Raw genomic sequence first — 54,662 nt, forward strand, 5'->3', positions numbered from 1 at the left:
CGGTGATGCCTCAACGTTGGGTGGTGGAGCGCTCATTTGCTTGGCTTGAGAAATGCCGACGGTTATGGAAGAACTGCGAGCGGAAACTCAATACCAGCTTGCAGTTCATCCATTTAGCCTTCCTCGTTCTGCTGCTCAAAAGATCGTGAACAGGCTCTTAGACGATGTCTAGGTGATCTATGCCTTCCAGTGGGTCCCGCGACTTGGAACCCTCGCTGTAAAGCTTGATCTTCAGCCGCAGATCGTTAATGGAGTCGGCGTTGCGCAGAGCGTCCTCGTAGCTGATCAGGTCCGCTTCGTACAACTCGAACAAGGACTGGTCGAAGGTCTGCATGCCGGTCTCGCGCGAGCGGCCCATCACTTCCTTCAGACTGGCGATTTCGCCTTTAAAGATCATGTCGGACACCAGCGGGCTGTTGAGCAGAATTTCCACCGCCGCCACCCGGCCGCGGCCGCTTTTGATCGGCACCAGCCGCTGAGAGATAATGGAGCGCATATTCAGCGACAGATCCATCAACACCTGCTGATGGCGTTCCTCAGGGAAGAAGTTGAGAATGCGGTCCAGCGCCTGGTTGGCGTTGTTGGCATGCAGCGTGGCCAGGCACAAATGGCCGGTTTCGGCGAACTGCAAGCCGTAACCCATGGTTTCGCGATCGCGAATCTCGCCCATCAGAATCACGTCCGGCGCCTGGCGCAAGGTGTTCTTCAAGGCAATGTCCCAATCATCGGTGTCCACGCCCACCTCGCGCTGGGAGATGATGGACTTCTTGTGCTGGTGCACGTATTCGATCGGGTCTTCAATCGTGATGATGTGATCGTGGTTATGACTGTTGCGCCAGTCCACCAGCGCGGCCAGCGAGGTGGATTTGCCTGAGCCGGTGCCGCCGACGAAGATCACTAGGCCGCGCTTGATCAGCGCGATATCGCGCAGCACCAGCGGCAGGTTGAGCTGGTCGAAGGTGGGGATTTCGGTGTTTATCTTGCGCAACACCATGCCGGCATGGCCCTGCTGCACATAGGCGCTGACGCGAAAACGTCCCAGACCCGGCGGGTTGATCGCAAAGTTCGCCTCCTTCTTGGTTTCGAACTCCTCGGTCTGCCGGTCGTTCATCACCGCGCGCACCAGTTCCTTGGTGTGCTGGGCGGATAAGGGCTGCGGCGCCACCGGAGTGATCTTGCCGTCTATCTTCATCGCCGGGGGGAAATCGGCGGCGATGAAAACGTCGGAGGCGTTCTTGCCGGTGGCGTGCTTCAGCAGATCCAGTATGAACTTGGAAGCCTGGTCTTTTTCCATGATGAGGTCCCGCGGGTCGCCATTTAAGTGTAGAGCAGCGCCCGCTCAGAATTGATCCTTGTTGGCGGCCTTTTGCCTGGCATCCGCCGGCGACACCATATTGCGCCGCACCAGCTCCTGCAGGCACTGGTCCAGCGTCTGCATGCCGTGCTGCTGGCCGGTCTGGATCATGGAGTTGATCTGAGCAATCTTGTTCTCCCGGATCAGGTTGCGGATCGCCGGGGTGCCCAACATGATTTCATGCGCCGCCACCCGCCCGCTGCCGTCCTTGGTTTTAAGCAGGGTTTGGGCGATCACCGCGCGCACAGACTCGGACAGCATGGAACGCACCATCTCCTTTTCCCCGGCCGGGAATACGTCGACGATGCGGTCTATGGTCTTGGCCGCGGAGCTGGTGTGCAGAGTGCCGAACACCAGGTGACCGGTTTCCGCCGCGGTCAAAGCCAGGCGTATGGTTTCCAGATCGCGCAGTTCGCCCACCAGGATCACGTCCGGGTCTTCGCGCAAGGCGGACTTCAAGGCATTGGCGAAGCTGTGTGTCTGCAAACCCAGTTCACGCTGGTTGATCAAACACTTCTTGCTGTCGTGGACGAACTCGATCGGGTCCTCGACAGTCAGGATGTGGGAGAAGTGGTTGTCGTTGATGAAATCTATCATCGCCGCCAGCGTAGTGGATTTGCCGGAGCCGGTGGGGCCGGTCACCAGCACCAGCCCGCGCGGAAAGGCGGCGATTTCCTGGAAAATCTTGGGCGCGCCCAACTGTTCCAGCGAGAGCACCTTGGACGGAATCACCCGAAACACCGCGCCCATGCCGCGGTTCTGCACGAATGAGTTGACGCGGAAACGGGCGATGCCGGGCAGATCGAAGGAAAAGTCACACTCGAAGGTGTCTTCGAAGATTTTACGCTGGTAATCGTTCATGATGTCGTACACCATGTCGTGCACGTCATGGTGGTCCATCGGCGGCAGGTTGATGCGGCGGATGTCGCCGTTCACCCGGATCATCGGCGGCAGCCCGGCGGACAAGTGCAGGTCGGACGCCTTATTCTTGACCGTAAAGGCCAAGAGCTCCGAAATTTCCATAATATAATCTCCACGATGACTGCGCCGCCGCCATGGTTTCAGCCGCCAGGCGACTACTTAAAATGAAGTACCGCCGCGCGCCGGCAACGCGTCCAAACAAGACGCCGGCCCACTTCCGGCATTTCCGGCTCTGGCGCTGATTGTAAGCTCAACTCAGCCATTTGGGATATCGCCGTCACCCCATATTATTAACGATGCGCGGCCATGCTGCTTTGTAGAAACCCCAACCCCGGGCAACAAGCCGCACCGCCCGCAGCAAACCATTTCTCGACGCCATGACAGACTCCATCTCCCAACCCTTGCAACAAGTCCGCCAGCGCCTGGCGGACGCGGAACACGCCGCCGGCCGGCCGGCGGGAACGGTGCGCCTACTGGCCGTCAGCAAAACCTTCCCTGCAGCGGACATCGAGCAAGCCTATCTTGCCGGCCAGCGCGCCTTTGGTGAAAACTACGCACAGGAATTGCAGCAGAAGGCCGAGGCGCTGGCCGGCCTGGAGATCGAATGGCACTTCATCGGCCCGATGCAATCCAATAAAACCCGCGCGGTGGCGGAGTTGGCCCACTGGGCCCATTCGGTGGAACGGCTGAAAATCGCAGAACGGCTGTCGGCGCAGCGGCCCAACGCGCTGCCGCCGCTAAATGTATGCATTCAGGTCAATGTCTCCGGCGAGGCCAGCAAGAGCGGCTGCGCCCCGGAACAGGCGCTGGAACTGGCGCGCGCAGTGGCGGCCTTGCCGCGCCTGACCCTGCGCGGCCTGATGTGCATCCCGGAGCCCACGGAGGACACTGCGCGGCTGGCGTCTCAGTTCGCCCTGTTGCGCCAACTGCGAGAGCGCCTGAACGCCGAAGGGCTGGCGCTGGACACTTTGTCCATGGGCATGTCCGCCGATATGGCCGTCGCCGTCGCCGAAGGCGCCACCATGGTGCGGGTGGGCACCGCCATTTTCGGCGCGCGCCATTATCATTGAATGACATTGGTTTGAAACAGCAGACATTCAGGCCGATTTATTAAGGAAAGATCATGCGGATTACCTTCATCGGCGGCGGCAATATGGCCAACGCCATCATCGCCGGCCTGATCAAGCAGGCGGCGCATCGCATCCACGTAGTGGACCCTGACGCGGGCAAGGTGGAGCGGCTGCGTCAGGCATACGACGTCAGCGGCGGCGCGGCGCTGCCGGACGCCTTCGACATCGGCGACATCGTGGTGCTGGCGGTCAAGCCGCAGCACCTTCGCGACTTGTGCCTGGAGTTGGAGCCCAGGCTCAACGGCGCGCTGGTCATCTCCATTGCCGCCGGCATTCGCCTGGACGCGCTGTGCCGCTGGCTGGGCAGCAAGCGCGTGGTGCGGGTGATGCCCAACACTCCGGCGATGATAGGCAAGGGCGTGTCCGGCCTGTTCGCATCGGTGGGCGTCAGCGAAGACGACCGCCAGGACGCCAACACCGTAATGCAGGCGGCCGGCATCACGCTCTGGCTGCAAAACGAACAACGCATCGACGACGTCACCGCCGTTTCGGGCAGCGGTCCGGCCTATGTGTTCTACTTCATCGAAAGCATGATAGAAGCGGCGCAACAGACCGGCTTCTCCGAAGCAGAGGCGCGCCGATTGGTGCTGGCCACCTTTGAAGGCGCGGTGGAGCTGGCCAAGCAAAGCCCGCTGTCGGTCGGCACCCTGCGCACCAATGTGATGTCCAAGGGCGGCACCACCGAGCGCGCCATCGCCCGCTTTGAGGCGGACGGCGTCAAACAAGCCATTATCGCCGGCACGCTGGACTGTCGCGACCGCTCGATCGAAATGGGCCAACAACTCAGCCAGGACTAAGCCACATCATGTTTTTCGACACTTTGCGTTTTCTGATCCACACTCTTTCCGGCCTGTTCGTGCTGGTGCTCCTGCTGCGCTTCTACCTGCAAGTGGCGCGCGCGCCGTTCAAACACCCGCTGTGCCAGTTCGTGATGGCCGCCACCAACTTCGCGGTGCTGCCCATGCGCAAGCTGGTGCCGGCGATGCGCGGCTACGACAGCGCCACCATGCTGCTGGCCTGGCTGATTTCGCTGCTGGCCAACGTGCTGGTCACCCTGCTGAGCTCGGTGCCGGAAGTCTTCACCTTTCCGCAGGTATGGGTGGCGCTGTCTTTGCTGTCGCTGCTGGAGGTGTTCAAGCAGTCGCTGACCCTGTTGATGGGTAGCGTCATCGTCCAGGCCGTGCTCAGCTGGGTCAGCCCCTACAACCCGCTGATGCCGGTGCTGGACGCGCTGACCCGGCCCTTCCTGCGCCCGTTCCGCAAGGCCAATATTGGCGGCGTGGACCTGTCGCCGCTGGTGCTGTTCCTGATCATCCAGGTGATTTTGATGCTGCCGGTGCGCATGCTTGAAGCAAGCTTCTTGACCCAACTCAAGGTAGTACTGTAGGAATTCAGGTTATTTGTCATATTTTTTGCGGCCGCACCGCTGCGGTCGTCCATTTGGCAACCGATTTGCATCACCAAACAGGAGACTTCCAATGAAAAAAGCCTTGCTCGCCGCCGCCCTGATGAGCGCCGTCGCCGCTCCCGCCTTCGCCAATATGCAGCTGGCGCAAAAGTACAGCTGCACCGCCTGTCATGCGGTGGACAAGAAAATCGTGGGTCCGGCTTACAAAGATGTGGCCAAGAAATACGCCGGCCAGAAAGGCGCGGAAGCCATGCTGATGGCCAAGGTCAAGAACGGCGGCTCCGGCGTATGGGGCCCGGTGCCGATGACCCCGCATCCGAACATCCCGGACGCGGACCTGCGCGCGCTGGCCAAGTGGGTGTTGTCGCTGAAATAAGCCATCCAGACATTGCAGATCCGGCACGCCGCTCGGCGCGCCGGCCCACGGAAAAAGGCGGCGGATTGCCGCCTTTGAACTGTCCGGGACATTTTATGTCCTAGCCTGTTGCGCCAATACCCTTTTAACGATGTCTCAGGCTTGTTACCGGAGTGAAACAACGCTATACCGATTGTCAGCAGCAGGGAGTTAATATCACCTAAGCGCCTAAGACAGTTGCAGAAATAGCGGGGCGCCGGTAATCTTCTCCGCCTGTTGCCAACTCTATGCTGGAAGCACCAAATATGGCCAAACTAACCGAACAGGATATCCTCAACTGGACCGGCGACGATTACATGAACGCCGACCATCTTGAGTTTTTCAAAGACCGGTTGTTGCAGATGCAGCTGGAGTTGCTCTCTAACGCAAATGCGACCGCCAACCACCTGCAAGAGCAGGAAGCCACGCCGGATCCCGCCGACCGCGCCACGCTGGAAGAGGAATACGCGCTGGAACTGCGCACCCGCGACCGCGAGCGCAAACTGCTGCAGAAGATCCAGGCCTCGCTGCGCCAGATCGAAGACGGCTCTTACGGCTTCTGCGAGGATACCGGCGAGCCCATCGGCCTGCGCCGCCTGATGGCCCGCCCCACCGCCACATTGTCGGTGGAAGCCCAGGAGCGCCGCGAGCGCATGAAACGCCAGTACGCCGACTGATTGTTCCGGCTCTCGCCCGCAAAACGCCCTGGCCGCAACCAGGGCGTTTTTCATGCCCGCGTTTCCTCTATTCAACAAAAACAAGCAGATAAATCGACAGACGATAGCTTGCCTCTAATGACTGTCTAGTATGAATTTAGGGCATTAAAGCAGACCGGCCGCTTGTCTAGCGTCGTCGAATCCGGTTATCTTGCTGCTATGCAAAAACTGAAATAGCAAGGGACACGCTTTATGCAACGCCAGACCGACGACGTCAGAATCCGCGAAATCAAGGAACTGCTGCCGCCCATCGCCCACCTGTACGAACTGCCAATCACCGAAGCCGCCTCGGAAGTGATCTACTCCGCCCGTCGCGACATCTCCGCGCTGCTGCGCGGCGAAGACGACCGCCTGCTGGTGGTGATCGGGCCCTGCTCCATCCACGACACCGAAGCCGCCATCGAATACGCCAAGAAACTGGCGCCGCTGCGCGACAAGCTAGCGGAAGAGCTGGTGGTGGTGATGCGCGTCTACTTTGAAAAACCGCGCACCACCGTCGGCTGGAAAGGCCTGATCAACGACCCGATGTTGAACGAATCCTTCGACATCAACAGCGGCCTGCGCATCGCGCGCCGCCTGCTGCTGACCCTGAACGACATGGGGATGCCGGCCGCTACCGAATTCCTGGACATGATCACGCCACAGTACTTCGCCGACCTGATCAGCTGGGGCGCCATCGGCGCGCGCACCACCGAAAGCCAGGTGCACCGCGAGCTGGCCTCCGGCCTATCCTGCCCGGTGGGTTTCAAGAACGGCACCGACGGCAATCTGAAGATCGCCGTGGACGCCATCCGCTCGTCCAGCGTGCCCCACCATTTCCTGTCCGTGACCAAGACCGGCCACTCCGCCATCGTCTCCACCGGCGGCAACCCGGATTGCCACGTGATCCTGCGCGGCGGCAAGGAACCCAATTACTCGGCCGAGCATGTCAGCGCCGCGGCGGCGGAACTAGTCTCCGTGGGCCTGCCGCAAAAGCTGATGGTGGACTTCAGCCACGCCAACAGCCGCAAGGACTACCGTCGTCAGATGGAAGTGGCCGACGACATCGCCGGTCAATTGGCCGCCGGCAACGCCAACATCTTCGGCGTGATGGTGGAAAGCCACTTGGTGGAAGGGCGCCAGGACCTGAAACCGGGTTGCGAGTTGACCTACGGCCAGAGCGTCACCGACGCCTGCATCGGCTGGGACGACACGGAAAAACTGCTGACCACGCTGGCCGACGCGGTGAAGGCGCGCCGCGCGCGTCAAGACTGAGCCAACCTTACCTTGCTGTCTCGCGGCGGAGCCTACGCTCCGCCGTTTTCATTGGCTCAGCTGCTCGCCGGCCAAGCGGCCCAAGGTGGCGATGGCTCCCTCCAAGGCCGGCGACCACGGCTGGCCGAAGTTCAGTCGCAGGCAATGGCCGAAACGCGGCTCGGCGGAAAACACCAGGCCTGGCGCGAAACTGATGGATTCGGCCAACGCCCGCTCCAGCAGGCGGCCTGCGTCCAGCCCTTCCGGACACTCCACCCACAGCAGCAGGCCGCCCTGCGGCCGCCGCAGCCGCGTGCCCTTGGGGAAGGCCGCCAGCACCGCGTCGGCCAGCTGACGCATCTGCCTCGCCAACTGCCGCCGCAAGCGCTCGGCGAAGCGCGCGTAGTCGCCGTTGGCCAACACATCCGCCAGCAAACCCTGATACAAGGCCGAGCTCACCAGGCTGCTGCTATTGCTCAGCCGCGCCAATGCCGCATGATGGCGGCCGCCGGACAGCCAGCCCAGACGGAACGAGGGCGCGAAGCTCTTGGTGAAGGACGAGCAGTAAATCACTTCGCCGCGGCTATCCCAGGCTTTCAACGGCGTTGGGTGCTGCCCGCCGAAGTAAAGCTCGCCGAACACATCGTCCTCGATGATGGTCAGACCGTGACGGTAAGCCAGCCGCAACAATCGCTTCTTGGCTTCGTCCGGCATCAGCGCGCCGGTGGGATTCTGAAAATTGGTCACCGTTACCAAACAACGCGGCGCCGGTCCGTGGCGCAAGGCGAACTCCAGCGCCTCCAGCGACAGGCCGGCGTCCGGCGTGCACGGGATTTCCAACGCCTTCAGCCCCAAGGCCTCCAGGGTTTGCAGTAGACCGAAGTACACCGGCGTCTCCACCGCCACGGTGTCGCCGGGCCGGGTCAGCAAGCGCAGCGACAGGCTGATCGCCTCGGTAATGCCGTGGGTGAACAGGATGGCGTCGGGCTCCAGCGCCAACTGCCACTGCGCCGCCAGTTCGCACACCAGCCGATACAGCCTCGCCTGCTCACCGCGCGGCAAATAGGCGCTTATCAGTTCTGGGCGCTGGTTCAGCGTCTGCTGCAGCCGACGCGCCAACGCCGCCGCCGGATACATGCTGCCATGCGCTTCCGCCATGTGCAGTTGGGTGTCGATGTCCAGGCCGGACCACTCGATCAATTGCGACATGCGGCTGTCCACCCGCACCAGGGTCGCCGCCGACGGCAAGCCGTCGTCCCGGGCATGCGCCTGCTGCGCGCGGCTGGGCAAGGCGGCGAAAAAGCCGGCGCGCGGGCGGGCGCTGACGCGTTGCCGACGCTCCAGATGACGGTAGGCCGCCAGCGCGGTCAAGACGTTGACCCCGTGCTCGGCGGCCAGACGGCGCACCGAGGGCAGGCGGCTGCCGGGGGGATATTCGCCGCTGTCCAGTCCTTGCTCGACTTCCGCGGCGATGCGTAAATACAGGGAATCGCTCATGGCTGTTATATAGAACAGATTGTGCGCAGCATAAACTGTTTACGTCGGCTGTGGGAAGGCGCGGACCGGCGCTTGCGCTAGGCTGGGCGCTACTTTTCATCGCAAGAAAGCGCATCATGCCGTCCACCTTCTGGCGCGACCTGTCGCCCTCCGCCGCGCTGGCCGCAGTGCTGGCCTTATTGGTCGGCTACTCCGGCCCCTTCCTCATCATCGTCCACGCCGCGCAGTCCGCCAGCCTGTCCCCGGCCCAGCTCGGTTCCTGGATCTGGGCGGTGTCCATCGGCTCCGGCGTGGCCGGCCTATGGCTGTCCTGGCGCTGGAAAGCGCCGGTGATCACCGCCTGGAGCACGCCCGGCGCAGCGCTATTGCTGGCCGCCCTGCCCGGCGTGCCCTACGGCGAAGCGGTGGGCGCCTTCTTCGCCGCCGCCGCCATCGTCACCCTGCTGGGCGTCAGCGGCCTGTTCGACCGGCTGATGAAGGTCTTTCCCGCCGCGCTGGCGGCGGCGATGCTGGCCGGCATCCTGTTCCGCTTCGTCGCCGAACTGGCCAGCGCCGCGGGCCACGCCCCGCTGCTGGTGGTCAGTATGGCCGCGCTGTTCTTCGTTGGCCGCCGCTTCTTCCCGCGTTACGCGCTGCCGGCCGCCATCCTGCTTGGCCTGCTGCTGGCGGCGGCTCAAGGCCTGTTCCAGCCGCTGCCGGCTCACGGCGGCGGCGGCGGTCCGCTGTTCACCCCGCCTCAGTGGTCGTGGAGCGCCTTCCTCAACCTGGCTCTGCCGCTGGCCCTGGTGGCGCTGACCGGCCAGTTCCTGCCCGGCATGGCGGTCCTGTCCTCCTCCGGGTACACCATCCCAGCGCGCTCGCCGGTGTCGTTGCTGGGCGCGGTGTCCATGCTGACCGCTCCCTTTGGCGGCCACGGCGTGGTGCTGGCGGCGATCACCGCCGCCATCTGCACTGGGCCGGAAACCCATCCCGATCCTAAACGCCGTTACGTGGCCGGCGTGATCTGCGGCGCGCTCTATCTGGTGCTGGGCGTGGCCGGCGGCGCGCTGGCCAGCCTGATTTTGACCCTGCCCAAGGCGCTGGTGGCCACCGCCGCCGGCTTGGCGCTGTTCGGTACCCTGGCGTCCTCCCTGAGCGCGGCGCTGGCCAACGAAGGCCATCGCGAAGCGGCCTTGATCACCTTCGTGGTAGCCGCCTCCGGCGTCAGCATCGCCGGCCTGGGCGCGCCGCTGTGGGCCTTGCTGGCCGGCGGCGCGGTGGCGCTGATCCTGCGCCCGGCCAAGCCCCGGCAGGCCGAAGCCGTCATCGGCCAGCGTGGTTGAACCGGCACTGGCAGCCTGGCGGCGGGCATGATAAGTTAAGGAACTGGATACAATATTCCGCGCGGCGTCCGACCGGGCGGACCCTGCCCACCCTCGAGGAAACCATGTTCGCTGCCACCGTATACGCGCAACGCCGCGCCCGTCTGCAAGCGGCCGGCCTGTCCGGCCTGCTGCTGTTTGTCGGCAATGTCGATTCGCCGATGAACTACCACGACAACACCCTGCCCTTCGTTCAGGACTCCAGCTTCCGTTATTTCTTCGGCCTGAACGAGCCGGGCCTGGCCGGCCTCATCGATGCCGACAGCGGCGAAGCGACGCTGTTCGGCAACGACCCGGACGTGGCCGACATCGTCTGGACCGGCCCGCTGCCCAGCCTGGCCGAGCGCGCCGCGCTGGCCGGCCTGGACCGCAGCAGCGCCTACGCCAACCTGGCCTCCGCGGTAGCCGCCGCGCGCGCCGCCGGCCGCGCCGTGCATTACCTGGCGCCGTACCGCGGCGAGACCCTGATCGAAATGGGCCGCCTGCTGAATGTTCATCCGGCCCAGGTCAAGGAAGGCTTCTCCGCGCCGCTGACCCATGCCGTGGTGGCGCTGCGCGAGATCAAGGGCGACGAGGAAATCGCCGAAATGGAAGCGGCGCTGGCGGTAACCCGCGATATGCACATCGCCGCGATGCGCCACGCCAAGCCCGGCGTCATGGAATACGAAGTAGTAGGCGAGATGGAAGGCATCATGCGCCGCCATGACTGGCAACTGGCCTATCCGTCCATCTTCTCGCGCCGCGGCGAAGTGCTGCACAACCATCACCACGACAATCGCTTGGAAAGCGGTGACTTGGCGCTGAACGACACCGGCTGTACCTCCGGCGGCGGCTACGCCAGCGACATCACCCGCACCTTCCCGGTGGGCGGCAAGTTCAGCCCGCGCCAGCGCGAGCTGTACAACATCGTGCTGGACATGCAGCTGGCCGCCATCGAGGCGATGAAGCCGGGCGTGCGCTATCTGGACGTGCACAAGCTGTCCGCGCGGCTGATGGCGGAAAGAATGAGCGCGCTGGGCTTCTTCCGCGGCGACGCCGACGCCATCGTCGAATCCGGCGCCTACGCCATCGCCTTCCCGCATGGCCTCGGCCATCAGATCGGCATGGACGTGCACGATATGGAAGGCCTGGGCGAAGATCTGGTGGGCTACGGCGAGGACACCGAGCGCAGCCCGCTGTTCGGCCTCGGCTACCTGCGCCTGGGCAAGCCGCTGAAACAAGGCATGGTGGTAACGGTGGAGCCCGGCATGTACTTCATCCCCGCGCTGATCGAAGCCTGGGCCGCCGAAGGCCGCCACAGCCAGTACATCAACTACGACAAATTCCGCGAGTACCACGACTTCGGCGGCATCCGCATCGAAGACAATGTGCTGGTCACCGCCAACGGCAGCCGCGTGCTAGGCGCGCCGATTCCCAGAACGGTGGAGGAAGTCGAAGCCGCGATGGCCGGCTGAGCCGGGCCGTCACGTGAGTCCAAAGCCTCCCGTGGGCGGCTTTTTCCATATGGACGCCGCGCGTTCCAAGGCGCACCATCTGAAGAATGACAAGCCGGGAGCCATGATGGAACAAGTGGAATGCGTGGTGATAGGCGCCGGCGTGATCGGCTTGGCCGTGGCCCGACAGCTGGCGATGGCCGGCCGCGAAGTCGTCATCGTCGAAGCGGAAAGCGCCATCGGTCAACATGCGTCCAGCCGCAACAGCGAAGTCATCCACGCCGGGCTCTACTATCCGCCCGGCAGCCTGAAAGCGCGGCTGTGCGTGGCCGGCCGCCAGCGGCTTTACGACTACTGCGCCCAGCGCGCCATCCCCCACCGGCGCTGCGGCAAGCTCGTCGTCGCCGCCGACGAGGCCGAGCTGCCTCGGCTGCAAGCCTTGCAACAGCGCGCAGCCGCCAACGGCGTGACCGATCTGCGCTGGCTGGACGCGGATCAACTGCAGACGCTGGAACCGGCTTTGCAAGCCCGCGCCGCGCTACTCTCGCCGTCCACCGGCATCCTGGACAGCCACGGTCTGATGCTGGCCCTGCTGGCCGACGCCGAGGCTCACGGCGCGACGCTGGCCTTGAACTCGCCGCTGCACGGCGGCCGTGTAGCGGACGACGGGTTGGCGCTGGACATCGCCGGCATGCGGCTCCAGGCGCGCTTGGTGGTCAACGCCGCCGGCCCCTGGGCGCCGCGGGTTGCGGCCAGCCTGGCCGGGGTTCCACGTGAAACCATCCCCACGCCCTATTACGCGCGCGGCGTCTATTTCGCACTACAGGGCCGCTCGCCGTTCCAACGCCTGATTTACCCGCTGCCCGAGGCCGGCGGCCTGGGCACGCATCTGACGCTGGACCTGGCCGGGCAGGCGCGCTTTGGCCCGGACCTGGAGTGGGTGGACGCCATCGACTACCAGGTGGACCCGGCGCGCGCCGACCGCTTTTATGATGGCATCCGCCGCTGGTGGCCGGCGCTGCCGGAACAGGCGCTGGCGCCGGCCTATGCCGGCATCCGTCCCAAAATCGTTGGCCCCGGCGCGGCGGACGCGGACTTTCTGATCCAAGGCCCGGCGCAGCACGGCGTGCCTGGCCTGGTCCAGCTCTACGGCATCGAATCCCCCGGCCTCACCGCCAGCCTGGCGCTGGCCGAATACGCGGCGGCAACGCTGACGGCATAGCGCCGGGACGAGTTGTCCGCTTACAATCGGACAGTCTCAACCCGCCGCCTTGCCGCTTATGCTCATTCTGAATCAACGCCAGCAGGAACTGCTGGCCATGGTCAAACGCGATAGCTACGTCAGCGTGGAAAAGCTGGCCGAACATTTCTCCGTCACCCGGCAGACCATACGCCGCGACATCGCGCTGCTGGCCGAGCACCAGCTGCTGCAACGCTATCACGGCGGCGCCAGCGTGCTGTCCAGCGTGGAAAACGTGGCCTACCAGGCGCGGCAGGTGCTGTGCATAGACGAAAAGCGCCGCATCGCCGAATGCCTGGCCCGGCACATCCCGGACAACGCCTCGCTGTTCATCAATCTGGGCACCACCACTGAGGAAGTGGCCAAGGCGCTGCACCAGCATCGCGGCTTGCGGGTGATCACAAATAATCTGCACGTGGCGGACACCATGTGCGACTACCCGGACTGCGAAGTCATTGTGCTGGGCGGCATGCTGCGCAAACGCGACCGCGGCATCACCGGCGAAGCCACGGTGCAGCTGATCCGCCAGTTCCGCGTCGATTACGGCATCATCGGCATTTCCAGCATCGAGTTGGACGGCACGCTGCGTGATTACGACTACCGTGAAGTACGCAGCGCCGAGGCCATCATTCAGCAATCACGCCACGTGTTCCTGGCCGCCGACCACAGCAAGTTCGCCCGCCCGGCGCTGGTCGAGCTGGGCCATCTGTCGCAGATAGACGCGCTGTTCACCGACCAGCCGCCGCCGCCCGCCGTCGTTGAGCTAATGCGGGAGGCGGAGACTCAGTTGTACGTGGCGGAGTGACAGTCTCTTAAGGCTGCTGCCGCGTCGCCGCCAGCACGATCTCGCGGATGCACACGTTCTGAGGCTGCTGATAAGCGTAGACGATGGCGCTGGCCACGTCCTCGGCCGCCAGCACCCCGCCCATCTCCTGTTTCCAAGCCTCGTAGCCCGCCTTGATCGCCTCGCTGCTGGTATGCGACAGCAGCTCGGTGTCCACCGCGCCCGGCGCGATCGTCACTACCCGCACGCCGTGGTCCGCCACTTCCTCGCGCAGGTTCTCCGACATCGCGTGCACCGCGAACTTGGTGCCGCAATAGGCCACATGATTGGGGAAGGTCTTGCGCCCGGCCACCGAGCTGATATTGATCACCGTACCGCGCTTGCGCTCCACCATGCCGCCCAACACTGCGTGGATGCCGTTGAGCAGGCCATGCACATTGACGTCGAACATGGTTTTCCACTCTTCCGGCGCTTGCTCAGCCATCTGTCCCAGCAGCATCACGCCGGCGTTGTTGACAATGGCGTCCACCGACCCGAAGCGGCCCTCCGCCTCCGCCACCGCGGCGGCCAGCTGGGCGCGGTCGGTCACGTCCACCGCGCGGCATAGCGTGTTCGGCAACGCCAATGCCTCCAGGCGCTCGACCCGGCGCGCCAGCAACAGCAGCGAATGGCCTTGCTGCGACAGCAAGCGGGCGGTGGCGGCGCCGATGCCGGAACTGGCGCCGGTGATGACAATGAGAGCCTTACTCATGGAACTTCTCCTTTAGCAATAGAAATAACTGATATCAAATCCTTGAGCAGCACTATAATTCGCTGAAGATTCCACGAAAAATCGTTTATTCCACTTGCTGCCATCGGTTAAATTTATGGATATCCGCTCGCTCAAAGCTTTCATCGCCGTATTTGAAGAGCGCAACATCACCCAGGCCTCGGCGCGTCTCTACCTGAGCCAGCCTGCGCTGTCCGCCACCATCCGACAACTGGAAGAACAGCTGGGGGCCGTACTGTTTCAGCGCCAGCCGCGCGGCGTGGAAGTGACCGACGCCGCCCGGCTGCTCTACCCGTCGGCACGGCGGCTGGTGGAAGAAGCCGACAGCCTGACACAGCTGTTTCGCGGCCGACAGGACTGCCTGCCGCTGACGCTGGGCGTGGCGGCGGACCTGGGTCAGGCCGATGTGGCGCGCGTGTTGGCGGCGGCCTATCGCGCGGTGGACGGCTTGCTGCTGGAACTGGCGGCGGGCTGCGCCGGCGACGCGCGGCTGGACGAGGAGGCCAATCGTTGCGAGGACGAGCTGTTCCTGCCGCTGTGGGAAGAGGATTATGTGCTGGCGATGCGCGCCGACGCGCCACTGGCGGGACAGCCGCTGCTGCGGCCGGGACAATTGCTGGGCCAGGACCTGATCGCCTGCCCGGACCACCCCTCGCACCAACGCTTCGCCAGCCTGCTGGGCGTGGCGGCGCGGGAGCTGGCGGTGGCCGCGCGTTGCGCCACCCTGCAACAGGCGGCGACGCTGGCCGCGGCCGGCGCCGGCATCGCCTTCGTCCCGCAAGGATTGGCCAAGGACCACCCCGAGCTGGGCTGTGTGCGGCTGGAACAGGCGGAACTCAGCCGCCGCGTCGGCCTGTGCTACGCGCCGGACGCCTTGGCCAAGCCAGCGCTGGCCCGTTTGAAGCAAGGCCTGGCCGCCGGCTGAGGGCCGGTTTTAAGAACCTGTTTACGATCTTTTGTAGGTGTGGTGAAGCGTTGCTAGATACGTAGGAGACCACGTATCCGACGTGCCCCAGGTCCCTTCAAGCCTGCCGACGGGTGGCAGGCCCGAGGTTTTAAGCGGCTGCTTGTTCGAGCTGCGCGACGTTAGCGCGCTGCGAGTTCAGCCGCGCCTCGGGCCTGACGGGATCCGGCGGGAAGCCGCAGGCCAGGCTTGCAGGGCGGCCTTTGGGGTAAAGGGTAATTTGGCCGTGCAAATTTCCCTTTCCGTTCGCCGGGCGGGACCGGCCCTAAATCATCATCCGCGTAGCGGACTCAATGCCTTGAACAATACCTTCAATTAGAAAAGATCGTGAACAGGCTCTAAGAGTGGCTGACAAAACTCAGTTTTACGGCTGAGGCAAGACGCGCCGACATAGGCAGTACCTTGAGTACGGCAAGTCGGCGCAACGCAGCAGATTATGTACAGGTTCTTACTGAACCGCGGCGAAAGCCTTGGCCACATAAGGCGCATTAGCGCGGGTCAAGCCGGCCACACACATGCGGCCTGTGCCCACCAGGTAAACGCCGAAACGCTCGCGCAGAGCGTCCACCTGGGCCTGGCTGAAGCCGGTATAGCTGAACATGCCGCGCTGATGGACCAGATAAGAGAAGTCCTGCTCCGGCAACGCCTGTTTCAACACCTCCACCAGGATGCCGCGCATTTCCAGGATGCGGCCGCGCATCTCGTTCACCTCGGACAGCCACAACGCCTTGAGCTCGGCGTCGCCCAGCACAGTGGCGATCAGCCGCGCGCCGGTGGTGGGCGGATTGGAATAGTTGCGGCGCACCGTGGCCTTGAGCTGGCCCAACACCAGCTCCGCCTCGGCCTGGTTCGGGCACACCACCGACAAGCCGCCGCAACGCTCGCCGTACAGCGAGAAGATCTTGGAGAAGGAGTTGCTGACCAGGAAAGACACGCCGGCGTCGGCCATCGCGCGGATGGCGTAGGCGTCCTCATCCAAGCCAGCGCCGAACCCCTGATAGGCGATGTCCATGAAGGGAATCAGCTGCTTGCGCTTGGCCAGCGCCACCACCTGATCCCACTGCGCATTGTTCAGGTCCGAGCCGGTGGGATTGTGACAACACGGATGCAACAGCAGGATGCTGCCGGCCGGCAAGGTTTCCAACGTGTCCAGCATCGCGGCGAAGTCCACGCCGCGGGTCTGCGCGTCGAAATAGGGATAGCGGTTCACCGCAATGCCAGCGCCTTCAAAGATGGCCACGTGGTTGTCCCAGGTGGGATCGCTGACCCACACCTGGGCATCGGGAAAATAACGCTTGAGGAAGTCCGCGCCCACTTTCAGCGCGCCGGAACCGCCCAGAGTCTGGATGGTAGCGACGCGGCCGGCGGCCAGCGCCGGATGCGCGGCGCCGAACAATAGCTCCTGGACCGCCTTGCGGTAGGCCGGCAGGCCGTCCATCGGCAGATAAGTGCAGGGCGGCGTCGGCTGAGCCGCCAGTTTGGCTTCGGCCTGCTGCACCGCGTTCAGCCGCGGAATACGGCCCTGTTCGTCGTAATACAGGCCGATGCTGAGGTTGACCTTGTCGCCGCGCGGGTCCTTACCGAAAGCGTCGACCAACGACAGGATGGGATCGCCGGCATAGGCGTCGACGTGCTGGAACATGCGTTTCTCCTTGAGTAGTGTGGTATCGCCTCGTGCAACCATTTAGAACGTGTTTACGATCTCGCGAGCTAAGGCGAGACAAGGCGAAAACCGCTGAGAAAGCGGAATGGTCATAGGGTACATGAGCATTTCGAGGCGGTACTCACCGTGCCACGCGTCACGACGCGCAGCAGATCATAAACAGGTTCTTACGCCGCCCTCTGACGGGGCGGTGAAGACAAGCCATTGTGCCAGACGGGTTCAGGATCTGGCCGCTAGATCGTCGCGCTTGAGCGCCAGCATCATCGCCGCGATCCACGGCAGGATCAGCCAGCCGCCCAGCACGTTCAGCGCCGCCACCAGCTTCAGCCTCGGGCAGCCCACCAGCGCCGCGGTCAAGGTCGGCACCAGGTAAGCGCCGCCCAAGGCCAGCGCGTTGCCCAGATACATCGCCCACTGCTGCCATTGAGGCTCGCCGCTGTAAGCGCCGTAAGCCCACAACGCCAAGGCCGCGGCCAGCACCGTGAAGAACAGCTTGCGCGCCATCGTCAGTATTTTCATATTCCTTCCGTTCCCGCCGCAGCGGAACATGCCGCCACAATGAAATGCCAAGCTTAATAAGACTTACGTCCGGATGGCAAAATCAATTGCATAAATCAGACACTTTGCGCCACATTTTAATGAAACGGCGCAAGATTGATATGCATCAGGCAAGCATGGGATTCTCATTTCAACTAACGCGAACCATCTGCCTACAATCTGCTTGCCCTCACCGCCAAACCGCCGCACGCAAAGCGCGCGGCCACCACGAGCCGTCTCGCCCCGCGACTGACCGCTCCATAAGAGGAATGCATCATGACGCCGCGCCCTACCCTGCTTGCCCTGGCCACCGCCCTTGCGCTGGCCGCTCCGCTCGCCGACGCCTGCTCATCGCTGATCGTCGGCAAACAGGCTTCCGCCGATGGCTCCATCATCATCGCCCGCAACGAGGATTATTACATCAATAACTGGAACAAGCGCCTGGTGCTGCACCCGGCGCGCGCGGCGGCCAAGGATGAAACGCTGAGCTTCAAGAACGGCCTGAAAGTGCCGGCTCCGGCGCAGTTCTACCGCTACAGCGGACTGATGGACTGGAACGGCGACAGCGCCGGCGGCGACGGGCTGTACGAGGAACGCGGCGTCAATGAATTCAATGTGGCGGTATCCGCCACCAATAGCGCGGAAATCAACGCCCGCGCCAAAAAAGCGGACCCCTTGCTGGACAACGGCGTGGTGGAGGCGGTGATCCCCTCGCTGATCCTGCCGCAGGCCAAAACAGCGCGCGAAGGGGTGGAACTGCTGGGCCGCTACCTCAACCAATACGGCGCCGGCGAAGGCAACGGCGTGCTGATCGCCGACCCTGACGAAGCCTGGTATATGGAAATCGGCTCCGGCCACCACTGGCTGGCCTACCGCGTGCCGCAGGATAGTTACTTAATGGTGGCCAATGGCCTGCGTCTGCACGACATCGACCTCGCCGACCGCGCCAATGTGATCGCCAGCCCCGGCCTGGCCGAGTTCACCGCCAAACACCAGCTGCTGGCCAAGGTGGACGCCAAACGCTTCAACTTCGCCCAGGCCTTCGGCGTCGTCGGCGACAAATACAATGTGGACCGCGAATGGCTGGGCCAGCAGCTGCTGAACCCGGCGCTGCGCCAAGCCACGCGGCAGACGCAATACCCGCTGACGCTGAAGCCTGAGCGCAAGATCGCCGTGGCCGACGTAGCCAAGGTGCTGCGCGCCACCTTCCACGGCACCGCGCTGGCCAAGCTGAAGGACGCGGACCGGCCGATGGGCGTGGACCGCACCATAGAAACCCACGTCATCCAGCTGCGCGCCGGCCTGCCCAAGGAGCTGGCGGCGCTGACCTGGCAATCCTTCGGCAGCCCGGCCGGCGCGGTACTGGTGCCAATGTACGAAAACGCGATGAAGGACATCCCTGCGCCGCTGCGCGCCGGCGCGGCCACTTACGAGAGCAGCTCCGCCTACTGGGCCTTCCGCGCCAACGCCACGCTGGCCCAGGCCAAGCCGGACAAGTACCTGCCGGTGCTGGCGCAATGGCAGACGCGGCTGGAACGGCAGTTCCAGGGCCAACAGCCGGCGGTGGACGCGATGCTGACCAGCCTCTACGCCAGCCAGCCGCAAACCGCGATCGGCTTCGCCGGCCAGTGGAGCGGCGGCAATATGCTGAGCGCGGTGCAATCGGCGCGCGACGTCCACGCCGGCCTGCTCACCGACCTGACCAAGGCCAGCGAGAAGAAGTACAGCCCGGAGGAACTGGAAAAGATCAAAAACCTATAACCCGCCAGCAAGCCGGAGCGGCGTCGAATACTTCCGCCGCTCCCAGCCCGGCTGAGCATGTTATCTTTATGGCATCCCCCTCGCCTGGCCAGCCGTTCCATGACCATCCACATCGACACCGATCCCGCGCGGCTGGACCGCGAACGCGTCTACCGCTACCTGTCGGAGCAATCCTACTGGGCGCGCCAACTGCCGCGCGACATCTTCGAGCGCTCGCTAGCCCATTCGCTGTGCTTCGGCGCCTACGCCGCCGACGGCGAGCAGATAGGCTTCGCTCGCGTGATCACCGACTACGCCACCTTCGCCTATCTGGCCGACGTGTTCGTGGTCGAAGCCTGGCGCGGCCAAGGCGTGTCCAAGCAATTGATGGCGGCGATTGACAGCCATCCCGGCCTGCAGAACCTGCGCCGCATGCTGCTGGCCACCGCCGACGCTCACGGCCTGTACGCGCAGTTCGGCTTCAGCCCGCTGTCCCGGCCGGAATGGATGATGGAAAAAAGAGACGCCGACATCTACCAGCGGCTGGCCGCGAATCCCGGAAGCGCGGCATGAGCGTGCGCAAACAGTTCTGGGTCGACCCCTACCAGACCGAGCTGCACACCACGGTGGCGCACGTGGACGGCTCGCGGGTCTGGCTGGACGCCACCATCTTCTACGCCTTCTCCGGCGGCCAGGAAAGCGATAGCGGCAGCATAGGCGGCCGCCCGGTGCTACGCGCGGAAAAACAGGACCAGGACATCGTCTACACCCTGCCGGACGGCCACGGCCTGAGCGCTGACGACGCGGTGACGGTGGCGATAGACTGGCCGCGCCGCTACCGGCTGATGCGGCTGCACTTCGCCGCAGAGCTGGTACTGGAAACCATTTGCCGCGAACTGCCCGACGCCGAGAAGATAGGCGCCCACATCGCCGAGGACAAGGCGCGTATCGATTTTGCGCTGGTCCAGCCCATCACCCCGCGGCTGCCCACCATCGCCGCCAAGGTACAGGCGCTGATAGACGCCGATCTCCCCATCGTCAGCGCCTATTCCGACGCAGCAAACCAGCGCCGCTACTGGGAACTGCCCGGCCTCTGCCGCGTGCCCTGCGGCGGCACCCATTTGCGCCGCAGCGGCGAAGTGGGCGAACTGCGACTCAAACGCAAGAACGTGGGCCAGGGCAAGGAAAGAGTGGAGATCACGCTGGCGCGGCCATAAGAGCCTGTTCAATGTCTGCTGCGCTACGTGAGTAGCGGCGCGGTGAGTACACCTTCGAAATGCTCATGTACCACGTGTACATTCCGCTTTCTCAGCTATTTTCGCCTTGTCTCGCTCTTGCCCGCGAGACTTTGAACAGGCTTTAAGAAAAACCCGCGCGGGCATGCCTGGCGCGGGTGGTTTCACGTGGAACAGCAATCTGCAAACGCTCAGGCAGGCTGCTTAGGCCAGTCCGCCTCGGCCAACTGCGGCCACGCGGTCTGCTGCGGCAGGCGCGACAGCTCGACGCAGTAACGCTTCCACGCCGTCAACAAGCCTTGTTCCTGCGTCGTCGCCAAACCCAGCTCCTGCGCGTCCTCCAAAGGCCGGCGCTGAGCGTAGGCCGCGGCCAAACGCTGCTGCAACTCCTGCTGCGCCTGCGCCGTCAGCGCCGCGCGCTGCGCATCGGCATCCACTTTCCAGGCTTTCTTGTTCCACACCGCGAAGGGCGGCGGCTCCAGCTCAGTGGCCTGCAAGCTGTCCGGCGTGTCGCCGATTTGCGCCGTCACCGGCTGCGCGCTGGCCTTGCTCCACAGCTTGAGCGCGCGAAAATCCACCACCAGCAGCCAGCCGCCATCGCGGTAGACCGCCGCTTGCTTGTCCCCTGCCTGCGGCGGTTGCTGCTCGGTGGCATTGGCCGGAATCAACCAAGTTTCCTCAACATCCAGCGGCGATAGATCCGCCGTAGTGGTGCCCAGATACTCGCCGGATTCCGGATGGTAGGCGTAGACGGTTTTCTGTTTGCGTTCTTGCATGGCGGTTTCCTTAGTATTTGATGCAGGCGAGAAGGGCTAGGTTACGGGGGCGAATGGAACGCACATAACTCGCTGAATGAACTCCACCATTGATTGATTTTGTGTAATGCAGATGTATGGAGCCAACATCAGCTGACTCATAGCCAAGAGCCACTAAATTGTTATTTGTCCAGTCTATGGTTCCAACGACTTCATTTGCATCATCATCAACCAGCACTTGGGTCGAGATCTGAGCGCTGCCAAACACACGTCCCACGTCCACTGTTGGACGATCACTGCTCCAGCCACGAATGAACTCCCCTCGCAAATCCGGAAGATTGAATGTCGTCGAGCCATCCCCTGCGCCATAAATAGTTCCGATCACCGCAAACAAGCCGGGGTAAGTGCTGCGGCTGACCGGAGAACCATCGCATTTCAGCCAGCCTGGCGGCGTGTAAGGCGTTGCGAAGTGGCCTACCATGCCAGGCGCGCCGGACATGGTCAGCAGATTGGTGATAGGACCGTCCTCGCACTGGGTCAGGTCCACGTAAAAACCACGAGACTTGACGCCATCGTTGTTGAACACGCGGAACTGGTTGCCCCAGACATCGATATTGACGTCGCTGAGCTTGCTGTCGCTTTGCGGCGCTTGCAATTGCAGCTGGCCGCCTTCCTTGCCGCCCTCGGCCAGGAAACGAGAATTGGGCTGAAAATCCACCCGCCCATTCATCTTGCCGCCGCTCAGCGGCAAGGCGTCGGTGATACCGTAGCCGGCCAGCGTGGTCGGCTTGCTATTGCCGCCCCAGGTCAGCTTCTTCAGCGCCTGCAGTAACTGGTCCTTGCGCGCCGGATCCGCGCTCTGGCCGCTGTCGCGTATCACCGTCAACAGCTCGTCCTGGCTGGACTGGGCAGCGGACTGGACATTGTTCAACCACTCCGAGGTCACCACCGTGCCCAATTCGCCGGTGTAAGGATTGCCGTCGTGGAACAGGCCGTCCGGGCTGTTGATCGGTTTCATGGTGTTTTGCATCGCGCTCTCGCTCCATTTACAGGGTTGGCCCGCTGGCCGGGCTGGCGGCTTGGGGCGGACTTCGGGCCGGGCGGGTGGTCCGTAAACCACCCGCTGACCTGCTTCGCTAGTGAATCAATACCGTCATTTTGCCGTTTAGCGACGCGCGTCAGCAGTGGACGGATGTCAGTAGTTTGGAGCGCAGCTACAAAGCAAAACGACGGCCGAAGCCGCCGTTTTCCAAGCACATAAACTCAATGTTTAGGCAGGCGCCGCAGGCCAGTCCACCTCGCCCAACAGCGGCCAACTGCGGCAAGCGCGACAGCTCGACGCAGTAACGCTTCCACTCCGTCAGCAAGCCCTGCTCCTGCGCCGTAGCCAGCCCCAGCTCCTGCGCGTCCTCCAAAGGCCGGCGCAGGACGTAGGCAGTAGCCAAGCGCTGCTGCAACTCCCGCTGCGCCTGCGCCGTCAACGCCGCGCGCTGCGCGTCGACATCCACTTTCCAGGCTTTCTTGTTCCACACCGCGAAGGCCGGCGGCTCCAGCTCGGTGGCCTGCAGGCTGTCCGGCGTGTCGCCGATTTGCGCCGTCACCGGCTGCGCGCTGACCTTGCTCCACAGCTTGAGCGCGCGAAAATCCTCCGCCAGCTGCCAGCTGCCGTCGCGATAGACCGCCGCTTGCCTGTTCCCCGCCTGCGGCGGTTGCTGCTCGGTAGCGTAGGCCGGAATCAGCCAGGTTTCTTCAACGTCCAGTGGCGACAGGTCCGCCATGGTGGTGCCCAAATACTCGCCGGTTTCCGAATGGTAGGCGTAGACGGTTTTCTGCGTGCGTTCTTGCATGGTGGTCTCCTTAGTGTTTGATGCAGGCAAGCAGGGCGATGTTGCGGGGGCGGGTGCCTTTCAAAAGGTTGGTTGTCGACCCTGTAACAGCTTGCGTCAATGTGCCTCCAAGAAGTTGAGCTTGCCAGTTCGGGATCGGAGTTACACCGTAATTAACCACGGAATTACCATCGACATGGTTGCTCTCAAAACCATCATCAAACAGATCACTCACCCATCCCAACCTATCGTTGTAACTGCTTTGCCATGCACCGCTGCGGGTCGGATCGATATAACCTTGATAAGGAATCAATGAGCCCATTTGCCTAGACGCAAATGCACGTCCCACGTCTACTACAGGGTGATCGCTGCTCCAACCGCGGATAAATTCTCCGCGTAAATCAGGCAAGTTAAACGTTGTTGTCCCATCTCCTGCACCGTATCGCGTCCCAATTGCCTCAAACAACGCGGGATAAACATTGCGGCTGGCCAAGGAGCCATCACATCTCAACCAACCTGGCGGTGCAGATGGCATTGCAAAGTAGGTCACTTCGCCGGCTGGCGCCGCGGCACGCAATTGACTAGCCGTCGCGCCATCGGCAATGCCGTAACCCGCCAGGGTGCTGGCCTTGTCGGCCTTGACCGCCACTTCGGCCTTGGTGGCCCCGTCGCTGATACCGTAGCCCGCCAGCGTGGTCGGCTTGCTATTACCACCCCAGGCCAGTTGCTTCACCGCCTGTAGCAATTGATCCTTGCGGTTGGCGTCCAATGCCTGGCCGCTGTCCTTGATCAAGGCAATCAACTCGTCCTGAGTGGCGGCAGTCGCCTGCTGCAGGCTGTTCAGCCAATCGGCGCTGACGATGGTGCCCAGTTCGCCGGTAGTGGGGTTGCCGTCATGAAACAGGCCGTCCGGGCTGTTGATCGGCTTCAAGGTGTTTTGCATCGCGCTCTCGCTCCTTAATTGAGTCTGCCCATGAGCCGGGCAGGCGACATAGGCGGGGCACGGACCACATCAGCCGTCATCAGACCGCCAGTTGACCCGCTTCGCTGGTGAATTAATGCCCTCATTGTGCCGGGAAGCGACGCGCGTCAGCAGCGGACGGATGTCAGTAGCGAACAGACAAAAAAATGGCAATCCCACAGGATTGCCATGCTTGGAAACCAAGATTGTTTACGGCGCGATCGGCGCTTTGTGTACGTAACCGCCATGCACACCGGACAGCGTGGCGGGCAAAGCCAGCTGGAAGACCGAGTTATTCTCGGCGTAAACGTGGCTGATGCTGTAGCCGCCGCCCCAATCCCCCACCCCAGCCATATGCACCCAGCCATCGCTGGGCGTGATGCGTTTGTTCTCCATTGGCTTGCCATTGCGATACTGGCCATAGTCATAGTAGATAGAACCGCTAATGCAACGCAGCCAGTTCATAAAAGTCACCGGCCCTTCTGTTCCAACCCCGTATGCCAGCGCCACCGCCATATTTTTGCCGTCCAGCACTTGCGGCGAATAGGTCAACGTACCGCAGCGCAACTCCGCGATGTGAAACTCGTAACCATAACGTTTGTTTCCACGCTCCATTGCATTCAGCAAATCCACCACCGGTTGCGTCAGTTTCGGACCAAGGCCTTCATACGAGCCATTATCGTGAATGAAACGCCCCACCGAGCTGGCGCTTTGGCTAAATGAAACATTATGCATAGGCGTGGCAAACGGTGCGGTGATCTGATTGGTTCTCGCCTGCACAATACCCTCCGGCGTGAACGGATCAAAGAAACGGCCACCATCCGCCAGCAGGTTGCGGCGCGGCAGCATGGCCACGGTGATACCGTCCTGAATGCCGTAGCCCGCCAGGGTGCTGGCCTTGTTGGCCTTGACCGCCACTTCGGCCTTGGTGGCGCCGTCGCCAATACCATAGCCCGCCAGCGTGGTCGGTTTGCTGTCGCCGCCCCAGGCCATTTTTTTCACCGCCTGCAACAATTGGTCCTTGCGGCCGGCGTCCAACGTCTGGCCGCTGTCTTTGATCAGCGAGATCAACTCCTCCTGGGCTGAGCGCGTCGCCAGTTGCAGATTGTTCAACCAGTCGGCGCTGACTATGGTGCCCAGTTCGCCGGTGGTGGGGTTGCCGTCGTGAAACAAGGTGTCCGGCGTGTTGATGGGCTTGAGTGCTTCTTGCATGGAATCGCCTCCCGCGGATAAGAAAATGCGAAAAGAAAATCGGCCGGAGGCCGATGACAGCTGTCGCTGCTGAAAAGACTGGGGACGATTTTGCGGGAAACGCGCGCGCGGCGGCAGCGGACGGGTGTCAGTGCGCCGGAGGCGAAGCGCCGCGCTTGTCGCCGCGGCGCGGCGCCTTATATCACATCGGAAATCTGCTCGAAGCCGGCTTGCAACTCCTGGCGGATGGGCTCCAGCAGCGCCGCCATTTGCTGGCAGTTGACGTGCTTGTCCTCCTGGCTGTCCTGCAGCAACGCCATCAATGCATGCAGACTCTGGTTGGCGGCGTGGACGTGGACGATGCCCTGGGTCAGGCTTTCATCGGCCTGCAGATAGCGCTGCTCCATGAGCTTGACCAGAGCGTAAGTCTCATCCTGACCGGCGGTGACGATGCGCAGCTGCTTGATCTGCTCATGCAGGCGCTGCAACGGTGACAACTCCGGCTTGGCGACGGGGGCGTTCATGGCTGGCCCTCCGGTGTCTCGGGCCGGGTATGGCAAGGGTGCGGCTGGCAGAAACTCAATATATTCATTATGGCCTCCACAAACATCTGCTTAAGAATGCCTGCGCGGCACGCGCGGAAGGCGTGGGCAGGCTCATGACAAAGTGGGAGGACCGCAGTGCGCACGGCAGCCCCCTTGCGGGGACTCAGTGCCATGGCCTGCCCTGTTTGCGGCAGACGCATGGACGTAGCGAACCGCTGGCCAGCGGTTGCTACCACACTAAAGTAGGACCTCCCAGTCCCGCGGCTGTGGATTGTCACAGCGCAAGGGCGAGAGTAAGGGGGGATGGCTGGAGCGTCAAGGCGGCGGCGGACCGGGGGGCGGAGATTAGCGCAAAAGCCGGCATTTGGCAGCGCCGGTGCTGGCCGTAAAAAAGCCGCATCCGGAAAGGATGCGGCTGGCGGGCGCTTGGCCGACTTAACTGAAGCTGAGCACGCTGTTGGCATTGCCCGCCACGCCGCTGGTAGCCGGCGAATATACCGTCGGGCAACCGGTCGATGCGGCCTTGGTGTCGTAGGCCTCCAAATAACTGGTGCTGTAGGTCTCAAACCCGACCTGGCAGTTCTTTGCCCAACCGCCATTAATTACCATGGTCGTTCCGCAAAGCGCTCTGAACCCATTGTTGCAGTTTTCCGCAATGGCCATCGGCGCGTAAATCACCCCAGCCCAAACCGCTTGAAAGCCGGTATCGCAAGTGAGCGCCTTGCCGCGCCGCCCCTGCGGCAAAGCCGGCACCGGTCCGGAACCATGATTCCATATCACAGCACCGGAATGCGCCTCGAAGCCAACCCCGGATTGCTCCACCACACTGCCATCACACCAGAGATACGCGTTGCGAGCGGTGGCAAAGCCAAATCGTACCCCGGTTACCCGCCCCTCGGTGACCCACGCACGGCTGGTATCCGCACACAGCATCCCATGCGGGTAGGCACTGCGCTCATTGGCATCGAGTCGAACAGGTACTTTGGTAAGAAAGTTTTTGCCCTCGCCGACGATGTTCACGTAATGCAGCTCGCAGTGAGACCCTCCGCCAACGACAACGCCCCATTCCTTAACCTTGTTGACCCTCAACTTGCTGTTGCTGAAGCGGGAGTTCTGCTCCACTTGCAGACCGCTGCCCGCCCCCTCCAGGATCAAAGAATTTTCCGCCCCCCACACCCATGAACCTTCGCCGATATGCAGGCAGCGGTGAGTCCAATTGCCTTCGGTGGCCTCGCCGATCAGGTGAAAGCCGGAGAACTCGACACCACGGGCATTGGTAAACACCACGCCATGGCTATTCTTATCCGCACCCGCCACAAAGCGGATCTGGCAGGCCGAGGGATTGGCGATATTGCCGCGGATGCGAATGCGGCTGGCGAAGGGCTGGTTGCCCAAGCCAATGCCTGTCGAGGTGTATTGGCCGTCGTCCACCTTGATCAGCACGTCGGTCTTCAGGGTTTTGCCGTTGAGGCTGTTCCAGGCGCTGGCGATGTCGGCGAACTCGCGGCCGGGGCCCACCTGCAGCTCCTTGTAACCGTTTATCCCCCAGTCGTCGATTTTCATCGCGTCGGTGATGCCGTAACCGGCCAGCGTGGTCGGCTTGCTGGCGCCGCCCCAGGCGATCTGCTTCACCGCCTGCAACAACTGATCCTTGCGCGCCGGGTCCGCGCTCTGGCCGCTGCTTTTGACCACGGTCAACAGCTCCTCCTGGCTGGCGATGACCGCGGACTGAACATTGTTCAGCCAGTCGGCGCCGACAATGGTGCCCAGCTCGCCGCTGCTGGGGTTGCCGTCGTGAAACAGGGTGTCCGGCGTGGGAACCGGCTTGATGACATCTTTCATCAGTCTCTCCAAAAAACAGTGAATGAATCAGGACAGGGTCGGGGTTTGCTGGGATTGGCTGCCTAGGCGCGCCCAAACCTCCTGCTGCGTATCGAAGGTCGAAGACGCCGGAACCGGCGCGGGGTCGGCCGCAAGGTCTTTGTTTTGATCGGGGTTTGCCGTGGATTGGGGGTCTTGCATGGAGCGCTCCTGAAGGAAGAGAAAGAGCACAGGCTCCCGCCCGCCGGGGCGGGGCTGTGAGGGGAAGGGAGAAAGGACGGGAAGGTCCGCGTGAGGCGCGGTTTAAGGCTGGTAGGCGAAGTAGACGTAGGTATGGGCCGGCTTCAGATCCTTGAACAGATCTTCCAGCCGTGGGTCGCCGAAGGTGGTGAGGCGTTCCCCGGCCAACGATTGACCTGCACGGAAAAAGTATGGCCGGGTCTTGGCGCCGAACACGGTGACTTGCCACACCCAGGGAATGTCCGCGGTCCACAGCTGCTGGCCGGCGCGGTTGATGCCGGCGCGGAAGGGCTGCGGCTCGCTGATGGCGATGCGGTAGCCCATGCCGGCCGCCAGCCGGGTGAAGTATGGAATGGACAGACCGCCGGTTTCCGCCAGCTTGGCCAGCACCGCCTGTTGACGCTGCTGGTAGGGCGCGTCCGTCGGCGGGGTCAGGCCGCAGACGCGCTCCCAGTCCGGCAGCAGGCCTTCGGCCAGCAGCGGCGTGGTGGCGCCCACCAACTGCCGGGCGCTGTTCTGCACCCGGTCCAGCGCCGCGCCTTCGCTGCCCAGCTCGGCCTGCAGTCGCGGCCCGTCCGGACTGTAGCTGACCGGCGGCAGCAAACGCGTCAGCAATTCGCTATGCGGGGTTTGCGGGCTCATTGCATCCCCCTCACCGTGAGTTTGCCCAGACGCAGCCATTCCACGGTTTTCTCATTCACCGCCGGCGCGATATTGTCGGCGGGCGACAGCAGTTGGCGGTCCACCACGCCGGGCAGGTCGGAGATCAATGCTTCCAGCCGGCTCTTGTACAGCTTGCTGCCGGGGGCGAGGCTGGAGAAATGGGCGGCCAGCACTTGGCGCAGCGGTTCGGTGACGGCTTGCACGGTGGTGCCGTCCACCATCAGCGCCACTTCGATGTCCACCGGCCGCGGCGTGGGCGCCAACACCAGGCAGTTCTTGGCGGTGACCGGGCGCAGGTCTTCGATATGGGCTTGCACCGCGGCCAGGGTGTCGGCCGAAGGCAGGCTATCCTGAGCGGTGATCACCACGTCCACGGTGCCCAGGCCGCGGCGCAGCGGGTAGACGTAGGCGGCGGACACGCCCGGCACTTCCAGCGCCCAGCGCCGGTAATCGTGACGGTTGCCGCCGGCCGGCGGACGGCGGATCAGTTCCAGCAGCCGCGCCAGCAAGGCGGCGTCGTCCTCTTCGTCCACGCCGCCGTCCATGTTGACGAAGCTGACGCGGCTGGCCAGGCCGCTGGGCGCGGCCATCAGTTCGGCCACCGTTCCGGCCGGCACGTTGCCGGCCAGGCCGGGCAGATCGGCGGCCACCGCCACGCGGGCCTGGCCGTCCACGTCCAGCTGGCCGCCGGCCTGGGTGGTATAGAGTTGTTCGCCCAGCCGTACTTTCAGGCCGGCGGCGAAACCGGCGCCGGAGTTGCCGCCCAATTGCAGCAGGCCCTTGGCCGCCACTGGCGGCTTGCGGCTGAGGCCGCGCACCCGGGCGTGCTGTTCCAGATAGTCGCGGTCGGCGCTGTCGGGAAAAATCTGGCGGGCAATCCAGCTTTGATGCTGGTACAAGCCTTCCACCGCGCTGGCGACCGAGCTGGCGCGCACGTAGAAGTCGCTGTCGGGGCCGACGTCGGCGTCGGCGCGCAGGTTTTGCAGATCGCGCAGCAGCGCGCCGCGTATGGTTTCAAAATCCGGGGTGGACAGGGGCATCAGGCTATCCTCACGTGGTGTTGGAAATGTCGGGTCTGGCCGCCGGCCTCTTCCACTTCGACCAACAGCAGCAAACGGCCGCTGCCGGGACGCTGCGCCTCAACGCCGACACGGCGGGCGCGGCCGTCGCGCAATAGCGGTTGCAGGGCTTGTTCGGCGTACTGGCAGGCCAGCAGATCGATCTGGCTGCTGTCCTTGCTGCGCGACAACAGATGCAGGCGGGAGCCGAGTTCGGGATCGGCCCACCAGCCGCCCAGCGGGGTCATCAGCCTCAGGTAGACGGCGTTGGCCAGGGTATCAGTGGTGGAGCCGGCGTAATCGCCGGTAATGGGGTCCAATAGAGGGTCCATGGCGTTATTTTCCGGGTTTGAAAGGGTTGGGGATAAGGGAAGCGGGTCAGTGCCGGCGAGCGTTCAAGCAAGCGATATCAACAGCACGCTTGGTGAAAATCGTGTTTTACAACGGTGGACTGGTCGTACCGTGCACGCCGTTATGCTGGTGGCCCACCAGGCTCTTGCCCCCGGCCACCACGTCGCCGCTGACGGTGACGTTGCCCTTGACGCTGGCGCCGCTGCCGCCCTGAATGGCCATGCCGCCGTTGCCGTTGATCTGGCCCTGGGCCACGAGTTGCGCGCTGGTGCTGAGCGTGGGCGTGGTGAAGCTGGCTTGTTCGCTGGCGTTGACCTGCCAGTTCTTGCAGCGCAGGCTGAAGGTGTCGCACTCCACCTCGATCAAGCGGCCGCGCTTGAGCACGATCTTGCTGCCTTCGTCGCTGTACAGCGCCACTTCGCCGGGTTTGAGCTGTTTCAGCCGGTAGCTGCCGTGTTCGGTGGCGATCACCACACCGTGGCTGCTGCGCCCGCCCAGGGGAAGCACCACCGCCATGCTGCCCGGCGGCGGATTGGCGCTGTAACCGTAGTGCTGGAACAGTTCGGCGTCCTGCAGCTGCTCGCCGGCCAGCGCGTCGGCCTGAACGGTTTGCACGTCGCCGGCGCTGTCCACGCGGGTCAGCACCGCGCGGAAGCCCTGCCGCACATTGCTGAAGGCGCGGCGGATTCTCTGGTCTACGTCATTCCACATCGTTTCAACCTTTCTTTGTTTCAGCGTTTGCGCATCGCCGGCAGCCAGCGGCCGTCCTCTTTCAGCGTCAGCCGGGTGGTGCAGCCCTGCCCGCGTCCGCCGCTGAAGGTGCGCGCCATCAGGAAATAAGTGCCGCCCTTGATGCCGTGCGGCTCGCTTTCCACCTGGATGCGCTGGCCGGGAGTCCACAGTTCGCCGGCGCTGTTGCGATGGCCGGCCACGGTGGCGCTGAGGGTGTAGCCGGCCAGCCGGGCGTCGGCCAGCATCTTGTCCGCGCGCGCCGCCAGTTCCGCCGGATTGGCGGCGTCCGGCTCCACCACGATGCGCGGTTTGTGATACCGGACGTCCGGGTCCGCGGACTGATGCTTGAGATCGTGCCTGCCCGGGGTCAAGGCCTGACGGTGGCCCTGGCCAAGCAGGGTTAGCTGCGAGTAGCGCGGCGCGTGGGAGCGGGTTTCCGTCAGGCTGAGCACATTGTTGCCCTTGCCGTCGCGGCGCAAGATCAGCTTGGCCTTGGCCGGCGCGCTGTAATCCGGGCCGCCCACCACCAGAGTGCCGTCCGGATCGAACCAGGCGGCGAGGCCGTTGGCCGCCGCTGCGCGGGTGAGCACGTCCCAGGCGCTGTTGCCCGGATCCACGCTGATTTTCTCGATCTGGCCCTTGCCCTTGGCGTCCACGCGCAGGCGGCTGACGCCCAGCGGCTTGATCACGTTCTCCAGCACATCACTCAACGTCATGCCCTTGCCGGTAAGCAACGGCGCGCTGCAGTCCAGCAACATGCCGGCCAGGTCCCGGCCCGACAGCGTCAGCTGATGGCTGCCGGCGCTTATGCTGTGGCTGATGTCGTCCACGCGCCCCAGCAGCACGACGTCTGCGCCCACCAGCACTTTGACCTCGGCGCCAGGCTCCACCGCCGGCGGCACCTCGCCGCCGGGCAGGCCCAGCGACACCTGCCAGGCGTCGGCGGCCACGGTCAGATCGGAATCGATGCTGTACTGGGTCCAGTAACGATGGGTCTTGCCGGCGATCTCCAGGCTGACTTCGTTATTGGCCGAAACGGTCTTAGCGGGCGTAGCCATGGATCAGCTCTCCTGCTTGCAGATGGTTGGGATGCGCCAGCTGCGGGTTCAGCCGCAGCAGCTCGGCGGCGCGGCCGCTGTCGCCGTACCACAAGTGGGCCAGCTGACGCAGATTGGCGGCGGATTCCACCTTGCGGGTGATCAAGGGCGGCTTGGCGGCCACCAGGCCGGCGGCACTGCGTTGCACCTGCAGGCCCAGATCGCGCAGACTTTCAATCACCTGGCGCGCGTCCTCGCCCGGCAGCGCCTTGCGCCATTGCTCTATGGTCTGCTGCAAGGTGGCGCGCACGTCGCCGGCCACTTGCTCCAGCGCCGGCGGCGTCAACGTAGGCTGCGCGGCTTCCGAGCGGAACAGATCGGCGGCGGCGTTCGCCATCGAGGTGGACACGGTCAGCTTGAGCAAGGCATCGATGCGGATTTCGTCCTCGGTCCAGACCTCCAGCGCCTTGCCGGCCTGGCTCAAGCTGTCCGACGCGCGGCCGATTTTCTTGGACACGCCGTTGAGCCTGTCCTTCATCGCGTTCCAATCGGCCAGAGTAGCCTGCGGCAGCTTCGCTTCCGCCTCCCACTTCAGGCCCGGCCAGATTTCCAGCTTGACGCCAAAACGCCAGTTGGCGACCTCGTCCACCAAGGACGTCACCTGGCCGATGAAGGCTTGCGGATAGGCCAGCAAGTCCACCACCTGGGCAATGCCTTGCTGCGCCATGCCGGCAAGCTGCCGCACGGTATCGCTCAAGCGCACGCGCAGCGCGCCCAGCCGGGTCAGCGCGGTATTGGCGTTTTGCAGCAGGCCCTGAGCCTTGGCGAAGGCCTCGCCGCCCAGGCTGCGCGCCTTGGCCGCCAAAGCGCTGATGGCCTCCACCTGCTGCAAGGGCTGCTGGCTGGCGAAAAAGGGATTGCCCGGCGTGGCCTCCACCCAGTTCACTTCCACGGTGCAGGAGTCCGGCGCGTCGGCCTCGTGACTGATCTGGTAATCCAGCAGCTGCGCCTTGGGCATGCTGCCGAATACCGGGTGGATCAGTTCGCCCGGCCCTGCCTGGTCCAGCGCGGCGACGAAGTCGCGCAGCCGCTGCTGATAATCGCGGCCCCAGAAGAAGACGCTGAGCGACACCTTGCGCGCCTTGCGGCCCAGGTCCTCGACGTCTGCGCCGTCCAGATAGGGGTATTCGTGCATCGCCTGGTCGCGCTGGGCGCTGTCCACGCTGCGCAGGCATTCAAAGCGCACCCCGCGGAAACTGGCGTCCACCAGCGCGCCGGCGGCGGAGCCGGCAAACAGACTGAGATTGAACATCAGCTTCTCCTTTGTTGTTGGCTATTGGCGGCGTTGACGGCGGCGACGATATTGCCGTTTTGGACGTCTACGGTGATATTGGTAGGCTGGGCTAGATGGCTGACCAACTGGCTCAAACTGGCCTGGATTTGCGACATGACCATCAGCAACTGCTCGTTCGAAGCATTGGCGCTTGGACCGCCGGGCATGCTGGTATTGGATAGTGCGGGGGATGCCGAAGCCAATGCATCCATCGCGACGGGACTAGACTGGGCATCCTCGCCCCCAGGCAGAGCTGCTCCAGCCGCAGCCACCGTTTTCTTTGTTGGCTTTTGCGCTGGCTGCGCACTTTTAGATGTGGTACGCAGCTTATCCGTCGCCGTTTTTTTCGCAGCCTCTTTAGGAGTGGTCTGCGCGCTGGTTTTGGAAGTCAAATTGGCAGCCTTTCGCTGTTCCTTCTTTTCCTTTTCCTGCTTTGCCCTTGCCGCATATTCTTTTTCAACGGACTTAATATAATCCCTGTTCAGCTCGGCTATTTTCTCTCCGACCATGACTTCCGTATATCTCGCGCCCATCAAGTCGCTACGATCATTATGTGCAAACCAAGAGAATACCCCCGTACCATCGACATCCACCGCAGAATAGGCTTGGCCGTTTTTATCCTCCAAGGTTTTTTTCAAATCGACATCATTAGGCAACGTGCGAGGAGGACCCCATTTATTAACGTAATCTCCACCGGTCAAGCCTTGGGCAATTAATTTGACACTATCTCCTGCAGCTTTGCCCACAATGGCTTCCACAGCCCTTTGCGCAACAGCGCCCTGCATCAGTTTTCCAGCCTTACCACCAACGCCCATAGAAGCAGCGATGCCAAGTCCCTCGGTCATTGCTTCGTGGAATCGGCCATTAATGACATGATCGCCAAACCCGATAACATCATTGGTCGCGCTCAAGGCCTGTGCCACGCCAGGCATCATGGAGGGTAGTCGGGGTATCAATTTTGCCAATGCGCCCGGCACGGCCTCTTTCCCCAAAATGGATGCCGCCAATGTCACGGCATCGGGAATAGCCTGTTTGCTGGCCACTTTCTTTCTTAATTGTTCCAGCTGGATTTTCTTCTGCCCGGCGGGCAGATCCTCAAGAGCTTTGGCTGGGCGAGGCAACTTTTTAGGCGCTTGTTTTTTCGACACTTGTTTTTTCGGCGATGCAGGCCCTTGGCTTTTTTTGTCGCCAAAGAATGTGTCGTACAATCCCAGCCCCGCGCCCGCCAGCGATTCTGTGACTTTCTTTTCAATCGGCTCGGTCATTTCGCTGACTTTCCCGCCGACCACATCCATGGAACTTTCCGCCGCATTCAACAGCGTGTCGGTAAGGCCGATCTTGCCATCCTTGGGCAGAGATACATGGTCTCCGCCCAAAGCAAACGTATCGAAAGCAGTTCCAGGCCAGCTGCCATCCGGCAAGCCAAAAGCCTCGGTAAAATTTTTGGCGTCTGCCTGTACTATTTTTTTGATATCCATTCCCTGATCCTTGAGGATCTGGGGGATCATTTCTTTGGCGAGCTTATTTGAGGCCTGATTGTAAAGCGCATCGGAATATGGCTTTTTCCCATGCTTCTTCATTAAATTCTTGGTTGATGCGCGGAGAAAAGAGTCATAAACATCGCCAGTCCCGCCATTGGTCGACTCCGCCACGGACAGCCATAGATACAGCCCATCCAGCTCCTGCGAACGCTTGATTGCCTTGGCTTTTTCATGCGGCAGCACTGCGCTTTGATGCGCTTCTTGCTTCATCTTTTCTGCAACCGCACCCTTCAGAAAAGAGTAGATATCCGCATACTCCCCTCTTTTCCTGGCGGCCATTTCTTCTAGCTTCTTCAACTGCTCCGGGCTTAATTTAAGCATAACTGCTCCAGGTCAATGCTTCACCGCCCCGTAAAATCAACTACTCATCAGATAAGGCTCTATACCTGTCAAAATGCACTGATGTCTTACCGCAGCTTAAAACTGCGTATTCGCTCATATGATTTTCTGAGGCGACAAGGCGGGAATATATGAGAAGACGGCCAGATGCTTCCTGTCACACCACATTCCACATCCAGCCGTTAATTATTTAATCAGCCGATTAAATAAGCTTGAGCTCACTCCTGAACCTTACGCAGCGACAGTAGCTTGATATCGCGGCGCGATTCGCTTTCCACGCCGTATTTCTCGCCCACTTCCAGCGTGAAGCAGTCCAGGTAGCTAGTGCGCTTGCCGCCCGGCGCCACCGGGAATTCGGTGAGCTTGGCGCCTTCGATCGCTTCCCAGTCCAGCTCGCCGGACAGCGGGATGGAGACGGTGACGGACAGCTCGTATTCCGAGATGCCACGCGCGAAGCCGCGGGCGCGGCCGCTGCTGTTCATGGTTTTCACCAGCTTGCGGCCGGTCTTGCTGCTGACGTTCAGATCGATGACGTCGATTTCCTGGCCGTTGACTTCCATTACGATCGAACCTGCGTATTCTTTCAAAGCCATGTGAATGTCCTTTTCGGTTTCATGTGGACGGCCCTGCCGATTTGGCGGCGGGCCGCCGGGTCAAGCGTTAACGGGGAAAACTAGGCCCGCTCGGGTAAGCACGCAGGGGCAAGACGGCGCGCCGCGGCACCCCGCGTGTTTACCCAGCGCCGCTTACAGCAGCAGATCGATGCGGCCGGCGAACACATGCAGGCCGTTGACCACGTCCACCGGGATCTTGGCGTCCAGACGATTCACGTCTTGCGCGTCGCGCTCGACGATCAGGCCGTCCTTGTTGGCCTCCACCGCCTCGATGATTTCCAGCTCTTCCAGCTTGTAGAGCACGTCCAGCAGCTCGGAGCGGACCTTGGACGGGGTGCGATCGGACAGCTTTTCGCGCGGGAAGCGCAGCGCCACGCGCTCGCGGCAGGCGCGGCGCACGTAGTCCAGGGTGCGGATGGTGGTCAGATCCAGCAGCGACACGTCGTCCACGCCCTGCGCGTCCTTGGTGTAGGTGCTGATGGAGCGCACGATCTGCACGCGTTCGCCCGGGCCCACTTCCAGCGGGGTCACGCCGTTGTAGAGGGCGTTTTCCTGCTCGGTGCGGCTGGTGCGGGCGGCCAGTTCCACCACGTCCAGGCCTTTGAGCTCCAGGGTGTTGAGCGGACGGGCCGGATCTTCCTCGCTGGCGATCACCGCGGCGTAAGCGGCGGCCAGTTCGCCCGGCAGTTTGGCGGAGCCGCGATACCAGGCGGCGCTGACGCGGCCGCTGGCCAGTTTGGAGGCGACGGCGCTGACTTCCGACAGCGCGCCGACGGCGCCGACCACGCCAATGGCGCCGCGTTGCTCCATCGGACCGGACACGAAGTCCAGATGGGTGCGCAGCGCGGTGAAGGCGGTGTCGTTGTTGAAGGGATTGACCACGATGTGGTGGCCGCCGCTGACCACGGCCGCCAGCGCCGGAGCGATGTCCGGATCGGCGGCGCCGCCCTTCATCGCGCCCACGGTGATGCCGAGGCCGGCGATCTGTTCCTGCGCTTTCAAGGCGACGGCGTTGCCGGCCGCGCCCTTGTGGCGAGCGGTCAGGGTCAGCACTTCCTTGGCCGCGGCGGCGGTCACCGGCAGATCCGCCAGCTTGTCGACGGCGGCCTTGGCGGCGGCGGCGATCTTGGCGGCGTCGTCGCCTGCGGCCACGGCCACGTCGATGCGGCGGCCGCCGATGAACAGGCTGGCCACACCGGCGCCGGTGGCCGGGCCGGTGAAGGTGAAGGTGCCGACGGCGGCGGAGGCGCTGTCCGCGTCGTCAACCGCGATCACGCTGAGTTGCAGATAGGGGTTGGCGTTGATGGCGGCGCGGGCCAGCAGATGGGCGTAGGAGCCGCGGCCGAAAGCCTGGGCGGCCTGCTCGTCGCTGAACACGTCCAGCGCGGCCAGAGCCGGTTGAGCGGCGTCGGCGAAACGCTGGCCGATCACCAGCACGCGTTGCGGATTGCCCGGCAGGGTGCGCACCGCCAGCTTGGTGTTGAACTCGAAGTATTTTCCCGGCTTGCGGATGGACGCCGGAATCTGGTCGAAGCTGATGTTGGGGCTGGCCATAGAGTATGGGCTCCTGATTGATGCGGTTGGGAGAAAGTCGCCGCGCCGGACGGCGCGACGGGATGCTGCGAAAAATCAAATAACGGGCGGCTTGGGCTGCAGCACGACATCCTGGGCTTTGACACCCGTTTTGCCGTCCAGGCTGTAGTCCAGCCGGGTGCTGCGCCATTCGACGGCGGAGCCTTCCAGCCGGCCGCCGAAGCGGGCGAACAGCTGGTCCGGATCCGTCTCGCCTTGCGGCGACGGCCAGTGGCCGTTGTCCAGCGCCTCGTCCAGCCAGTGGGTAGCGAAATCGCAAGCCACCAGACTCCAAGGCTCGCCGTCCCGCTGCGCCTGAGCCAGCGGTCGCACTTGCTCGGGAATCAGCGGCGACACCGCCAGGCCGAAATCCTGGGCCGCCAGCAAGCGACGCACCGCGTAAACCAGCTGCCAGACGCCGGCGCCGGCGTAGCCGCGATCCGCCTGCAGGCGGTCGCCGACGATGACGGTGAAGCGGGCCTGCGCCTTGTAGCGCTGGCGTTGGCTGGCCGAAGGCTGGCAGGCGATAACGCCGCCGGCCACGGTCCACAAGGCCGGCAAGCGCGCCAGCGCCTGCGGATTCAGACCCGGGCTGCCCGCAGCCGGCGTCAGCCGGCTTTGGTAACGGCCTTGCGCCAGATCCAGCCCGCAGAGGCCGGTTTCGTCCAAATCGGCCGCCACTTCGCGCACCATGCGGCCCAGGCCTTGGCGCAGGCGGTCGGCGATGGCGTCTTGCAGTTGGATCAGCTGGGACATGATTTCCTCAATGATTCAGCGGTTTATCGATACGGCTATTGTCTCGCGCCCGCGGTTTTGGGCTTAGCTGAGCGATGTCAGTGGGGCTTGCGGCCGCGGGCGCGGCCGAGGTGGATCAAGCCTTGATGCAGGCCAGCAGGGCGAGGTTGCGAGGACGCGCTGCGCCGATCGAACTGACGTAGTTGCTCAGCGCGCCCTTGACGCCTGTCACATAGTGCATTTCCAGGCCTGGGTAGCCCGCCAGATCAGGAACATCTGCCCCGAAGGCGGCGGTGCCGGCGGCAGCTTGCCCTGTGCCTACATTGGTGCTGATGTTGTAGAGCTCGTTGTCGCTGAAATATTCGTTAGCGGCGACCAACGTGCCCTTCTGCGCGCTGCCACTCTTGCGCGCCGGGTCCACGCCGCGGCCGTCGTCCCAGCCACGGATGAATTCGCCGCGCAGGTCAGGGACATTGAACATGGCTTCGTCGCTGTTCTTCGCATCGCGGAAGCTGTCGCCGATCACGCTGAACAAGGCGGGATACGCGCTTTTGGCATAGGCCTTGCCATCTGCCTTCAACCAGCCTTCCGGGGCTTTCTCCGCGGCAAAATGCATGACAGCGCCGCTGGGCACGCCTTGTCCCTTGCCTGCCTCTTGGCCGCAACAAGTCGCGTTCATCTGGAACTGCGCGCCCTTGCCATCCGCAGCCATTGCAGCGTCTTCATGGCCAATTAAATTGAACTGCAGCTGCGGCTTGATACAGATCGTCGTTTGCGACATCTGGATTCCTTTCACTAGGTTTGAGAGGGGGGAAATTCGACGCCGCGCCGGAGGCGGGCGGATGAAACGGCGTGCCGCCGCTCAGTGGAGCAAGCGCTTGAGGAACTCGCCCAGCAACGTCACCGCCAGCGCGGACAAAGCGCCGGACATGGCGCCGCTGCGCGCGGCCTGGACTTCGACGTCGCGCAGGCGGCCGTCCAGTTCTTCCAGTTTCTTGTCTTGTTTAGCGAGGTGCGCCACGATCATGTCCAGCTTGCCTTCTATGCGGCCCAGGGCCATCAGATTGTCATGTTCCACGTGAAACCCGCCTTTCAGCCTTCGGCCAGTTGTTGGCAAATCACGCAACGGGTGCAGCTGGGCATGATCGCCCGTCGCGCGGACGAGATGGGGTCGCCGCAATCCTCGCAGTGGCTGTAGCCGGCCTGGCCGAACTGTTGGTAATGACGGGCAATCGCTTGCTCGCGGAACTCGGTCTCCAGCTCGCTGGCCCGATCGAAAAAGTCGCTCATGGTTGTGGTCCTTCGGAAGTAAACAGCCCGCCGAGCGCCGTCAGCCTTTGTTCCAGCTGCTGGCACCAGGCGCCGTAATCAGCGGCGTGAGCCAGGAGGTCTGCTGCCGGTAGCCCGGCGCCGGCGGAGGCGGCTTGATGGGGATTTGCAATAGATACGGAGTCGGTTGCGGGCACTGCGGCGGCGGAGTAGCCGAGGACTTGCCGGTAGAGGCGCAGGCTGTCAGGGCCAAGGCCGCCATAGCGGCCGCCATCCTGTTGCACGACATATTCGATCCTTTGTTTCTGGTCTCGCAGCCGCTGCTGCAGATCCTGTTGCTGACTTAACAAGCGCGCCTCCTGCCGGCCCAGCAGTTCGCGCAGACGTTGCTGCTGCTGCAAGGCCGCCTGCAGTTGCAATTGGGCGCGCTCCGCCTCGGCGGCCTGACGGCCTTGATCCGCCGCCCGCTGTTCGGCCAAGCGCGCGCGCCAACTCTCCGCGCCGTGGCGCAGTCCCAGCGGATAGGCCAGACACGCCGCCAACAAGGGCGGCAGCAGCCAGCCCCCCAACTTCAGCCACGAGGGCACCGGGCCCATCAGCGGCCGCCTCGATCTCGCCAGGCGGCGATCAGACGCAAGCCCGCGGAGTAGCCGCCGACAATGCCGAGATAAATCAGCCAGATATCCGCGCCCAAGGTGCCGCGCAGTCCCTCCACCACAAACAAGAGCGTGGCCGCCGCGCAGGCGATGTTCGCCCACAGCCGGGAATGGCTCAGCCGGCTGCCACCGGGCCGGGTCAGCAAATCGGACAGACGCATCATTTCTTCTCCTTGTCGAGGCTGGTCGAATTCAACTCAAAGTGGGGAAACTCGCGGAACGGCGCGTCCGGTCGTCCATACCAGTTCAGGCCCAACGCGGCGCCGATCTCGCCCATCACCTGCCAGTGCGGGTGGTGGGCGTCCCAGACCGGCTTGCCGCCGATCAGCGGCACCACGTCGAAAGCTCGCGCCGCTGGACTGCCGTGCAACATGACGTTGTGCGCGGACTGCCCCGCGCGGGCGTTGGTCACCTTCGGCCCAGGCCGGGAACGGCCCTGCGCGTACAAGGCGTCCTGTTCCGCGCCGGAACGCCAGGTGCAGGTGATCAAGGCCTCCACGCCGGCGTCGCGGCAGCGCCGCACAAACGCCTCAGCCAGGGGTTGCAACTGCGGGTGCAGGTCGGAAATAGCTCTGCTGGCCATGAAGACTCCTTGTTGTTGACTAAACGTGGCACATCGGCCGGCCGTCATGCGCGGCGCGCGCAGCCCTGCCAGGCACGGACGGAACCGACTAGAAACAAACAGGAGAAATCGGAAGAGAGGGGAAGCGGCGTATAGCCTTAATGCAGATCTTGACTAGGCGTTTTCAGCACGCGCCACACCATGCGGTCGCTCAGTTGGAAACGGATAGCCAGCACGCTGACCGCCTCGTTGGCGCCCAGGCCTTGCTCCAACAGTTGATCGAAGTCGTTCAACAACTGCTGATTGCGCGCCAGGCGCAAAGCCTGACTGCAGCGCGGCACATACAGGATGTCGCCGCCAAAGTGATACGTCAGGCTGGCGGCGGCGTCTTCGCCTATCACTTCCACTAAGGCGGCGAAGCGCAACTGGCCCGCCTTGCTTTGGTTTTTGGAAATGGGCAAGGTGGTGCCGCCCAAGGCCTGCACCAGTTGCAAGGTGCGCGGCAAGCCGATCAGCTCAGCCACCAGGCGCATGGTTTCGGGCAGGGCCGGGGCGATATTGGCTACGGTCATCGCGGAAATCTCCTTGAAATCACGGGACAAAGACGATAAGTTCTAAATGAGTTATAATTAATCAAGATCAGGCACGCCACCTGCATTTAGAACTGCCGTTCTAAACACGGGTAAGCCCATGAATTCTATTGAAATCGAGCACATCGGCAGGTACTTCGGAAGATACCTTGCTTGGGTTCGATTGATTTTGAACTTATCTCGAATTCATGAGTGCTATTTTAGTTCAAAACATAAAACTGATCAATTAGTACGATGTCACTACCTGTCCTTTTGTACAGGACATTTGACCGGGCCGTGGCGCCGGCCTCGCACGCCAAATGGAGTTCTACATGGAAAAAAACTTGGAACAGAGTGACTTCAAGCAGCGACTGGAACTGCTGATTGGGGCGGAGAAGCCCTACGCCTGGGCAACCCGCATTGGAATCAACAAAGGTTCGTTCACCAATATGTGGTATCACGGCGGCGTGCCGCGCGCGGCCACCGCCAGCAAGATCGCGGAGGCTAGCGGCTGCAGGCTGGAATGGCTTTTGCACGGTAGCGGCCCGCAGTACGACGCGGCTCCTCCACCCGGCGCGTCCATCCGACTAGAACGAGATCCAGATTGTTTTGTACCCGACAACGTTCATGAAGAGTTCTGTTTTATCCCGCGCTATAACTTGAAGGCCTCAGCCGGCTTCGGTTCCAATGCCAGCGAAGAAGCACCAATGTTCTACATGGCCTTCCGAAAATACTGGATCAAGAACCACCTGAACGCCTCCGCCCGGGATCTGGCGGTGATCAGCGTCAAGGGCGACAGCATGAGCGGCGTGCTGGAGGATCGCGACACCATCCTGGTCAACACCGCCGAGCACTCCCCCGGCGAAGGGCTTTACGTGATCCGCATGGGCGAGGACATCTTCGTCAAGCAGCTGCAACGTTTGCCCGGCGGCGCGGTGCAGGTGCGCAGCGCCAATCCCTTGTACGAGACCTTCACCGTGGACCTGCAACGCAATACCGGCGAGTTCGAGGTCATCGGCCGCGTGGTCTGGTTTGGACGGCAGATCGGCTGAGAACCGGTTTGCGATCCGCTGTGCTTCGCGGAGCGCCACAGGGAGTGCATAGCTTCGAAACGCGCAAGCGCCGCGCGTGCATTCCGCTTTCTCAATTGTTTTCGCCTGGTCCCGCTCTTGTTCGCGAGAGCGCAAACAGGTTCTGAGCCCGACCTTGCGGGTGTAAACTGCGGTTTTGCCGCACCGCATGAAACGGACACCACCATGATTCAACACATCGAAGCCAGCCTGGTCGAAGCGCAAACCGCCTTGGCCAATCTGCTGGCCAACCCGGAAGCGCTGGCCAGCATCCACGCGGCGGCGCAAACCCTGATCGCCAGCTTGACGGCCGGCGGACGCATCTTTTCCTGCGGCAACGGCGGTTCTATGTGCGACGCCATGCATTTCGCCGAGGAACTGACCGGCCGCTACCGCAAGAATCGCCGCGGCATGGCCGCGGTCGCCATTTCCGACCCCAGCCACATGACTTGCGTGGCCAACGACTACGGCTACGAGTTCGTGTTTTCGCGCTATCTGGAAAGCCACGCCCGCGCCGGCGATGTGCTGATCGGCATCAGCACCAGCGGCAACAGCCAGACCATCGTCAACGCCGCGCAGGTGGCCCGCGAAATGGGCGTCAAGGTGATTATCCTCACCGGCCGCGCCGGCACGCGGCTGGAACCGCTGGCCGACGTCTACGTCAACACGCCCGGCGGCCAGTTTGCGGACCGGGTGCAGGAGCTGCACATCAAGGTGCTACATATCCTGATTGAATTGGTGGAACGCCACTTCTGCCCGGAAAACTATTGAGTTTCCCTTTCGTCACGCTTGCCATTGTGCGGAAGACGCGCGCCGCGCCCTATGCGACGCCTGTCAGTACAACGGCATGACGGCGCCGCTTAAAAAACCGCCGCCCGGTCAATCCGGCGGCGGTTTTGCTTTACGCCTGCGCGGCGCTAGCGGTTGAGGAAGACGCCGATGCGCTGATACACCTCTCGGCAAACGTCCGGCACGATGGCCTCCAGATTGAGGAAGGCGTGCACCATGCCTTCCAAGTGCAGGTGCTCCGCCTTCACCTCCGCCGCGCGCAGCTTGTCCGCGTAGAGAAACGCCTCATCGCGCAGCGGGTCGAAGCCGGCCGACACCAGCAAGGTCGGCGGTAGCTTGCGGCTAAACTCTCCATGCAGCGGCGAGGCCAGCAAGCGGTTCTCCGCATGCTGGAAGTAGTTATCGAAATACCAGGCCACCCGCGCCTTGGTCAGCAAATAGCCCTCGCCGTTCTCATCCACCGAGGGCTGGCTCAAGGTGTAGTCGACACTGGGATAGATCAGCACCTGACGCTTGATCCGCAAGGAGACGTCGTACTGGCCCAAAGCGCTGAGGCTGGACGTCAGCGCGCCGCCGGCGGAATCTCCGGCCAGTGACAGCTGACGCACATAGGGCAGTTGGCGCGCGTCCAGCGCCTGCCACAAGCCCTTGGCCACGACGGCGGCGTCCTGCAAACCGCCTGGGTACGGGCTTTCCGGCGCCAAACGGTAGTCGGCGGCCACCACAATGTGCTGGCTGGCGGCGGCGAGCCGGCGGCAAATCGGATCGTAAACGCTGACGCTGCCCACCATGTGTCCGCCGCCGTGGAAAAACGCCAGCACCGGCAGCGCGCGCTTCGGGTCCGGGTGGTAGATGCGCACCGGCACGGTGAAGTCGCGGCCCGGCACCAGATCGTCGTTGACCCAGGCGATGTCCGGCCCCGGCGTCACCATCTGCCGAGTCAGATTGGCCAGCGCTTCGCGTGCGCCGATCGACGTCGCCTTGTAGCCTTTGGCCACCAGTTCGGCCAATTCGCGGTTGTATTCCTCCAGCCAAACGGCCAGAGCAGGATCGAGCTGATGCATGCAAGCTCCTATAGGCCCAGGCGTGACGGACGGCGCGCGGGCGCAAGCGAGAGGAAGAGGGATGCCCGGCATAGACCGCTGCCGCGCCCAGCGTCGGCGGGTGGTCCGTCTGGGGACTTAAGCAGCTTATACCATTGGTATTGCCGCGCAAATGCGCGAGCACGCTTGTCATGTCCCTTGCGCTGGCTGGATCGCGCCGACGCCCCTTTAGCCGAACAAACGCTCCAGCAGGCTGGGTTTGCGCGTTTGCAACAACTGCTCGGCGCCCAACAGCAAATCGTCTATCAGCCCTGGGTCGCTACGCGGCTGGCGCGCCAACACCGGGTTGGAATGGCCTGACGGGGCCAGTTCCAGCAGCGGGCCGCGCCGCGTCAGCCTGTAGCCGCCGGCGCAGCTGGGACAGAAGATCTCCTCGCCGTCGGCCGTCCCTCGCGGCACGGCGATGATAGGGCCGCAGCCCGCGCAGCATTGCAAGGGAATGCCCGGCTCGCTATGGCCGATGACGTGATCGAACCGGCCAGCCTCGCCCAACTGGATGAAACGTTCGCCCAGTTCGCGGTCGAATTGGGTGCCCAGATTCTCCCGTATGATGGCCAGCGCGCGCTCCTTGGGCATGCCCCGCCGATACGGCCGGGTGCTGGTCATCGCGTCGAAGGCGTCGGCGATGCCGACGATGCGCGCCGCCAGCGGTATCTCCTTGTCTCTCAATCCCTGCGGGTAGCCGCGGCCGTCCGGCATTTCATGGTGGCTCAGCACCGCGTCCAGCGCCAACTCAGCCAAAGGATGATCGCTCAGCAAGTCGGCGCCCACTCGCGGATGGGTCTTGATGACCTCGTACTCGGCGTCGCTCAACTTGTCCGGCTTGTTCAACACCGCGTCAGGCACGCCTACCTTGCCCAGGTCGTGCAAAAAGCCGCCCAGCGCAATGCGCTCCACCTCGGACTGAGGCAGGCCCAGCTTATCGGCCAGCGCATAGCACAAGCGCGACACCCGCCATAAATGCCCGCCGGTATAAGCATCGCGCGCCTCCACCATCATCGCCATCGTGTACAGCGTTTTCAGAAGCTCCCGCGCTTGTCGCATCTTTCATCCCCGCATGCCGATGGGGCCCGGCCGCTAGAGCGATATCTGCAAGCGCTCCCGCGGCGACTCAGGCCGAATGATTTCAATATGGCATATCAATGCGGCTTTGCTGCGCTGTCAGCAATACGACAGTCGAGCGCCCAGAAATAGAGCAATCATTCCATTTGCATGAAATTTTCATTTTTCTTGGCTAGCCTAGACGGCACGCGGATCGCGCGCCGCCAACGGCGCGGTCCATGCGTTCGCGCCGTCGCCTGACGGCGCCCCACACGAGGAGACAACAATGAAATCGCTGCTATTGCTGGGCCTTGCCCTGATCCCGCTGAGCCACTCCGCCACCGCCGAACCGGTTCAGCCCGACCCTCGCTACAGCCACGTGCTGTCTTCGTCCGGCCCGCTCAGCCGCGAACAGCTGCTGAAGACGGCCCCGCCGGCGCCCATGAGCCGTGCCGCGCGCGGCGACGCCAATATCGAGCTGATGTCGGTGCCCGGCCCCGCCACCTATACCTATCTGCGCTGCTATTACCGCACCGGCGACGCCGCCAGACCCACCACCGACTACGTGTGGGGGCTGGACCCCAGCAGCGGCGACTACTACCGCTTGAACGGCTATTGGTGGTCCAGCAGCGCGCTGGACTGGAAGAACATGTATTACACCGACGTGGCGCAAAGCACGCTGCAATCGGTTTGCCGCGGCACCTTGCAGAAAAAGGGCATTCAGCAGAACCCGGCGATGGTGTTCGCCGCCGACAACCAGCTGTCGTTCAACTACACGGTATGGACCAACGACAAGGCCGGCCAGGGTTCCGGCATCAACAAGATCGTCGCCTTCGGCGATAGCCTGTCGGACAACCAAAATGTCTACAACGCCTCCATGTGGACGCTGCCCAACCGCAACAGTTGGTTCCTCGGCCACTTCAGCAACGGCCAAGTGTGGGTGGAATACCTGGCCGGCCGCCTGCAGTTGCCGGTGTACAACTGGGCGATAGGCGGCGCCGGCGTGGACACGCAAAAACTGGTGATTCCCGGCGTGCAACAGCAGGTGCAGTCGTGGAAAGACTACATGAAGCAAGCTCGCGACTACGATCCGGCCACTACGCTGTTCACCATGCTGATCGGCGGCAACGACTTCGTGAACTACAACAACTCGGTGGACAAGGTGATCAGCGGCCAGAGCCAGGCGCTGACCAGCCTGATAGACGCCGGCGCGCGCAACATCCTGGTGCTCAATCTGCCCGACGTGTCGCGGGCGCCGGTGTTCCAGTTCAAGTCCGGCGCGGCCCAGGTGGCCGTCCAGGTGCGCGACTACAACCAGCGCCTGAACGCGCTGGCCGCCCAGCTGCGCCTCAAATACGGCAGCGGCCTCAAGCTGAACGTGTTCGACAGCTACGCGCTGTTCAACAAGGTGCTGGGCAACCCCGCCGCCTACCAGTTCAACAACGTCACCCAGTCCTGCCTCAACATCAACGCGGACTCCAGCACCAACTACCTGAGCGCCCAGAGCCCTCGCGCCAACTGCGTGAATCCGGACAGCTTCGTGTTCTGGGACACCTTGCACCCCACCACCCGCACCCACAAAGTGCTGGCGGACGAGGTGTACGGCTTCCTGAACAGCTCCGCCGGCCTGGCCGCCCTGCCGCGACGCTGAGGACCGGTTCTAAAATCGATTGAATCAAGCAAGCGACCCAGCCCTTCCCCAGCAGGCCGCCCACCGGCGGCCTGTTGTTTTGCAAGGGCTTTTCCGGACACGCATTTGAGCGCGACGACGGCAGCGCATACAATGAAGGATTTTCCGGCGCGCCCGCCTCCGCGCAGCGAGCCGGCCCGGAACCGCAAGCGAAGGCCCCCGATGTCCTCCCTGACCCCATTGCTGCAAAGCGCCGAAGCCGCGCGCGCAGAACTGATCGCCCGGCTGCAAGCCGAAGACACCAATTGTTACCGTCTATTCCACGGCAGCGTGGAAGGCATGCCCGGCCTGACCGTGGACCGCTACGGCGAACAGTTGCTGGCCCAGACTTTCCACCAGCCGCTGAGCGACGACGAGCTGGCGGCGATCCACGCCCATTACCAGGCCAGCCACCCCGGCTTGCCGCTGGTCTACAACGACCGCAGCGCCGGCAACTCCCGCATCGGCAACGCGCTGACGCTGGAACAGCAAGCCGAGGCCGAAGCCGACCACACCATTCGCGAACTAAGCGTCAACTACCACTACCGCGCTCGCCATAAAGGCCAGGACCCGTGGCTGTTCCTGGATTTGCGCGCCGCGCGCCGGCGCGTGATGGAGCTGGCGGCCGGCAAAAGCGTGCTGAATCTGTTCGCCTACACCTGCGGCGTCGGCGTAGCCGCGGCCAAGGCCGGCGCCAGCTTCGTGATGAACGTGGACTTCGCCGAATCCAGCCTCAGCGTGGGCCGCGCCAACGCTAAGCTCAATCTGCTGACCACCCGCCCGCGCTGCGTGCAGAGCGATGTGTTCGCCGCCATCCGCCAGCTGTCCGGCATCGGCCAGCCCGAGCGCGTGCGCGGCAAGAAAATGCCGCCCTTCCCCAAACTGGAAGCGCGTCAGTTCGATCTGGTGTTTCTGGACCCGCCGCGCTATTCCAAGAGCCCCTTCGGCGTGGTGGACCTGATCAACGATTACCAGGCGCTGTTCAAGCCGGCGCTGCTGGCCACCGCGCCGGGCGGCACGCTGATTTGCTGCAACAACGTTGCGCAGGTGGACGGCGACGCCTGGCTGGATTCGCTCAAGCGCAGCGCGGCCAAGGCCGGCCGCGAAGTGCGCGCGGCGGAATGGATCGTCCCAGACGCGGACTTTCCCAGCCCGGACGGCAAGCATCCCTTGAAGATTGTCGCGCTCAGCGTCTGATCTGTGCTCTTGACGGCAGCGGGCCCCGGCCGGATTGCCGCGGCCAGATCCAATCTCGCCAAACGCCCGCCTTGCGCGGGCGTTTTCGCATAAAAAGCCACAGCATTTAAGCCATATGGCATTTTTACGCATCGCTTAAAATTACCGTATATTTTCATCTGCAAATACTTAAATATCCCGATACGGCACCACGCCGAAACAGCCGCGCTAGACGGCATACAACAGACAGCTTGACTCAAATCACGTATCGGGAAAGTCTCTATGAAACCTCAACTGCTATGGGGCCTGCTGGCCGCCGCCGGCCTGTTCGCCGCCAGCCTGGCTCACGCCCAGCTGGACCCGCAATTGGACTATTTGTCTCCAGGCGGGCCGCTCAGCGAAGCCCAGGTCAAGGCCGCTGCGGCCAAACCGGCCGTGGCGATGGGAGCCGCCACCTACACCTATCTGCGCTGCTATTACCGGCTGGACATGGGCCCCGCCAAGCCGCAAACCAGCTACCACTGGGCGCTGGACCCCAGCAGCGGCGACTACTACCGCGTCAACGGTTACTGGTGGTCCGGCAGCATCGTCGCGCTGAAGAATATGTTCTATAGCGATGTGGCTCAGGACACCCTGGCCGGGGTCTGCCAGAAAACGCTGGCGGCCAAGGGAATCAACCGTCCGGTGGCGCTCTACGCCGCCGCCAACAACCAGATGTCCTACAACCACACTATCTGGAGCCAGGACAGCGCCAGCCAGCCGGCGCGCGTCAACAAGCTGATCGTGTTCGGCGACAGCCTGTCCGACACTCAGAACATGTACGGCGCGTCCCAATGGCGGCTGCCCAACGCTAAAAGCTGGTTCATCGGCCGCTTCAGCAATGATCGGGTATGGGTGGAATATCTGGCCGAGCAGTTAAAGCTGCCGATCTACAACTGGGCGATCGGCGGCTCCGCCGGCGATCAGCACCTGGTGGTGCCTGGCCTGCTGCAGCAGGTGGAATCGTGGTCGCAATACATGCAGAAAGCCGCCAATTACCGGCCGGAGAACACCCTGTTTACCATGTTGATCGGCGGCAACGACCTGCTCAACTACGGCCGCACCGTGGACCAAGTGATTGCAGACCAAGGCAAGGCGCTGGAACGCATCATCAGCGCCGGCGCGCGCCACATCGTGGTGCTGAACCTGCCCAACCTGGCCCGCACTCCGGCGGCCCAGGCCAGCGGCAAGGCCGCCGCGCTGGCGCCGCAGGTGCGCGACTACAACGCCAAACTGGCGCTGCTGGTGGCGCAATTGCAACAGAAATACGGCAGCACGCTGAAGCTGAACCTGTTCGACAGCAACGCCCTGTTCGACGACCTGCTCGACAACCCGGCCAAGTATCAGGTCAGCAATACCACTCAGTCCTGCCTGGACATCGCCGGCAACGCCAGCCTGCCCTATATCTGGGAACAGAAACCGCGCGCGGAATGCGGCAATCCGGACGCCTTCGTGTTTTGGGACGTGCTGCACCCCACCACTCACACCCATAAGCTGTTGGGCGCCTACATCGCCAACTTCGTCAAGGCGGCGGATCCGGCGGTCTCCGCCACGGCGGCGCTGAAGACGCGGCGCTAGGCGAATGTGCCCCCAGGCTGCCGCCATCGCGCGGCGGCTTGGGGTAAGATGCCGGTTTTAGCCGGACATCCCGCCATGAACCAAGCTCCGCAAACTGTCCTCAAACCCTGCCCCAAATGCGGCGCGTCCGCACTGCTGGTCAAGGCGGGCTCCCGTCGCTTCTGGGTACAATGCAGCCGCTACCCGGACAACGGCAATTGCAGCGCCATCGGCGCTCAGGCCGACAACAAAAAAGAAGCCGTCGCCAACTGGAACGCCTCCCGCTGAGCACGCATCATGAATCTCTCGCCCTATCTTCTGACGCCGCTGCTGCTGGTGTTGTCCAATGTGTTCATGACCTTCGCCTGGTACGCCCACTTGAAGGACATGTCGTCCAAACCCTGGTGGCTGGCGGCGCTGGCAAGTTGGGGCATCGCCTTGTTCGAGTATTTGCTGCAGGTGCCGGCCAACCGCGCCGGCTACGGCGTGATGACGCTGTCGCAGCTGAAGATCATTCAGGAAGTGATATCGCTGTCGGTATTCATACCGTTCGCGGTCTTTTACATGAACCAGCCTTTCCGCTGGGACTACGTATGGGCTGGGCTGTGCCTGGTGGGCGCGGTCTACTTCATGTTCCGCGGCTGAAGCCGGGCTATTGGTTGGCGCGCACCCAGCGGTGCCATTGAGAAAACAGCTCCGGATTCAGCGCGGCGATGGCGGAGCGCTTCCAGATCACATCGCTCCAGTAGTCGTCGCTGTTGAGGCTGGCGATCTGGCCGCCGGCCTCCTCCAGAATCACCGCTCCGGCGGCGTAATCCCACAAGCGCTGGCCGCCGTGCAGGTAAAGATCGTAGCGGCCGGCCGCCAGATAACACCAGTCCAGCGTGCTGGAGCCCAGATTGCGCAAGCTGCCGCAGGGGCAGGTGCTGCCGATGCGCGCGGCCAGCTTGCCGGAGCGCAGATATTTGACCTCCACGCTGGCAATGGCGTCGCACATGGTGTTGACCACGGTTTTCAAGGGCAGCCGCTGGCCGTTCAGAAAGGCGCCCTCGCCGCGGCTGGCGTAAAACATTTCCTGGGACACCGGGTTGTAGATCACGCCCAGCCGGCTTTTGCCGCCCACCATCAGGCCGACGGAAATAGCGAAATACGGCAGTCCGTTGACGAAGTTGGTGGTGCCGTCTATCGGGTCCACCACCCACAAGCCGTCCTGATTCTCCGCCCACAACCGGTCTTGCTCGGCCAGTTCCATCTCCTCGCCCAACACCGGGTGGGGCAGAATGCGGGGCAAAGCGGCCTGCAGCGCCTGCTGGCAAGCCATATCGGCTTCGGTGAACAGCGTGCCGTCGTCCTTGCGGCTTTTGCCCACGCGCAAAAAGCGCGGCATCACCTCGTCGCGCGCCACTTCCCTGAGCACCTGCATCACCTTTTCCAGCACCTGCATTCGTTTTCCCCCAAGGCCGCTGCAATCCCATTTGCTGCAATCGCAGCAAACAAAGCAAAATACCGGTATCAACAGCGACTTTCAATACGTCATGCCCAGGTTTTACATTGACGCCGACCTCAGCGTCGGCCAAACGCTTGCCTTGCCGGACACCGTGGTGCGCCATGTCCAGGTGCTTCGGCTCAATGCCGGCGACGCCGTCACCCTGTTCAACGGCCGCGGCGGCGAGTACTCCGCCGTGCTGGACGCGGTGATGAAACGCGACGCCCACTGCCGCATCGAAGGCTTCGACGAGGTTTCACGTGAAACGCCTATCTGGCTGGGCCTGGCCCAAGCCATTTCCGGCGGCGACAAAATGGAGTTTACCTTGCAAAAGGGCGTGGAAATGGGCGTGTCCGCGTTTCAACCCATCGCCGCGGAGCGCTCCATCGTCAAACTGTCCGGCGAGCGCGCCGACAAGCGCGTGGCGCGCTGGCAGGAAATCGTGATTTCCGCCTGCGAGCAAAGCGGTCGCAACGCCATTCCTGAAGTATTGCCCATTCTGTCGCTGGAGCAATGGCTGAAACAGGCGCCAAACGCCGACGCGCGGCTGATCCTGTCGCCGGTGGGCACTCAGCGCCTAGCCGACATCGCCGCCGCGCCTAAGCGCGCCTGGCTGATGGCCGGCCCGGAGGGCGGCTACTCAGCGCGCGAAGAGGCCGCGGCGCTGAGCGCCGGCTGGACGCCGCTAAAGCTGGGGCCGCGCATTCTGCGCACCGAAACCGCGGCGCTGGCCGCGGTGGCGGCGATGCAAACGGTGTGGGGGGATTACCGCTAGCCAGAGCGGCGCTAGGGCTCGGTCCCACTATAGGAAACGCAGCGGATCAATCTTCCACTTATCCGGCGACTCGTGTTTGACGATGCGGTCGCCGCCGCCGAACCCCATGCCGCGCGACAGATCCACCATCTCCGGCGGAATGTAGACATTGCTCTTGGTGCTGAAAAACACCTTCACCTTGGGCGAGATCAGATTGCTTTCGTTCTGTTCCACCACCACGCCCAGACGGCCGCTCTCCAGCCGCACCAAGGTGCCGATCGGATAAATGCCTATGCTGCGCATGAACGCCTGCACCAGTTGCGGATTGAAGTGGAATTTGGACCACTCGTAGATCTTGCGCAAGGCGTCGGTGGGCGCCATGCCCTTGTGGTAACAGCGGTCCGAAGTCAACGCGTCGTACACGTCGACGATGGCCGCCATCTGCCCCAACTGGGAAATCTCCTCGCCCTTGAGGCCCGCCGGATAACCACTACCGTCGTGACGCTCATGGTGCTGCGCCGCCACCAGCACCGCGGTTTCAGAAATACCGGTGGTTTGCAGCAGGATCTGCTTGCTCTCCACCACATGGCACTTCATTACCGTGAACTCCTGCTCGGTCAATTTGCCCGGCTTGTTGAGAATGCGGTCCGGAATCTTCATCTTGCCGATATCGTGCAGCATGCCGCCGATGCCGGCGTGATGAATCACCTCCTTGCTCATCCCCATCGCGTTGCAGAAGCTGACCATCAACGCGCCGACGCTGACTGAATGCTGGAAGGTGTAGTTGTCCTTGTCCTTGATCCGGCACAGCGACAGCAACGCGCCGCCGTTGCGCAGGATGGACGAAGTCATCTTGGTCACCGACGGCTCCACCATCTCCAATTCCACCTGCTTGCCCAGACGCACGTCCTTGAGAATGCCCTGGATGATCAGGTTGGCTTCGCTGTGGATCAACTGGGCGCGGCCGAACTCGGAGCCGGCCTCCACCTGCCGCTCCAGAATGGTCTCGTTGCTGCCGAACTCGCGGATCTGCTCCTCCAACAGCTTTTTCACCTCGGTGGCACTGGGCGCGGAGGGCAAATCCATTCCCTTGCGCGTGTCGATGTACACCTCGTGAATGCCGGAATCGGCAATCTTGCGGATCTCTTCCTCGTTCTTGATCAGGAAACGCTTAAGCAAAAAGGGGTGCGACATCCAATCGCAGTTCAGATCGTGGATGTACATGCCCACCTTGAGATCGGCCACTTCTATGCACTTGATCATTCTGTGCTCTTTATCCCGCCGCGCGTCTGTGCCGCCGGCCGCGCGCATACGTCTCCGCCACCCTGTCACCGGGACCCCACCGGCCGCAATCGCCGGCGCAAATGGACCGGCACGCCCGATGCCACCCGGGCGCGCCTTCTTTCAGCATCAACTCCGCTATCGGCATTTGCAAGGTATTCCATTAGCCCGACGGCTAAATAAGCGGCGTCGCATGACATGCGAATTCGCCGTCAAAATCGCGCAAAGCCTGCTAGATAACGCAGTGCGCCGCCGCTTGTCACGCGGCTGTAAATATTGCCGCCGCGGCCGTTGTGGCGCGCTCCCCACGCTCCGTCGCGCCGCGGCCGGCTTTTAGCTCGTCGGCATGGACCGGTGCGGGCCTCTGGCTTTAATGTCTATAAATAAGGGCAAGAGGCCGGACCTCGCCTCCGCTCGCGCGCTAACGCGGCAAGCCGCTATATAACAAGCTTCGCAAGGTACTGGGGAAAGAAGAATGAAACAGCAGAAATGGGGCCGCCTGAGCACCCGCATCATTCTGGTGGCCGCCGCCGCCATCGCCGTCGGCTTCGCCGTCATGATCGGCCTGATCGCCTGGCAGAGCTACAGCTCGGCGGTGGACCAAGGCTACAAGCTGGCCTCTGAGCAGGCCAGCAGCTACGCCAAGGACGCGGAAAGCGACTTTGCCCGCAACTTCACCCTGCCGCGCCACCTGGCCGACGCGGTGCTGGGCATACAGCGCGTTGCGCATCCGGACCGCAAGCACACCGACAACACCATCCAGCAGATGCTGGACAACGCGCCGCAGTCGGTGGGCCTGTGGATGCTGTGGGAGCCAAACGCCTTCGACGGCAACGACAACGGCTTCCGCATGGACTGGCCTCGCCATGACCCGACAGGCCGCTACCAGCCCTACATCACCAAGAACGACAAGGGCAAGGCGCAGATGGACGTAATGATGTCGGCGGACCGCGTCAAGGAATTCCCCAAGTTCAAGGAGCACCCGGAAAGCTATCAACCCGACTACGAAAAACCGGGCTGGGGCGATTTCTACTACGTGCCCAAGCAACGCGGCCGCGACACCATCACCGAGCCCTACCCCTACGAGGTGCAGAACCGCAAGATCCTGGAAAGCTCGCTGGCCGTGGTGATTAAAGACGCCGCCGGCAAAATGCTGGGCGTCTCCGCCACCGACATCGCGCTGGACGACCTGCAAAAGAAATTCGGCCAGATCCGGCTATATGAAACCGGCTACGTCAGCATGCTGTCCGAAGGCGGCCTCTACGTGGTCAACCCTGACGCCGGCCTGCTGGGCAAACCCGCGCCCAAGGACAGCCCGCTGACGCCCTATCTGGGCAAGATCAAGCAAGGCGAGGACTTCGTTTACGAGGCCGGCGGCTTCACCCATTTCTTCCATCCGGTGAAAGTGGCCAATACCGGCCAGTTCTGGACGCTGGGCGTCAGCATACCCACCGCCGCCATCACCGCCGACGCGCGGCGGCAAAGCCTGACCGCGGTGCTGATAGGCGCGGTGGCGCTGGCGCTGATTCTGCTGGTGCTGGCCGGCGTGGTGCGCGCGCTGACCCGGCCGCTGAATCATCTGGCCGCCACCATGGAGCAATTGGCCTCCGGCAAGGGCGACCTGACCATCCGCATCCCGATCAGCAACCGCGACGAAATCGGCCGCACCGCCGACGCCTTCAACCGTTTCATCGCCAGCCTGCGCGACATGTTCGTGGAGGTGCGCGAACAGAGCCGGGCGGTCACCGCGGCGGCGGTGTCCTTGCAAGAGTCCGCACGCCAGGTGGAAAGCGCTTCCGCATCGCAATCGGACGCCGCCAGCGCCACCGCCGCCGGCGTGGAGGAAGTGACCGTCAGCGTGCAGCACATCGCCAACACTGCGCAGCTGGCCGAGAGCACCGCTAGGGAAACCGGCAGCCTGACCGAGCAGAGCGTCGCCACCGTCAAC

General features: G+C 63.1%; 58 protein-coding genes (1 of these 58 running past the window's edge). 24 read left to right on the forward strand and 34 right to left on the reverse strand.

Annotation, left to right across the window (positions count from 1 at the left end):
- Window positions 1–149, forward strand: a 149-nt coding sequence (locus tag B0T39_RS18115) for a transposase (protein ID WP_141111082.1), incomplete at its 5' end; no start/stop codon positions are given.
- Window positions 150–157: 8 nt separating this feature from the next.
- Here B0T39_RS18115 and B0T39_RS18120 read toward each other — a convergent pair.
- Both B0T39_RS18120 and B0T39_RS18125 read right to left on the reverse strand, forming a co-directional pair.
- Window positions 158–1,294, reverse strand: coding sequence for a PilT/PilU family type 4a pilus ATPase (locus B0T39_RS18120; RefSeq protein ID WP_081549061.1), 1,137 nt, complete (start codon window positions 1,292–1,294; stop codon window positions 158–160).
- A gap of 45 nt (window positions 1,295–1,339) precedes the next feature.
- Window positions 1,340–2,377, reverse strand: coding sequence for a type IV pilus twitching motility protein PilT (locus tag B0T39_RS18125; RefSeq protein ID WP_043589321.1), 1,038 nt, complete (start codon window positions 2,375–2,377; stop codon window positions 1,340–1,342).
- Between the two features lie 275 nt (window positions 2,378–2,652).
- Here B0T39_RS18125 and B0T39_RS18130 point away from each other — a divergent pair, with 275 nt between their 5' ends.
- The 6 genes from B0T39_RS18130 to aroG all read left to right on the forward strand — a co-directional run bounded on the left by B0T39_RS18130 (window position 2,653) and on the right by aroG (window position 7,177).
- Window positions 2,653–3,345, forward strand: coding sequence for a YggS family pyridoxal phosphate-dependent enzyme (locus B0T39_RS18130; protein ID WP_081549063.1), 693 nt, complete (start codon window positions 2,653–2,655; stop codon window positions 3,343–3,345).
- Between the two features lie 53 nt (window positions 3,346–3,398).
- Window positions 3,399–4,202: a pyrroline-5-carboxylate reductase gene (proC, locus tag B0T39_RS18135; protein ID WP_081549065.1), complete on the forward strand. Its 804-nt coding sequence runs from the start codon at window positions 3,399–3,401 to the stop codon at window positions 4,200–4,202.
- 8 nt (window positions 4,203–4,210) lie between these two features.
- Window positions 4,211–4,792 (forward strand): YggT family protein, encoded by a 582-nt coding sequence (locus B0T39_RS18140; protein ID WP_081549067.1) that lies wholly within the window; start codon window positions 4,211–4,213, stop codon window positions 4,790–4,792.
- A 91-nt stretch (window positions 4,793–4,883) separates the two neighbouring features.
- Window positions 4,884–5,189, forward strand: a complete 306-nt coding sequence (locus tag B0T39_RS18145) for a c-type cytochrome (RefSeq protein ID WP_019102525.1) — start codon at window positions 4,884–4,886, stop codon at window positions 5,187–5,189.
- Window positions 5,190–5,473: 284 nt separating this feature from the next.
- Window positions 5,474–5,884: an RNA polymerase-binding protein DksA gene (dksA, locus tag B0T39_RS18150; RefSeq protein WP_081549069.1), complete on the forward strand. Its 411-nt coding sequence runs from the start codon at window positions 5,474–5,476 to the stop codon at window positions 5,882–5,884.
- A gap of 231 nt (window positions 5,885–6,115) precedes the next feature.
- On the forward strand, window positions 6,116–7,177 hold the full coding sequence (gene aroG, locus B0T39_RS18155; protein WP_081549071.1) for a 3-deoxy-7-phosphoheptulonate synthase AroG: 1,062 nt from the start codon (window positions 6,116–6,118) through the stop codon (window positions 7,175–7,177).
- Between the two features lie 48 nt (window positions 7,178–7,225).
- Here aroG and B0T39_RS18160 read toward each other — a convergent pair whose 3' ends face one another.
- Window positions 7,226–8,653 carry a PLP-dependent aminotransferase family protein gene (locus tag B0T39_RS18160; RefSeq protein WP_081549073.1) on the reverse strand — a complete coding sequence of 476 codons (1,428 nt, stop codon included), beginning with the start codon at window positions 8,651–8,653 and terminating at the stop codon, window positions 7,226–7,228.
- A gap of 116 nt (window positions 8,654–8,769) precedes the next feature.
- Between B0T39_RS18160 and B0T39_RS18165 the strand changes: the two genes are divergently transcribed.
- The 4 genes from B0T39_RS18165 to B0T39_RS18180 all read left to right on the forward strand — a co-directional run bounded on the left by B0T39_RS18165 (window position 8,770) and on the right by B0T39_RS18180 (window position 13,492).
- Window positions 8,770–9,975 (forward strand): benzoate/H(+) symporter BenE family transporter, encoded by a 1,206-nt coding sequence (locus tag B0T39_RS18165; protein ID WP_081549075.1) that lies wholly within the window; start codon window positions 8,770–8,772, stop codon window positions 9,973–9,975.
- 104 nt (window positions 9,976–10,079) lie between these two features.
- Window positions 10,080–11,468, forward strand: coding sequence for an aminopeptidase P family protein (locus B0T39_RS18170; RefSeq protein WP_081549077.1), 1,389 nt, complete (start codon window positions 10,080–10,082; stop codon window positions 11,466–11,468).
- 13 nt (window positions 11,469–11,481) lie between these two features.
- Window positions 11,482–12,669 carry an NAD(P)/FAD-dependent oxidoreductase gene (locus B0T39_RS18175; RefSeq protein ID WP_254894594.1) on the forward strand — a complete coding sequence of 396 codons (1,188 nt, stop codon included), beginning with the start codon at window positions 11,482–11,484 and terminating at the stop codon, window positions 12,667–12,669.
- A gap of 58 nt (window positions 12,670–12,727) precedes the next feature.
- Window positions 12,728–13,492: a DeoR/GlpR family DNA-binding transcription regulator gene (locus B0T39_RS18180; protein WP_081549079.1), complete on the forward strand. Its 765-nt coding sequence runs from the start codon at window positions 12,728–12,730 to the stop codon at window positions 13,490–13,492.
- A 7-nt stretch (window positions 13,493–13,499) separates the two neighbouring features.
- Here B0T39_RS18180 and B0T39_RS18185 read toward each other — a convergent pair whose 3' ends face one another.
- Window positions 13,500–14,222: an SDR family oxidoreductase gene (locus B0T39_RS18185; RefSeq protein ID WP_081549081.1), complete on the reverse strand. Its 723-nt coding sequence runs from the start codon at window positions 14,220–14,222 to the stop codon at window positions 13,500–13,502.
- 115 nt (window positions 14,223–14,337) lie between these two features.
- On the opposite strand from B0T39_RS18185, the gene B0T39_RS18190 reads away from it, so the two are divergent.
- A complete protein-coding gene (locus B0T39_RS18190; protein ID WP_081549083.1) occupies window positions 14,338–15,165 on the forward strand; it encodes a LysR family transcriptional regulator in 828 nt (275 codons plus the stop codon).
- A gap of 487 nt (window positions 15,166–15,652) precedes the next feature.
- Here B0T39_RS18190 and B0T39_RS18195 read toward each other — a convergent pair whose 3' ends face one another.
- Both B0T39_RS18195 and B0T39_RS18200 read right to left on the reverse strand, forming a co-directional pair.
- Window positions 15,653–16,846 (reverse strand): amino acid aminotransferase, encoded by a 1,194-nt coding sequence (locus tag B0T39_RS18195; RefSeq protein WP_081549085.1) that lies wholly within the window; start codon window positions 16,844–16,846, stop codon window positions 15,653–15,655.
- A gap of 240 nt (window positions 16,847–17,086) precedes the next feature.
- Complete coding sequence (locus tag B0T39_RS18200; protein WP_176219600.1) at window positions 17,087–17,386, reverse strand: superinfection immunity protein; 300 nt, start codon at window positions 17,384–17,386, stop codon at window positions 17,087–17,089.
- A gap of 294 nt (window positions 17,387–17,680) precedes the next feature.
- On the opposite strand from B0T39_RS18200, the gene B0T39_RS18205 reads away from it, so the two are divergent.
- The 3 genes from B0T39_RS18205 (at window position 17,681) to B0T39_RS18215 (ending at window position 20,361) form a co-directional block, all read left to right on the forward strand.
- The gene (locus tag B0T39_RS18205) at window positions 17,681–19,165 is read left to right on the forward strand and encodes a C69 family dipeptidase (protein ID WP_081549089.1); all 1,485 of its coding nucleotides are present in this window, start codon (window positions 17,681–17,683) and stop codon (window positions 19,163–19,165) included.
- Between the two features lie 99 nt (window positions 19,166–19,264).
- Window positions 19,265–19,717, forward strand: a complete 453-nt coding sequence (locus B0T39_RS18210; RefSeq protein WP_081549091.1) for a GNAT family N-acetyltransferase — start codon at window positions 19,265–19,267, stop codon at window positions 19,715–19,717.
- Window positions 19,714–20,361: an alanyl-tRNA editing protein gene (locus B0T39_RS18215; RefSeq protein WP_081549093.1), complete on the forward strand. Its 648-nt coding sequence runs from the start codon at window positions 19,714–19,716 to the stop codon at window positions 20,359–20,361. The genes B0T39_RS18210 and B0T39_RS18215 overlap by 4 nt, the downstream gene beginning before the upstream one ends.
- A 209-nt stretch (window positions 20,362–20,570) precedes the next feature.
- Here B0T39_RS18215 and B0T39_RS18220 read toward each other — a convergent pair whose 3' ends face one another.
- From B0T39_RS18220 to B0T39_RS18335, 24 genes are all read right to left on the reverse strand, one after another.
- Window positions 20,571–21,155, reverse strand: coding sequence for a tail fiber assembly protein (locus B0T39_RS18220; RefSeq protein ID WP_081549095.1), 585 nt, complete (start codon window positions 21,153–21,155; stop codon window positions 20,571–20,573).
- 10 nt (window positions 21,156–21,165) lie between these two features.
- Window positions 21,166–22,152: a phage tail protein gene (locus B0T39_RS18225; protein WP_254894595.1), complete on the reverse strand. Its 987-nt coding sequence runs from the start codon at window positions 22,150–22,152 to the stop codon at window positions 21,166–21,168.
- Between the two features lie 196 nt (window positions 22,153–22,348).
- A complete protein-coding gene (locus B0T39_RS18230) occupies window positions 22,349–22,981 on the reverse strand; it encodes a tail fiber assembly protein (protein WP_081549097.1) in 633 nt (210 codons plus the stop codon).
- Between the two features lie 10 nt (window positions 22,982–22,991).
- Window positions 22,992–23,903 (reverse strand): phage tail protein, encoded by a 912-nt coding sequence (locus tag B0T39_RS25925; RefSeq protein ID WP_217806277.1) that lies wholly within the window; start codon window positions 23,901–23,903, stop codon window positions 22,992–22,994.
- A 228-nt stretch (window positions 23,904–24,131) separates the two neighbouring features.
- Window positions 24,132–25,133 carry a hypothetical protein gene (locus B0T39_RS18240; protein ID WP_081549099.1) on the reverse strand — a complete coding sequence of 334 codons (1,002 nt, stop codon included), beginning with the start codon at window positions 25,131–25,133 and terminating at the stop codon, window positions 24,132–24,134.
- A gap of 176 nt (window positions 25,134–25,309) precedes the next feature.
- Window positions 25,310–25,636, reverse strand: coding sequence for a hypothetical protein (locus B0T39_RS18245; protein ID WP_081549101.1), 327 nt, complete (start codon window positions 25,634–25,636; stop codon window positions 25,310–25,312).
- A gap of 456 nt (window positions 25,637–26,092) precedes the next feature.
- Window positions 26,093–27,499 (reverse strand): hypothetical protein, encoded by a 1,407-nt coding sequence (locus B0T39_RS18250; protein ID WP_081549103.1) that lies wholly within the window; start codon window positions 27,497–27,499, stop codon window positions 26,093–26,095.
- Window positions 27,500–27,781: 282 nt separating this feature from the next.
- Complete coding sequence (locus B0T39_RS18255; protein WP_019102045.1) at window positions 27,782–28,360, reverse strand: YmfQ family protein; 579 nt, start codon at window positions 28,358–28,360, stop codon at window positions 27,782–27,784.
- A complete protein-coding gene (locus tag B0T39_RS18260; protein ID WP_043589281.1) occupies window positions 28,357–29,421 on the reverse strand; it encodes a baseplate J/gp47 family protein in 1,065 nt (354 codons plus the stop codon). Before B0T39_RS18260 ends, B0T39_RS18255 begins: the two co-directional genes overlap by 4 nt.
- Window positions 29,421–29,771, reverse strand: a complete 351-nt coding sequence (locus tag B0T39_RS18265; protein ID WP_019102042.1) for a phage GP46 family protein — start codon at window positions 29,769–29,771, stop codon at window positions 29,421–29,423. The genes B0T39_RS18260 and B0T39_RS18265 overlap by 1 nt, the downstream gene beginning before the upstream one ends.
- Before the next feature lie 106 nt (window positions 29,772–29,877).
- Complete coding sequence (locus B0T39_RS18270; protein ID WP_019102041.1) at window positions 29,878–30,501, reverse strand: phage baseplate assembly protein V; 624 nt, start codon at window positions 30,499–30,501, stop codon at window positions 29,878–29,880.
- A 20-nt stretch (window positions 30,502–30,521) separates the two neighbouring features.
- Window positions 30,522–31,580, reverse strand: coding sequence for a phage baseplate assembly protein (locus tag B0T39_RS18275; protein ID WP_254894596.1), 1,059 nt, complete (start codon window positions 31,578–31,580; stop codon window positions 30,522–30,524).
- Entirely contained in the window at window positions 31,564–32,871 is a 1,308-nt protein-coding gene (locus tag B0T39_RS18280) for a DNA circularization protein (protein WP_081549105.1), read from the reverse strand. The genes B0T39_RS18275 and B0T39_RS18280 overlap by 17 nt, the downstream gene beginning before the upstream one ends.
- The gene (locus B0T39_RS18285; protein WP_081549107.1) at window positions 32,871–34,754 is read right to left on the reverse strand and encodes a hypothetical protein; all 1,884 of its coding nucleotides are present in this window, start codon (window positions 34,752–34,754) and stop codon (window positions 32,871–32,873) included. Before B0T39_RS18285 ends, B0T39_RS18280 begins: the two co-directional genes overlap by 1 nt.
- 236 nt (window positions 34,755–34,990) lie before the next feature.
- The gene (locus tag B0T39_RS18290) at window positions 34,991–35,365 is read right to left on the reverse strand and encodes a phage tail protein (RefSeq protein WP_081549109.1); all 375 of its coding nucleotides are present in this window, start codon (window positions 35,363–35,365) and stop codon (window positions 34,991–34,993) included.
- A 153-nt stretch (window positions 35,366–35,518) separates the two neighbouring features.
- Window positions 35,519–36,940 carry a phage tail sheath C-terminal domain-containing protein gene (locus tag B0T39_RS18295; protein ID WP_081549111.1) on the reverse strand — a complete coding sequence of 474 codons (1,422 nt, stop codon included), beginning with the start codon at window positions 36,938–36,940 and terminating at the stop codon, window positions 35,519–35,521.
- A 75-nt stretch (window positions 36,941–37,015) separates the two neighbouring features.
- Window positions 37,016–37,714 (reverse strand): phage protein Gp37, encoded by a 699-nt coding sequence (locus B0T39_RS18300; RefSeq protein WP_081549113.1) that lies wholly within the window; start codon window positions 37,712–37,714, stop codon window positions 37,016–37,018.
- 115 nt (window positions 37,715–37,829) lie between these two features.
- Window positions 37,830–38,474, reverse strand: a complete 645-nt coding sequence (locus B0T39_RS18305; RefSeq protein WP_081549115.1) for a phage tail protein — start codon at window positions 38,472–38,474, stop codon at window positions 37,830–37,832.
- 81 nt (window positions 38,475–38,555) lie between these two features.
- Window positions 38,556–38,771 (reverse strand): hypothetical protein, encoded by a 216-nt coding sequence (locus B0T39_RS18310; protein ID WP_081549117.1) that lies wholly within the window; start codon window positions 38,769–38,771, stop codon window positions 38,556–38,558.
- Between the two features lie 14 nt (window positions 38,772–38,785).
- Window positions 38,786–38,983 (reverse strand): TraR/DksA family transcriptional regulator, encoded by a 198-nt coding sequence (locus tag B0T39_RS18315; RefSeq protein ID WP_081549119.1) that lies wholly within the window; start codon window positions 38,981–38,983, stop codon window positions 38,786–38,788.
- A complete protein-coding gene (locus B0T39_RS18320; protein WP_081549121.1) occupies window positions 38,980–39,558 on the reverse strand; it encodes a hypothetical protein in 579 nt (192 codons plus the stop codon). The genes B0T39_RS18315 and B0T39_RS18320 overlap by 4 nt, the downstream gene beginning before the upstream one ends.
- Complete coding sequence (locus B0T39_RS18325) at window positions 39,558–39,782, reverse strand: hypothetical protein (RefSeq protein WP_254894597.1); 225 nt, start codon at window positions 39,780–39,782, stop codon at window positions 39,558–39,560. The genes B0T39_RS18320 and B0T39_RS18325 overlap by 1 nt, the downstream gene beginning before the upstream one ends.
- Complete coding sequence (locus B0T39_RS18330) at window positions 39,779–40,201, reverse strand: M15 family metallopeptidase (protein ID WP_081549123.1); 423 nt, start codon at window positions 40,199–40,201, stop codon at window positions 39,779–39,781. The genes B0T39_RS18325 and B0T39_RS18330 overlap by 4 nt, the downstream gene beginning before the upstream one ends.
- 137 nt (window positions 40,202–40,338) lie before the next feature.
- Window positions 40,339–40,752, reverse strand: coding sequence for a Mor transcription activator family protein (locus B0T39_RS18335; protein WP_081549125.1), 414 nt, complete (start codon window positions 40,750–40,752; stop codon window positions 40,339–40,341).
- 329 nt (window positions 40,753–41,081) lie between these two features.
- Between B0T39_RS18335 and B0T39_RS18340 the strand changes: the two genes are divergently transcribed.
- Window positions 41,082–41,801, forward strand: a complete 720-nt coding sequence (locus B0T39_RS18340) for a S24 family peptidase (protein WP_176219601.1) — start codon at window positions 41,082–41,084, stop codon at window positions 41,799–41,801.
- 204 nt (window positions 41,802–42,005) lie between these two features.
- On the forward strand, window positions 42,006–42,590 hold the full coding sequence (locus tag B0T39_RS18345) for an SIS domain-containing protein (protein ID WP_081549129.1): 585 nt from the start codon (window positions 42,006–42,008) through the stop codon (window positions 42,588–42,590).
- 146 nt (window positions 42,591–42,736) lie between these two features.
- Here B0T39_RS18345 and B0T39_RS18350 read toward each other — a convergent pair whose 3' ends face one another.
- Both B0T39_RS18350 and B0T39_RS18355 read right to left on the reverse strand, forming a co-directional pair.
- Window positions 42,737–43,672, reverse strand: a complete 936-nt coding sequence (locus tag B0T39_RS18350) for an alpha/beta hydrolase (RefSeq protein WP_081549131.1) — start codon at window positions 43,670–43,672, stop codon at window positions 42,737–42,739.
- Between the two features lie 207 nt (window positions 43,673–43,879).
- Complete coding sequence (locus tag B0T39_RS18355; protein WP_019101572.1) at window positions 43,880–44,755, reverse strand: HD domain-containing phosphohydrolase; 876 nt, start codon at window positions 44,753–44,755, stop codon at window positions 43,880–43,882.
- Window positions 44,756–45,038: 283 nt separating this feature from the next.
- Between B0T39_RS18355 and B0T39_RS18360 the strand changes: the two genes are divergently transcribed.
- From B0T39_RS18360 to B0T39_RS18380, 5 genes are all read left to right on the forward strand, one after another.
- Window positions 45,039–46,403 (forward strand): SGNH/GDSL hydrolase family protein, encoded by a 1,365-nt coding sequence (locus B0T39_RS18360; protein WP_176219602.1) that lies wholly within the window; start codon window positions 45,039–45,041, stop codon window positions 46,401–46,403.
- Window positions 46,404–46,604: 201 nt separating this feature from the next.
- Window positions 46,605–47,618, forward strand: a complete 1,014-nt coding sequence (locus B0T39_RS18365) for a class I SAM-dependent rRNA methyltransferase (protein ID WP_081549161.1) — start codon at window positions 46,605–46,607, stop codon at window positions 47,616–47,618.
- A gap of 261 nt (window positions 47,619–47,879) precedes the next feature.
- The gene (locus tag B0T39_RS18370; protein ID WP_081549133.1) at window positions 47,880–49,214 is read left to right on the forward strand and encodes an SGNH/GDSL hydrolase family protein; all 1,335 of its coding nucleotides are present in this window, start codon (window positions 47,880–47,882) and stop codon (window positions 49,212–49,214) included.
- 75 nt (window positions 49,215–49,289) lie between these two features.
- Window positions 49,290–49,481: a Lar family restriction alleviation protein gene (locus tag B0T39_RS18375; protein ID WP_019101576.1), complete on the forward strand. Its 192-nt coding sequence runs from the start codon at window positions 49,290–49,292 to the stop codon at window positions 49,479–49,481.
- 9 nt (window positions 49,482–49,490) lie between these two features.
- On the forward strand, window positions 49,491–49,838 hold the full coding sequence (locus B0T39_RS18380; RefSeq protein ID WP_019101577.1) for a DMT family protein: 348 nt from the start codon (window positions 49,491–49,493) through the stop codon (window positions 49,836–49,838).
- Window positions 49,839–49,845: 7 nt separating this feature from the next.
- Here B0T39_RS18380 and B0T39_RS18385 read toward each other — a convergent pair whose 3' ends face one another.
- Entirely contained in the window at window positions 49,846–50,631 is a 786-nt protein-coding gene (locus tag B0T39_RS18385; RefSeq protein WP_198001721.1) for an inositol monophosphatase family protein, read from the reverse strand.
- Window positions 50,632–50,728: 97 nt separating this feature from the next.
- Between B0T39_RS18385 and B0T39_RS18390 the strand changes: the two genes are divergently transcribed.
- A complete protein-coding gene (locus B0T39_RS18390) occupies window positions 50,729–51,454 on the forward strand; it encodes a 16S rRNA (uracil(1498)-N(3))-methyltransferase (RefSeq protein WP_043589927.1) in 726 nt (241 codons plus the stop codon).
- Between the two features lie 27 nt (window positions 51,455–51,481).
- On the opposite strand, the gene B0T39_RS18395 is transcribed toward B0T39_RS18390, so the two are convergent.
- Entirely contained in the window at window positions 51,482–52,696 is a 1,215-nt protein-coding gene (locus tag B0T39_RS18395; protein ID WP_081549163.1) for an HD-GYP domain-containing protein, read from the reverse strand.
- Between the two features lie 493 nt (window positions 52,697–53,189).
- Between B0T39_RS18395 and B0T39_RS18400 the strand changes: the two genes are divergently transcribed.
- Window positions 53,190–54,662 carry the 5' portion of a methyl-accepting chemotaxis protein gene (locus B0T39_RS18400; RefSeq protein WP_081549135.1) on the forward strand. Its footprint extends 603 nt past the window's final position, so the window shows 1,473 of its 2,076 coding nt (coding positions 1–1,473); the start codon lies at window positions 53,190–53,192; its stop codon lies off the right edge, out of view.

The organism is Chromobacterium haemolyticum (assembly GCF_002081825.1).
In the GTDB taxonomy this organism is placed as follows: domain Bacteria; phylum Pseudomonadota; class Gammaproteobacteria; order Burkholderiales; family Chromobacteriaceae; genus Chromobacterium; species Chromobacterium fluminis.

Excerpts from the sequence above, each read along its gene's own strand:
- B0T39_RS18395 (WP_081549163.1), bottom strand. The coding sequence starts at position 52,696 with ATGATCAAGTGCATAGAAGTGGCCGATCTCAAGGTGGGCATGTACATC.
- B0T39_RS18260 (WP_043589281.1), bottom strand. The coding sequence starts at position 29,421 with ATGCCCCTGTCCACCCCGGATTTTGAAACCATACGCGGCGCGCTGCTG.
- B0T39_RS18195 (WP_081549085.1), bottom strand. The coding sequence starts at position 16,846 with ATGTTCCAGCACGTCGACGCCTATGCCGGCGATCCCATCCTGTCGTTG.
- B0T39_RS18130 (WP_081549063.1), top strand. The coding sequence starts at position 2,653 with ATGACAGACTCCATCTCCCAACCCTTGCAACAAGTCCGCCAGCGCCTG.
- B0T39_RS18210 (WP_081549091.1), top strand. The coding sequence starts at position 19,265 with ATGACCATCCACATCGACACCGATCCCGCGCGGCTGGACCGCGAACGC.
- B0T39_RS18360 (WP_176219602.1), top strand. The coding sequence starts at position 45,039 with ATGAAATCGCTGCTATTGCTGGGCCTTGCCCTGATCCCGCTGAGCCAC.
- B0T39_RS18270 (WP_019102041.1), bottom strand. The coding sequence starts at position 30,501 with ATGTGGAATGACGTAGACCAGAGAATCCGCCGCGCCTTCAGCAATGTG.
- B0T39_RS18265 (WP_019102042.1), bottom strand. The coding sequence starts at position 29,771 with ATGGACCCTCTATTGGACCCCATTACCGGCGATTACGCCGGCTCCACC.
- B0T39_RS18300 (WP_081549113.1), bottom strand. The coding sequence starts at position 37,714 with ATGTCCCAGCTGATCCAACTGCAAGACGCCATCGCCGACCGCCTGCGC.
- B0T39_RS18185 (WP_081549081.1), bottom strand. The coding sequence starts at position 14,222 with ATGAGTAAGGCTCTCATTGTCATCACCGGCGCCAGTTCCGGCATCGGC.
- B0T39_RS18145 (WP_019102525.1), top strand. The coding sequence starts at position 4,884 with ATGAAAAAAGCCTTGCTCGCCGCCGCCCTGATGAGCGCCGTCGCCGCT.
- B0T39_RS18220 (WP_081549095.1), bottom strand. The coding sequence starts at position 21,155 with ATGCAAGAACGCAAACAGAAAACCGTCTACGCCTACCATCCGGAATCC.
- B0T39_RS18190 (WP_081549083.1), top strand. The coding sequence starts at position 14,338 with ATGGATATCCGCTCGCTCAAAGCTTTCATCGCCGTATTTGAAGAGCGC.
- B0T39_RS18375 (WP_019101576.1), top strand. The coding sequence starts at position 49,290 with ATGAACCAAGCTCCGCAAACTGTCCTCAAACCCTGCCCCAAATGCGGC.
- B0T39_RS18290 (WP_081549109.1), bottom strand. The coding sequence starts at position 35,365 with ATGGCTTTGAAAGAATACGCAGGTTCGATCGTAATGGAAGTCAACGGC.
- B0T39_RS18165 (WP_081549075.1), top strand. The coding sequence starts at position 8,770 with ATGCCGTCCACCTTCTGGCGCGACCTGTCGCCCTCCGCCGCGCTGGCC.
- B0T39_RS18365 (WP_081549161.1), top strand. The coding sequence starts at position 46,605 with ATGTCCTCCCTGACCCCATTGCTGCAAAGCGCCGAAGCCGCGCGCGCA.
- B0T39_RS18335 (WP_081549125.1), bottom strand. The coding sequence starts at position 40,752 with ATGACCGTAGCCAATATCGCCCCGGCCCTGCCCGAAACCATGCGCCTG.
- B0T39_RS18390 (WP_043589927.1), top strand. The coding sequence starts at position 50,729 with ATGCCCAGGTTTTACATTGACGCCGACCTCAGCGTCGGCCAAACGCTT.
- B0T39_RS18205 (WP_081549089.1), top strand. The coding sequence starts at position 17,681 with ATGACGCCGCGCCCTACCCTGCTTGCCCTGGCCACCGCCCTTGCGCTG.
- B0T39_RS18120 (WP_081549061.1), bottom strand. The coding sequence starts at position 1,294 with ATGGAAAAAGACCAGGCTTCCAAGTTCATACTGGATCTGCTGAAGCAC.
- B0T39_RS18140 (WP_081549067.1), top strand. The coding sequence starts at position 4,211 with ATGTTTTTCGACACTTTGCGTTTTCTGATCCACACTCTTTCCGGCCTG.
- B0T39_RS18320 (WP_081549121.1), bottom strand. The coding sequence starts at position 39,558 with ATGGGCCCGGTGCCCTCGTGGCTGAAGTTGGGGGGCTGGCTGCTGCCG.
- B0T39_RS18285 (WP_081549107.1), bottom strand. The coding sequence starts at position 34,754 with ATGCTTAAATTAAGCCCGGAGCAGTTGAAGAAGCTAGAAGAAATGGCC.
- B0T39_RS18370 (WP_081549133.1), top strand. The coding sequence starts at position 47,880 with ATGAAACCTCAACTGCTATGGGGCCTGCTGGCCGCCGCCGGCCTGTTC.
- B0T39_RS25925 (WP_217806277.1), bottom strand. The coding sequence starts at position 23,903 with ATGCAAAACACCTTGAAGCCGATCAACAGCCCGGACGGCCTGTTTCAT.
- B0T39_RS18215 (WP_081549093.1), top strand. The coding sequence starts at position 19,714 with ATGAGCGTGCGCAAACAGTTCTGGGTCGACCCCTACCAGACCGAGCTG.
- B0T39_RS18170 (WP_081549077.1), top strand. The coding sequence starts at position 10,080 with ATGTTCGCTGCCACCGTATACGCGCAACGCCGCGCCCGTCTGCAAGCG.
- B0T39_RS18330 (WP_081549123.1), bottom strand. The coding sequence starts at position 40,201 with ATGGCCAGCAGAGCTATTTCCGACCTGCACCCGCAGTTGCAACCCCTG.
- proC (WP_081549065.1), top strand. The coding sequence starts at position 3,399 with ATGCGGATTACCTTCATCGGCGGCGGCAATATGGCCAACGCCATCATC.
- B0T39_RS18340 (WP_176219601.1), top strand. The coding sequence starts at position 41,082 with ATGGAAAAAAACTTGGAACAGAGTGACTTCAAGCAGCGACTGGAACTG.
- B0T39_RS18255 (WP_019102045.1), bottom strand. The coding sequence starts at position 28,360 with ATGAGCCCGCAAACCCCGCATAGCGAATTGCTGACGCGTTTGCTGCCG.
- B0T39_RS18250 (WP_081549103.1), bottom strand. The coding sequence starts at position 27,499 with ATGAAAGATGTCATCAAGCCGGTTCCCACGCCGGACACCCTGTTTCAC.
- B0T39_RS18230 (WP_081549097.1), bottom strand. The coding sequence starts at position 22,981 with ATGCAAGAACGCACGCAGAAAACCGTCTACGCCTACCATTCGGAAACC.
- B0T39_RS18380 (WP_019101577.1), top strand. The coding sequence starts at position 49,491 with ATGAATCTCTCGCCCTATCTTCTGACGCCGCTGCTGCTGGTGTTGTCC.
- B0T39_RS18225 (WP_254894595.1), bottom strand. The coding sequence starts at position 22,152 with ATGAAACCGATCAACAGCCCGGACGGCCTGTTCCACGACGGCAATCCT.
- aroG (WP_081549071.1), top strand. The coding sequence starts at position 6,116 with ATGCAACGCCAGACCGACGACGTCAGAATCCGCGAAATCAAGGAACTG.
- B0T39_RS18295 (WP_081549111.1), bottom strand. The coding sequence starts at position 36,940 with ATGGCCAGCCCCAACATCAGCTTCGACCAGATTCCGGCGTCCATCCGC.
- B0T39_RS18325 (WP_254894597.1), bottom strand. The coding sequence starts at position 39,782 with ATGATGCGTCTGTCCGATTTGCTGACCCGGCCCGGTGGCAGCCGGCTG.
- B0T39_RS18240 (WP_081549099.1), bottom strand. The coding sequence starts at position 25,133 with ATGCAAGAAGCACTCAAGCCCATCAACACGCCGGACACCTTGTTTCAC.
- B0T39_RS18350 (WP_081549131.1), bottom strand. The coding sequence starts at position 43,672 with ATGCATCAGCTCGATCCTGCTCTGGCCGTTTGGCTGGAGGAATACAAC.
- B0T39_RS18160 (WP_081549073.1), bottom strand. The coding sequence starts at position 8,653 with ATGAGCGATTCCCTGTATTTACGCATCGCCGCGGAAGTCGAGCAAGGA.
- B0T39_RS18245 (WP_081549101.1), bottom strand. The coding sequence starts at position 25,636 with ATGAACGCCCCCGTCGCCAAGCCGGAGTTGTCACCGTTGCAGCGCCTG.
- B0T39_RS18345 (WP_081549129.1), top strand. The coding sequence starts at position 42,006 with ATGATTCAACACATCGAAGCCAGCCTGGTCGAAGCGCAAACCGCCTTG.
- B0T39_RS18200 (WP_176219600.1), bottom strand. The coding sequence starts at position 17,386 with ATGAAAATACTGACGATGGCGCGCAAGCTGTTCTTCACGGTGCTGGCC.
- B0T39_RS18125 (WP_043589321.1), bottom strand. The coding sequence starts at position 2,377 with ATGGAAATTTCGGAGCTCTTGGCCTTTACGGTCAAGAATAAGGCGTCC.
- B0T39_RS18280 (WP_081549105.1), bottom strand. The coding sequence starts at position 32,871 with ATGTTCAATCTCAGTCTGTTTGCCGGCTCCGCCGCCGGCGCGCTGGTG.
- B0T39_RS18275 (WP_254894596.1), bottom strand. The coding sequence starts at position 31,580 with ATGGCTACGCCCGCTAAGACCGTTTCGGCCAATAACGAAGTCAGCCTG.
- B0T39_RS18180 (WP_081549079.1), top strand. The coding sequence starts at position 12,728 with ATGCTCATTCTGAATCAACGCCAGCAGGAACTGCTGGCCATGGTCAAA.
- B0T39_RS18355 (WP_019101572.1), bottom strand. The coding sequence starts at position 44,755 with ATGCGACAAGCGCGGGAGCTTCTGAAAACGCTGTACACGATGGCGATG.
- B0T39_RS18305 (WP_081549115.1), bottom strand. The coding sequence starts at position 38,474 with ATGTCGCAAACGACGATCTGTATCAAGCCGCAGCTGCAGTTCAATTTA.
- B0T39_RS18315 (WP_081549119.1), bottom strand. The coding sequence starts at position 38,983 with ATGAGCGACTTTTTCGATCGGGCCAGCGAGCTGGAGACCGAGTTCCGC.
- dksA (WP_081549069.1), top strand. The coding sequence starts at position 5,474 with ATGGCCAAACTAACCGAACAGGATATCCTCAACTGGACCGGCGACGAT.